The sequence below is a fragment of the Mitsuaria sp. CC2 genome, assembly GCF_048957715.1.
Classification (GTDB): Bacteria; Pseudomonadota; Gammaproteobacteria; order Burkholderiales; family Burkholderiaceae_C; genus Roseateles.
In genome coordinates this window covers 1-55,796 of the sequence record NZ_JARVXN010000006.1, presented here as the reverse complement: position 1 = coordinate 55,796, position 55,796 = coordinate 1, and the positions used below count along the sequence as shown (strand labels likewise).

The 55,796-nt window shown below is 67.2% G+C and carries 55 protein-coding genes and 1 riboswitch (1 of these 56 running past the window's edge); of the genes, 24 read left to right on the top strand and 31 right to left on the bottom strand.

From position 1 onward, the window contains the following. Positions 1-1,166 carry the 3' portion of a YbaL family putative K(+) efflux transporter gene (ybaL, locus tag PV762_RS04255; RefSeq protein WP_421033779.1) on the top strand. The gene continues 583 nt to the left of window position 1, outside the view, so the window shows 1,166 of its 1,749 coding nt (coding positions 584-1,749); the start codon falls outside the window, past its left edge; it ends in the stop codon at positions 1,164-1,166. A 52-nt stretch (positions 1,167-1,218) separates the two neighbouring features. After that, on the top strand, positions 1,219-2,490 hold the full coding sequence (locus tag PV762_RS04250) for a hypothetical protein (protein WP_421033778.1): 1,272 nt from the start codon (positions 1,219-1,221) through the stop codon (positions 2,488-2,490). On the opposite strand, the gene PV762_RS04245 is transcribed toward PV762_RS04250, so the two are convergent. Next, positions 2,479-4,788, bottom strand: coding sequence for a hypothetical protein (locus PV762_RS04245; protein ID WP_421033777.1), 2,310 nt, complete (start codon positions 4,786-4,788; stop codon positions 2,479-2,481). The two genes, PV762_RS04250 and PV762_RS04245, sit on opposite strands and share 12 nt — an antisense overlap. Before the next feature lie 198 nt (positions 4,789-4,986). Between PV762_RS04245 and PV762_RS04240 the strand changes: the two genes are divergently transcribed. From PV762_RS04240 to PV762_RS04220, 5 genes are all read left to right on the top strand, one after another. After that, positions 4,987-5,517, top strand: coding sequence for a GbsR/MarR family transcriptional regulator (locus tag PV762_RS04240; RefSeq protein WP_421033776.1), 531 nt, complete (start codon positions 4,987-4,989; stop codon positions 5,515-5,517). Positions 5,518-5,633: 116 nt separating this feature from the next. Next, complete coding sequence (locus PV762_RS04235) at positions 5,634-6,068, top strand: hypothetical protein (protein WP_421033775.1); 435 nt, start codon at positions 5,634-5,636, stop codon at positions 6,066-6,068. Further along, on the top strand, positions 6,065-7,000 hold the full coding sequence (locus tag PV762_RS04230) for an NAD-dependent epimerase/dehydratase family protein (protein WP_421033774.1): 936 nt from the start codon (positions 6,065-6,067) through the stop codon (positions 6,998-7,000). The genes PV762_RS04235 and PV762_RS04230 overlap by 4 nt, the downstream gene beginning before the upstream one ends. Then, the gene (locus PV762_RS04225; RefSeq protein WP_421033773.1) at positions 6,982-7,371 is read left to right on the top strand and encodes a DoxX-like family protein; all 390 of its coding nucleotides are present in this window, start codon (positions 6,982-6,984) and stop codon (positions 7,369-7,371) included. Before PV762_RS04230 ends, PV762_RS04225 begins: the two co-directional genes overlap by 19 nt. Positions 7,372-7,381: 10 nt before the next feature. Beyond that, positions 7,382-7,858 (top strand): DUF2269 family protein, encoded by a 477-nt coding sequence (locus PV762_RS04220; RefSeq protein ID WP_421033772.1) that lies wholly within the window; start codon positions 7,382-7,384, stop codon positions 7,856-7,858. 45 nt (positions 7,859-7,903) lie between these two features. On the opposite strand, the gene PV762_RS04215 is transcribed toward PV762_RS04220, so the two are convergent. Next, the gene (locus tag PV762_RS04215; RefSeq protein WP_421033771.1) at positions 7,904-8,500 is read right to left on the bottom strand and encodes an ATP-dependent Clp protease proteolytic subunit; all 597 of its coding nucleotides are present in this window, start codon (positions 8,498-8,500) and stop codon (positions 7,904-7,906) included. 131 nt (positions 8,501-8,631) lie between these two features. Between PV762_RS04215 and PV762_RS04210 the strand changes: the two genes are divergently transcribed. Further along, a complete protein-coding gene (locus tag PV762_RS04210; protein ID WP_421033770.1) occupies positions 8,632-9,522 on the top strand; it encodes a sigma-70 family RNA polymerase sigma factor in 891 nt (296 codons plus the stop codon). 16 nt (positions 9,523-9,538) lie between these two features. Here PV762_RS04210 and PV762_RS04205 read toward each other — a convergent pair whose 3' ends face one another. Further along, positions 9,539-9,778 carry a hypothetical protein gene (locus tag PV762_RS04205; protein ID WP_421033769.1) on the bottom strand — a complete coding sequence of 80 codons (240 nt, stop codon included), beginning with the start codon at positions 9,776-9,778 and terminating at the stop codon, positions 9,539-9,541. 62 nt (positions 9,779-9,840) lie between these two features. Here PV762_RS04205 and PV762_RS04200 point away from each other — a divergent pair, with 62 nt between their 5' ends. After that, positions 9,841-10,356: a GAF domain-containing protein gene (locus tag PV762_RS04200; protein ID WP_421033768.1), complete on the top strand. Its 516-nt coding sequence runs from the start codon at positions 9,841-9,843 to the stop codon at positions 10,354-10,356. Between the two features lie 5 nt (positions 10,357-10,361). Further along, complete coding sequence (locus PV762_RS04195) at positions 10,362-12,278, top strand: bifunctional 2',3'-cyclic-nucleotide 2'-phosphodiesterase/3'-nucleotidase (protein WP_421033767.1); 1,917 nt, start codon at positions 10,362-10,364, stop codon at positions 12,276-12,278. 61 nt (positions 12,279-12,339) lie between these two features. On the opposite strand, the gene PV762_RS04190 is transcribed toward PV762_RS04195, so the two are convergent. The 15 genes from PV762_RS04190 to PV762_RS04120 all read right to left on the bottom strand — a co-directional run bounded on the left by PV762_RS04190 (position 12,340) and on the right by PV762_RS04120 (position 26,639). Continuing rightward, positions 12,340-12,564 (bottom strand): hypothetical protein, encoded by a 225-nt coding sequence (locus PV762_RS04190; protein ID WP_421033766.1) that lies wholly within the window; start codon positions 12,562-12,564, stop codon positions 12,340-12,342. A 369-nt stretch (positions 12,565-12,933) separates the two neighbouring features. Next, positions 12,934-13,239, bottom strand: coding sequence for a hypothetical protein (locus tag PV762_RS04185; protein ID WP_421033765.1), 306 nt, complete (start codon positions 13,237-13,239; stop codon positions 12,934-12,936). Continuing rightward, the gene (locus tag PV762_RS04180) at positions 13,232-13,420 is read right to left on the bottom strand and encodes a hypothetical protein (RefSeq protein WP_421033764.1); all 189 of its coding nucleotides are present in this window, start codon (positions 13,418-13,420) and stop codon (positions 13,232-13,234) included. Before PV762_RS04180 ends, PV762_RS04185 begins: the two co-directional genes overlap by 8 nt. Positions 13,421-13,474: 54 nt before the next feature. Beyond that, positions 13,475-13,942 (bottom strand): hypothetical protein, encoded by a 468-nt coding sequence (locus tag PV762_RS04175; RefSeq protein WP_421033763.1) that lies wholly within the window; start codon positions 13,940-13,942, stop codon positions 13,475-13,477. Then, positions 13,930-14,526: an RHS repeat-associated core domain-containing protein gene (locus PV762_RS04170; RefSeq protein ID WP_421033786.1), complete on the bottom strand. Its 597-nt coding sequence runs from the start codon at positions 14,524-14,526 to the stop codon at positions 13,930-13,932. Before PV762_RS04170 ends, PV762_RS04175 begins: the two co-directional genes overlap by 13 nt. A gap of 3 nt (positions 14,527-14,529) precedes the next feature. After that, on the bottom strand, positions 14,530-15,828 hold the full coding sequence (locus PV762_RS04165) for a hypothetical protein (protein WP_421033762.1): 1,299 nt from the start codon (positions 15,826-15,828) through the stop codon (positions 14,530-14,532). A 775-nt stretch (positions 15,829-16,603) separates the two neighbouring features. After that, positions 16,604-16,948: a hypothetical protein gene (locus tag PV762_RS04160; RefSeq protein WP_421033761.1), complete on the bottom strand. Its 345-nt coding sequence runs from the start codon at positions 16,946-16,948 to the stop codon at positions 16,604-16,606. A 66-nt stretch (positions 16,949-17,014) separates the two neighbouring features. Then, the gene (locus tag PV762_RS04155; RefSeq protein ID WP_421033760.1) at positions 17,015-17,311 is read right to left on the bottom strand and encodes an NTF2 fold immunity protein; all 297 of its coding nucleotides are present in this window, start codon (positions 17,309-17,311) and stop codon (positions 17,015-17,017) included. A gap of 24 nt (positions 17,312-17,335) precedes the next feature. Continuing rightward, positions 17,336-18,496, bottom strand: coding sequence for a DUF4329 domain-containing protein (locus PV762_RS04150; RefSeq protein ID WP_421033759.1), 1,161 nt, complete (start codon positions 18,494-18,496; stop codon positions 17,336-17,338). Next, positions 18,409-19,044: a replication endonuclease gene (locus PV762_RS04145; protein WP_421033758.1), complete on the bottom strand. Its 636-nt coding sequence runs from the start codon at positions 19,042-19,044 to the stop codon at positions 18,409-18,411. Before PV762_RS04145 ends, PV762_RS04150 begins: the two co-directional genes overlap by 88 nt. A 197-nt stretch (positions 19,045-19,241) precedes the next feature. Continuing rightward, positions 19,242-20,078: a hypothetical protein gene (locus tag PV762_RS04140; RefSeq protein ID WP_421033757.1), complete on the bottom strand. Its 837-nt coding sequence runs from the start codon at positions 20,076-20,078 to the stop codon at positions 19,242-19,244. Positions 20,079-20,779: 701 nt separating this feature from the next. Beyond that, on the bottom strand, positions 20,780-20,911 hold the full coding sequence (locus PV762_RS04135; protein ID WP_421033756.1) for a hypothetical protein: 132 nt from the start codon (positions 20,909-20,911) through the stop codon (positions 20,780-20,782). A 429-nt stretch (positions 20,912-21,340) separates the two neighbouring features. Continuing rightward, a complete protein-coding gene (locus tag PV762_RS04130) occupies positions 21,341-23,596 on the bottom strand; it encodes an RHS repeat domain-containing protein (RefSeq protein ID WP_421033755.1) in 2,256 nt (751 codons plus the stop codon). A gap of 3 nt (positions 23,597-23,599) precedes the next feature. Then, the gene (locus PV762_RS04125; RefSeq protein WP_421033754.1) at positions 23,600-26,047 is read right to left on the bottom strand and encodes an RHS repeat domain-containing protein; all 2,448 of its coding nucleotides are present in this window, start codon (positions 26,045-26,047) and stop codon (positions 23,600-23,602) included. A 286-nt stretch (positions 26,048-26,333) separates the two neighbouring features. After that, complete coding sequence (locus PV762_RS04120; protein ID WP_421033753.1) at positions 26,334-26,639, bottom strand: flagellar basal body protein; 306 nt, start codon at positions 26,637-26,639, stop codon at positions 26,334-26,336. A 233-nt stretch (positions 26,640-26,872) separates the two neighbouring features. On the opposite strand from PV762_RS04120, the gene PV762_RS04115 reads away from it, so the two are divergent. Then, positions 26,873-29,143: a TonB-dependent receptor gene (locus tag PV762_RS04115; protein ID WP_421033752.1), complete on the top strand. Its 2,271-nt coding sequence runs from the start codon at positions 26,873-26,875 to the stop codon at positions 29,141-29,143. A 140-nt stretch (positions 29,144-29,283) separates the two neighbouring features. On the opposite strand, the gene PV762_RS04110 is transcribed toward PV762_RS04115, so the two are convergent. From PV762_RS04110 to PV762_RS04100, 3 genes are all read right to left on the bottom strand, one after another. Next, positions 29,284-30,213 carry a GGDEF domain-containing protein gene (locus PV762_RS04110; protein ID WP_421033751.1) on the bottom strand — a complete coding sequence of 310 codons (930 nt, stop codon included), beginning with the start codon at positions 30,211-30,213 and terminating at the stop codon, positions 29,284-29,286. Between the two features lie 101 nt (positions 30,214-30,314). Beyond that, positions 30,315-31,772 (bottom strand): exodeoxyribonuclease I, encoded by a 1,458-nt coding sequence (gene sbcB, locus PV762_RS04105; protein WP_421033750.1) that lies wholly within the window; start codon positions 31,770-31,772, stop codon positions 30,315-30,317. A 76-nt stretch (positions 31,773-31,848) separates the two neighbouring features. Beyond that, positions 31,849-33,099: a serine hydrolase gene (locus PV762_RS04100; RefSeq protein WP_421033749.1), complete on the bottom strand. Its 1,251-nt coding sequence runs from the start codon at positions 33,097-33,099 to the stop codon at positions 31,849-31,851. A gap of 135 nt (positions 33,100-33,234) precedes the next feature. Between PV762_RS04100 and PV762_RS04095 the strand changes: the two genes are divergently transcribed. The 8 genes from PV762_RS04095 to PV762_RS04060 all read left to right on the top strand — a co-directional run bounded on the left by PV762_RS04095 (position 33,235) and on the right by PV762_RS04060 (position 42,049). Then, on the top strand, positions 33,235-34,122 hold the full coding sequence (locus PV762_RS04095) for a CPBP family intramembrane glutamic endopeptidase (RefSeq protein WP_421033748.1): 888 nt from the start codon (positions 33,235-33,237) through the stop codon (positions 34,120-34,122). Positions 34,123-34,266: 144 nt separating this feature from the next. Then, positions 34,267-36,738: a penicillin-binding protein 1A gene (locus PV762_RS04090; protein ID WP_421033747.1), complete on the top strand. Its 2,472-nt coding sequence runs from the start codon at positions 34,267-34,269 to the stop codon at positions 36,736-36,738. A 26-nt stretch (positions 36,739-36,764) separates the two neighbouring features. Continuing rightward, positions 36,765-37,571 (top strand): transporter, encoded by an 807-nt coding sequence (locus PV762_RS04085; protein WP_421033746.1) that lies wholly within the window; start codon positions 36,765-36,767, stop codon positions 37,569-37,571. Between the two features lie 97 nt (positions 37,572-37,668). After that, positions 37,669-38,697 (top strand): ribonuclease T2 family protein, encoded by a 1,029-nt coding sequence (locus tag PV762_RS04080; protein ID WP_421033745.1) that lies wholly within the window; start codon positions 37,669-37,671, stop codon positions 38,695-38,697. A 95-nt stretch (positions 38,698-38,792) separates the two neighbouring features. Then, positions 38,793-39,347 (top strand): SMI1/KNR4 family protein, encoded by a 555-nt coding sequence (locus PV762_RS04075; RefSeq protein WP_421033744.1) that lies wholly within the window; start codon positions 38,793-38,795, stop codon positions 39,345-39,347. A gap of 88 nt (positions 39,348-39,435) precedes the next feature. Next, a complete protein-coding gene (locus PV762_RS04070; protein WP_421033743.1) occupies positions 39,436-40,308 on the top strand; it encodes a helix-turn-helix transcriptional regulator in 873 nt (290 codons plus the stop codon). Between the two features lie 20 nt (positions 40,309-40,328). Further along, positions 40,329-40,967: a glutathione S-transferase family protein gene (locus tag PV762_RS04065; protein WP_421033742.1), complete on the top strand. Its 639-nt coding sequence runs from the start codon at positions 40,329-40,331 to the stop codon at positions 40,965-40,967. A gap of 92 nt (positions 40,968-41,059) precedes the next feature. Beyond that, positions 41,060-42,049 (top strand): PEP-CTERM sorting domain-containing protein, encoded by a 990-nt coding sequence (locus tag PV762_RS04060; protein WP_421033741.1) that lies wholly within the window; start codon positions 41,060-41,062, stop codon positions 42,047-42,049. Positions 42,050-42,253: 204 nt separating this feature from the next. Here the strand turns inward: PV762_RS04060 and PV762_RS04055 are convergent, their stop codons facing one another. Further along, positions 42,254-43,375: a beta-ketoacyl-ACP synthase III gene (locus PV762_RS04055; RefSeq protein WP_421033740.1), complete on the bottom strand. Its 1,122-nt coding sequence runs from the start codon at positions 43,373-43,375 to the stop codon at positions 42,254-42,256. A 245-nt stretch (positions 43,376-43,620) separates the two neighbouring features. Between PV762_RS04055 and PV762_RS04050 the strand changes: the two genes are divergently transcribed. The 3 genes from PV762_RS04050 to PV762_RS04040 all read left to right on the top strand — a co-directional run bounded on the left by PV762_RS04050 (position 43,621) and on the right by PV762_RS04040 (position 47,254). After that, entirely contained in the window at positions 43,621-44,598 is a 978-nt protein-coding gene (locus tag PV762_RS04050) for a GMP reductase (RefSeq protein ID WP_088406529.1), read from the top strand. Between the two features lie 121 nt (positions 44,599-44,719). Then, a riboswitch (cobalamin riboswitch) is annotated at positions 44,720-44,973 on the top strand. Between the two features lie 92 nt (positions 44,974-45,065). After that, a complete protein-coding gene (locus tag PV762_RS04045) occupies positions 45,066-46,967 on the top strand; it encodes a TonB-dependent receptor domain-containing protein (RefSeq protein ID WP_421033739.1) in 1,902 nt (633 codons plus the stop codon). Positions 46,968-47,122: 155 nt separating this feature from the next. Continuing rightward, positions 47,123-47,254: a hypothetical protein gene (locus PV762_RS04040; protein WP_421033738.1), complete on the top strand. Its 132-nt coding sequence runs from the start codon at positions 47,123-47,125 to the stop codon at positions 47,252-47,254. Between the two features lie 31 nt (positions 47,255-47,285). On the opposite strand, the gene PV762_RS04035 is transcribed toward PV762_RS04040, so the two are convergent. From PV762_RS04035 to PV762_RS04015, 5 genes are read right to left on the bottom strand one after another with little or no spacing between them, the layout of a single operon-like run. Beyond that, positions 47,286-47,882, bottom strand: a complete 597-nt coding sequence (locus PV762_RS04035; protein ID WP_421033737.1) for a RidA family protein — start codon at positions 47,880-47,882, stop codon at positions 47,286-47,288. Positions 47,883-47,917: 35 nt separating this feature from the next. Next, positions 47,918-48,106, bottom strand: a complete 189-nt coding sequence (locus PV762_RS04030; protein WP_421033736.1) for a hypothetical protein — start codon at positions 48,104-48,106, stop codon at positions 47,918-47,920. A gap of 49 nt (positions 48,107-48,155) precedes the next feature. Further along, positions 48,156-48,464 (bottom strand): hypothetical protein, encoded by a 309-nt coding sequence (locus tag PV762_RS04025; RefSeq protein WP_421033735.1) that lies wholly within the window; start codon positions 48,462-48,464, stop codon positions 48,156-48,158. Continuing rightward, the gene (locus PV762_RS04020) at positions 48,461-50,575 is read right to left on the bottom strand and encodes an amidohydrolase family protein (RefSeq protein ID WP_421033734.1); all 2,115 of its coding nucleotides are present in this window, start codon (positions 50,573-50,575) and stop codon (positions 48,461-48,463) included. Before PV762_RS04020 ends, PV762_RS04025 begins: the two co-directional genes overlap by 4 nt. Beyond that, a complete protein-coding gene (locus tag PV762_RS04015) occupies positions 50,572-51,642 on the bottom strand; it encodes a dipeptidase (RefSeq protein WP_421033733.1) in 1,071 nt (356 codons plus the stop codon). The genes PV762_RS04020 and PV762_RS04015 overlap by 4 nt, the downstream gene beginning before the upstream one ends. A 128-nt stretch (positions 51,643-51,770) precedes the next feature. Between PV762_RS04015 and PV762_RS04010 the strand changes: the two genes are divergently transcribed. Beyond that, positions 51,771-52,418, top strand: coding sequence for a TetR/AcrR family transcriptional regulator (locus PV762_RS04010; RefSeq protein ID WP_421033732.1), 648 nt, complete (start codon positions 51,771-51,773; stop codon positions 52,416-52,418). A 16-nt stretch (positions 52,419-52,434) separates the two neighbouring features. Here PV762_RS04010 and PV762_RS04005 read toward each other — a convergent pair whose 3' ends face one another. The 4 genes from PV762_RS04005 to PV762_RS03990 form a co-directional block, all read right to left on the bottom strand. Then, entirely contained in the window at positions 52,435-53,058 is a 624-nt protein-coding gene (locus PV762_RS04005) for a phosphohydrolase (RefSeq protein ID WP_421033731.1), read from the bottom strand. A 68-nt stretch (positions 53,059-53,126) separates the two neighbouring features. After that, positions 53,127-53,573: a hypothetical protein gene (locus tag PV762_RS04000; RefSeq protein ID WP_421033730.1), complete on the bottom strand. Its 447-nt coding sequence runs from the start codon at positions 53,571-53,573 to the stop codon at positions 53,127-53,129. A 26-nt stretch (positions 53,574-53,599) separates the two neighbouring features. After that, complete coding sequence (locus PV762_RS03995) at positions 53,600-54,619, bottom strand: threo-3-hydroxy-L-aspartate ammonia-lyase (RefSeq protein ID WP_421033729.1); 1,020 nt, start codon at positions 54,617-54,619, stop codon at positions 53,600-53,602. Positions 54,620-54,689: 70 nt separating this feature from the next. After that, positions 54,690-54,977 carry a hypothetical protein gene (locus PV762_RS03990; protein ID WP_421033785.1) on the bottom strand — a complete coding sequence of 96 codons (288 nt, stop codon included), beginning with the start codon at positions 54,975-54,977 and terminating at the stop codon, positions 54,690-54,692. 196 nt (positions 54,978-55,173) lie between these two features. Between PV762_RS03990 and PV762_RS03985 the strand changes: the two genes are divergently transcribed. Further along, positions 55,174-55,704, top strand: a complete 531-nt coding sequence (locus tag PV762_RS03985) for a gamma carbonic anhydrase family protein (RefSeq protein ID WP_421033728.1) — start codon at positions 55,174-55,176, stop codon at positions 55,702-55,704. Positions 55,705-55,796 lie beyond the last annotated feature (92 nt).

The window sequence follows — 55,796 nt, the reverse complement described above, 5'->3', positions numbered from 1 at the left end:
GCACCATTGCCGAGACCCTGGCGCAGATGGCCGCCTTCGTCGTGCTGATGCTGGTCGTGGGCCGGCGCGTGCTGCCGTGGATGCTGTGGCAGGTGGCGCGCACGGGCTCGCGCGAGCTGTTCACGCTGATGGTCATCGCGGTGGCGATCGGCATCGCGTACGGCGCGTCCGAACTCTTCCACGTGTCCTTCGCGCTGGGCGCGTTCTTCGCCGGCACGGTGATGCGCGAATCCGAATACAGCCACCGCGCCGCGCAGGAATCGCTGCCGCTGCGGGACTCGTTCTCGGTGCTGTTCTTCGTGTCGGTGGGCATGCTGTTCGACCCGATGACGCTGATCGACCAGCCGCTGCACCTGCTCGGCGTGGTGGCCATCGTGATGCTGGGCAAGGCCATCGCCGCGGCCGCGCTGGTGATCGTGTTCCGTTATCCGCTGAACACGGCGATGACGGTGTCGGCCAGCCTGGCGCAGATCGGGGAGTTCAGTTTCATCCTCGCGGGACTGGGCGTCCAGCTCGGGCTGCTGCCCAAGGCCGGCATGAACCTGGTGCTGGCGGCGGCGCTGATCTCGATCGCGCTGAATCCGGTGATGTTCGCGATGATCCAACCGCTCCAGCGCTGGGTGCTCGCCCGCTCGTCCTTCGCGCGCAAGCTCGAGGAACGGGACGACCCCTACGCCGAACTGCCGCAGACCACCGATCGCCAGTTCCTGGAGGGTCAGGTCGTGCTGGTCGGCTACGGTCGCGTGGGACGCCGCATCGCGGACGTCCTGACCGAGCGCGGCATTCCCTTCGTCGTCGCCGACGAGGGCCGCGAGACCGTCGAGGCGCTGCGCAAACGCGGCATGGCGGCGGTCAGCGGCGACGCGAGCGAGCCCATGGTGCTGATCCAGGCCCACATCGCCAACGCGGCGATGCTGGTGGTGGCGGTGCCCGACTCGATGAAGGCGCGTCAGATGGCCGACACGGCCAGACAGCTGAACCCGGGCATCGAGATCGTGCTGCGCACCCACGGCGAGGAGGAATCCGAGCTGCTGCGCCGGGAAAAGCTGGGCACCGTGTTCTACGGCGAGGAGGAACTCGCCAAGGGCATGAGCCGGCACGTGCTGCAGCGCTTCAACGCGGACCTGCCGGAAGGCTTGTCGCCGGTGGCGGCGCCGGCGCATTGAGCGCACGGCCCAGCAATCGCCGCTTGACATCGTCCGCTTAGCGTCGCCGCCCATGATCGATTCGACCCGTCCTGGCCTGCGCGCCCGCGCGCGTGCTCGCGCCCTGACCCTCGGATGCGCCACCGCGCTGGGCGCGGCGGTGCTGCTCGCCGCCTGCGGCGGCGGACCGCCGAAGGCGCGCCTCGAGGAACAGCAACAGCAGCGCGAGTTCGCCTCCCGCGGCTACGCGCCGCAGGGCGAAACGGTCACCATGCAACCGGTGCTGTGGCGCCTGCGCGGCGACGACGTGCGCTTGAGCCTCACGTTGCCGGCCAGCGCGGCGACCGGGCCGCGCCCGGTCATCGTGTATCTGCCCGGACTGGGCGAGTCCGAGACCGCCGGCATCCGCTGGCGCCGCGCCTGGGCGGCGGCGGGGTATGCCGTGCTGACAGTGCAGCCGCTGGACGACGACGCGACCGCCTGGTCGTCGGACCTGGCACGCTCGGCCGAGTTCACGGCACTTGGCCGGCGCCACTATGCCGATGCGCAGATGCGCCAGCGGCTGGCGCGGCTCGACGAACTGCTCGCGGAGGCGCAACGCCTGGGCCGTCCAGGCCAGGGGCCGGGTCCAGGCCCAGGTGCGGGCACGAGTGCGGGTGATGCATCGTGGCGCTCGCTGGACTGGTCGAAGACCGTGATCGCGGGATACGAACTCGGCGCCCAGTCGGCGATGGCGGTGGCGGGCGAACGTCAGCCGGACGGCTCGGTGCTGTCGCTCAAGAGCGTGCAACCCGTGGCGGCGATCGTGATCAGCCCGCAGGTGTTCGCGCAGCCGGACCCCGCGCGCTATCGTGAGGTCGTCATCCCGGTGCTCGGCCTGACGGGCCCGGACGACAGCGACGTGCTCGGTCTGGTGCGCGACGTGTCATGGCGCCAGGCGCCGTTCGCGGCGATGCCGGCGCCGCGCGGCTGGCTGCTGAGCGTGAACGAGGTCCGCCACGCCGCGCTCGGCGGCAACGAGGCCCGGCCCGAGGACGTCGAGCGGGAGCAGAAACGCATCCGCGCCGCCGAGGAGCAGGCCCAGTCGCAGCCCCAGGGCCGCCGCGGCGGCGGTGGCCGCGGCGGACGCGGACAGGAAGGCCCGACGCGCATGGCGCCGGTCCCCGCGGTGCCCGACTACCGGCAACTGCATGAGCAGCAGCTCGGCCTGACGGCGGCACAGCAGGTCAGCGTGGCCTTCCTGGACCTTCAGTTGAAGCGATCCGACGCAGCGCGCGCGTGGCTGGGTGCACCGGCAGCGTCCTGGATGCGAGGTGTCGCCACCCTGCTGCCATCAAAGGACTGACGAGTTCAGCGACGCGCCGGTGACGTCCAGGATCTGCTGGGAGGCCAACAAGGCGCCTTCGCTGGCATTGCCCGCGAGATCGACTTGCCGGACTTCAAGCGGCCCGGTCAACGAGTCACTGCTCACCAGACGGGTCCAGGTCGACTCCCCGTCGCGGCGGTGCTCGAAGTGGGCATCACGTCCGGGCGAGTCGAGCAAGTACGACCTCCCGCCCTCAGCAGTCGCTTCCAAGAGTTTCCACGTCGGTTTGGGTGGGGGTGTCGTGTCCAGAAAGACGCCCGCCAGTTGGATGCCCTCGTCAAAGTTGCCGGCGCGATCGTAGATCCACGCGCCGATCCACTGAGGCCCTTCTCTGAATAGCTCCTTGGGAAGTCGATCTCCGCTTCCTGTCATCACCTCGCTCATCAAAGTGAAGCCGTCCTCCTTGTAGAGTCCGGCACTCCACGTGGCCCCTTCCTCCAATCCGGGCAGACGGACCAGTGCTTGATTCGTGAGCGAATACAGTCCACCTTGGACTGGTATGCCAGATGCGTTCACCTTGGCGCGCTCATTCACAACCACCAGCGACGACGGGTCGGGCGCCGTCCGGTCCACCTCGATATGCAGATCCACCACGGGGAGCGACTTCCCGTTCGCATCATGGATCCGCACTTCCACTCGCCTTTTCCCATCGCCGGGAAACAGCGAATTTCCGATGACCTTCCCGTCACCGAGCGGTTGCCAAGTACCGGCATCGATCCGGCATTCGACCGCGCCGTGCAGCGCGCCGGCACCCAGGACTTCCACCGTGGCGTCCGAGGTCACGAGATCGACCTTCTGCTGCGGTGTCAGGCCAGTGTCATTCTTCAGACGCAGTTTGAGCGGTCCGGCGACCTCGATCGGCAGATGGTGGACATCGCTTTCGTTCCCATGGACATCCACATGCATGAGCAGGACCTCGTGCCTGCCAGTCTGGCGCAGCGCCTCGTCGCTGAGCGTGTCCCCCTCCCCATCCGTCCACTCCCCATCGTCGATCCGATAACGCCACCCGGCATCGGGCTCAAGTCCCAGGATCTTCAGATCGCCGGCGTGCATGGGGATCGAGTCTTCACTGACACGCATCGCAGGATGCACGGCCTGCACAGTCAACTTCGCGGGCGGAACGACATCGACAGGAAGAACTCCCTTCTCACTCACGTTCCCCGCGTCATCCACATGCCAATACGTCAGGGCCCCCGCGCCGCCCAGAGCGTCGATGGGGACTTCCAACCTTGAAGCGCCGGAGTGGTCCGACAGATCGCCATCGGTTTGCCAATGCAGCAGTCCCGGTTCATCCGCCCCTTTCCCGATCACGACGAAGGCCTCGGCGCGCTCGCCGGTTTCCCGATTCATGAGCGTGCTCCGACGGTGATCGACATGCGGCGTTGACGACGGGGTGCGGTCCAGGACGAAGTCGAGGCGACCCACGAGGCTTGTCGTTGCGCCATCCAAGTGCTGCTTCGCCAACACGACCTTGGCGCCGTCCCCCTCGAACAGATCGTCCGGGATATCCGATCCACTCCCGGCACGCCACGTCACGCCTTCGTCGAGACTGAAAGTCCAGGACGCCCCCTCCTCCAGGCCAGAGACTTTGATCTGGCCGTTCCGCGTCAAGGCGTCGCCCGTCAGACCGCTGTCCTGCGCAAGCGTGAGTTCAGGCGCCCGGAGCAGAGGCTTGGGCGGCACCTCGGGCTTCGGCGTGATCTCTGGCTGCGGCTTCACGTCGGGTTGCAGCGTCCGGCCCGTCTGCTGCAGAGGGAGGTCTGGCGACGGCGGTGGTGGCGGTGGCGGCGGCGGCGGCGGCGGCGGCGGCGGCGGTGGTGGTGGTGGCGGCGGCGGTGGTGGTGGTGGTGGTGCAGACTCAGGTTGAGGCTTGAGAATCGGTTCGACAGTGGAATCGGTCGTCGACGTGGTCGGGAGAACGGGAGGCGCCTCGGGTGGAGTCACGGCCACGGCGGGGATCTGCGTCGGCGGAATCTGCTTCGGCGGGATCGGGATCGACGGCGGCTTCGCAGCCGGCTCTGTTGCTCCTCCTCCTGAAGCGGCCGCAAGACCGGAGAAGGCCAAGACCGACGTTGTCCCCCAGGCCATGGCCTCCTCCTCCGATGCACCGTCGCTGCCGGCCTGTTTGGCCTGTTCGTCCTGTGGTGGAAGCTTTTGCTCAATGGGCTGCTCAGCGTGTTCAGACGCGTGATCCGCTTCGTCTTCGGCGCGTTCCATCTTCCGGTGCTGCTTGCCCGGCTTCGTCGCGTTCTCCTGTCTCGCCGTCTTGCCCGTCATGCCGTCTTCCCAGGTTCAAACCGGAAAGTATCGAAACGACGCGGCGCGGCGGCACTCCTCAACCGTTGCCTGAGCTTCCTGCCGGCCGGCAGCTTGCGGCGATGGCCACTCCCGGTTCCGGCGGTCCGGTTCACAGGCCGGTTGGCGGTTTTAAATTTCTGTATTGACAGAAATTTCTGTCCGTATACATTCAACGCCATGGAACTCACCGACACCGCCCGACGTTTCGTCCTGCACTGGGGCGAGATGGGCAGCGCCTGGGGCGTCAACCGCACCGTGGCGCAGATCCACGCCCTGCTCTATTTCCACGGCCGGCCGCTCAACGCGGAGGAACTGGCCGAGACGCTATCCGTCGCCCGCTCCAACGTCAGCACCAGCCTCAAGGAACTGCAGAGCTGGAACCTGATCCGCGTGACCCACGTGCTGGGCGACCGGCGCGATTATTTCGAGACGACCGCCGACGTCTGGGAACTGCTGCGCACCATCGTCCGCGAACGCAAGCATCGCGAGTTCGATCCGACCGTGCGCATGCTGTCCGAACTCGTCGAGGACAAGGGCTTCCAGGACGAATCCCCCGACGCCCAGGACCGCGTCCGCGAATGCCTGCGCCTGATGCAGACCTTGGGCGCCTGGTCGGAGGAGATGATGCGGCTCTCGCCAGCGACGCTGGAGAAGGTGCTCAAGCTCGGCGCCAGCGTGCAGCGCTTCGTGCGCGGCGACGGGACCTGATCGGGTCCTTTTTTTGATCTCGAATTTCTGTCTCTACTGAAATATCAAACAGACGATGAACCGGGGAACCTCATGCCGCGAAGCCGACTGTTCCCTCAACCACAAGGAGTGATGTGATGACCCCCTGGACCCTGCCCCTCAGCCTGCTGATCGCTGCCGCCGCACCGTTACTGGCCTTGCGCTACCTGCGCACGATCCTCCTGCAGGTGCTGACGATGATCTGCGACGCCCGCGGCGGCGCCGAATTCTGGTGGCGCGTGACCAATGTGCTGGCGCTGTGCGGCTCGGTGCTGCTGATGCTGACCTTCGGCAACGGCGACCAGCCCGACGTGAACTGGAGCGACTTCCTGCGCCGCACCTTGTGGCTGGTGACCGCCGGCATCTTTGTCAGCGTCGCCATCGTCGCCAACCAGGTCTGGTCGAACGTGCAGGCCATGCTCCGCGAGCGCGCGCGCGTGTCAGCCCCGGCGGCCGCCGCGGCGGGTTCCGTCACCGCCGCGGCCACGTCCGCCGCCGCGCGCCCGTCGACAGCCGCGGGAGGCGCATCGTGAATACGGCAACGCCCCGATCGGTGCTGGTCTGCGGCGCCAGCGGCTTCGTCGGGCGACACGTCGTCCGGGCGTTGCGCGAGGCCGGACTCGCGGTCACCGCCGGCACGTCCCGCACGCAGGACTTCCAGCAAGACCTGACGCCCGAGGCCTGGCTTCCCCGCGTGACCGGCTTCGATGCCGTGGTCAACGCGGTCGGCCTGCTGCGCGACACGCCGCGCCGCCAGCTCGAGCCCGTGCATCACCAGGCGCCCGCCGCGCTGTTCGAGGCCTGCGCCAGCGCGGGCGTGGCGCGGGTGGTCCAGATCTCCGCGAACGGCGTGGCGCACAGCCCGACCCGCTACGCCACGACCAAGCGCGCCGCCGACGAGGTGCTGCTGCATCTGCGTGCGGAAGGCCGGCTCGACGCCACCGTGTTGCGCCCGAGCATCGTCTTCGGCCGCGGCGGGGCCAGCGCCGCGCTGTTCATGAACCTCGCGCGGCTGCCGGTGCTGGTGCTGCCGCGGGCGGCCGTCCAGGCCCAGGTGCAGCCGGTCGCGGTGCCCGACGTCGCGCTGGCGGTGCTGCGCCTTCTGCAGGACGGCGGTCCGGAGATCGTGACCGCCGTCGGACCGCGGGCGCTGCCGCTGGCGGCGTTCATCGGGGAACTGCGGCGCCAGCGCGGTCAACTCGGCCAGGGCGGCCTCCGCGGTCAAGGCGGCAGAGGGGGCCGAGGCGACCTGCAGCCAGCTCGCGTCATCCCGCTCCCGGACGCGCCGAGTCGCTGGAGCGCCCGTCTGGGCGACTTCCTCAGCGGCCAGCCCTGGAGCAGCGAAAGCCTCGCCCTGCTGGAGCAGGACAACATCGGCGACGCCGCCGCGTTCGAGCGCGTGCTCGGGAGGCCGGCGGTGCCTATCGAACAATTCGTGGAGGCTGCATGGGCATCGGACGTGTGAACTTCCGGCATCGCCGCACGCGCGTGGTCGCGCGCGGCGGGCTCATCGCGCTGTGGCTGGCCACAGGGGCGGCCAGCCTGATCGAGCTCGACGGCCGCAGCCGCGACCTGATGCTCGCCGCGCAGACGCCGGAGGCCTGGATCGCACCGGTCATCGTCGCGGGGGCGCTCGTCGATCTGCTGCTCGGCGCGGCGATGTGGCGCTGGCACCGGCGCTGGATCTACCGCCTCGCGGGCGGGACGATGCTGCTGATGACGGCGGTCGCGACGCTCATCCTGCCCTCGCTGTGGCTGGACCCGCTGGGCTGCCTGACCAAGAACCTGCCGGTGGCGATCCTGCTGCTGATCCTCGACGAGGACGCACCGGCCTGAGAGAAAAACAATGAACACCTATCTCGTGATCAAGTGGCTGCACATCGTGTCGAGCGTGCTGCTGGCAGGCACCGGCTTCGGCTCGGCCTTCTACCTGTTCTTCGCGAACCGCAGCGGTTCGATCGCGGCGCAGGCCGTGGTCGCGCGGCTGGTCAAGCGCGCGGACCTGTGGTTCACGACGCCGGCGATCATCGTGCAGCCGGTCACCGGCGTGTGGATGGCGATGACGGCTGGATTGACGCTGGACACGCCGTGGCTGGCGCTGTCGATCGCGCTTTACGTGATCGCGGGCGCATGCTGGCTGCCGGTGGTGTGGCTGCAGATCCGGCTGTCGCAGATGGCCGACGCGGCGCTCGCCGCGGGCCAGCCGTTGCCGGCGCTCTACTGGCGCTACGCGCGCTGGTGGGAAGGCCTGGGCTACCCGGCCTTCCTCGCCGTGCTCGTCGTCTTCTACCTGATGGTGAACAAGCCCGCGCTGTGGACTTGAACGCACGACCCGCCCCCAGCGGCCCGGCGATTGCTGCCGCGGGACTCAACCGCCCCGGAGTTCGGACTTGCGCTCGATGATCCGGGACACCAGTCCGTACGCGACGGCTTCCTCGGCGGAGAGCCAGCGGTCGCGCCCGATGTCCTCGAGGACGACCTCCAGCGACTTCCCCGTCTCTCGCGCGATCGTTCGCGCGATGCGTTCCCTGGCCTTGATGATCTCGCGGGCCTGGATGGCGATGTCGCTTGCCGGTCCGCCGGCACCGCCGCTGGGCTGGTGGATGAGGAACCGGGTGTTGGGCAGGCAGTAGCGGCGCTCGCGCGGCACCGAGAGGTACAGGTGGGTGGCGGCGCTGCCGACCCAGCCGGTGCCGATCATGTTCACCGGTGCGGCGATGAAGCGCACGATGTCGTGGATGGCGTCGCCGGATTCGAGATGACCGCCCGGCGAGCTCACCAGCACGTCGATCGGATCGGCGCTCTCGGCGTCCAGGGCGATGAGTCGGCGTGTGACATCGGCGGCCAGCACATCGGTGACGGTGCCGAAGATCAGCAGCGTGCGGGCCTTGAAGGCCTTTTCCTCCAGGTAGGAGGTGCGCGGCTCGGTGTCGCTGGACGGCGCGGCGGGGGTCGGATGCTCCATGGGGCGGTTCCTCGTGGTTGAACTGCTGCCTTGACGAACGAGTGGCGTCTCGCGTGACAGCGACGCCGCAGATGCCTTGTCGTCGCCTGTGGCAAGCTCCCCCCATGCACGACGACAGCGCTCACCCCCTCATGGATGCCGACCAACGCGGCCTGGTCCGCGCCGCCGCGCGCCTGCTGGGCCCGACCGACGCGGAGGACGCGGTGCAGGACGCCTACGTCCGCGCGCTGGAGGCGGCCCCGACGGAGCTCAACGCCGCGCAGGCATGGCTGCTCACCGTGGTGCGCCACCTGGCCATCGATCGCCTGCGGCGACGGGACTGGATGCGGCAGTGGCTGGAGGCGGCGCACGACCAGCCGCCGGAATCGACGTCGACGTCAAGCTCGACATGGACTTCGACATGGACTTCGACATGGCCCGTCTCCATGGCGCCCTCGGCGGAAGCGGTGGTGACGCTGGCGGAGGAAGTCGCGCAGGTGTTGCGACTGATGGCCGCACACCTCACGCCGATGGACGGCGCCGCCCTCCTCCTGCACGAGGTGTTCGAGGTCGAACACGCGGAGATCGCCCGCGCGAATGATCGGTCCGAGGCGACCAGCCGTCAGCGCCTGCGCCGTGCGCTGGCGCGACTGCATCAGGCGGCCGCCGGCCCGGATGGACTTGCTGCGCGGCAGGCGGACGCCGAGCCGAAAGTCGAGCCGGACGCCGGTGAGGACGCCGTCTTCCGCCAATACCTGGAATGCCTGCGCCTGCGCGATCCGCGCGCGTTGTGGGCGATGCTCCGACAGCCGCCGATCAGCGCGATGGCGGCGGCATCCCCGACCGGATCCGCACCCGCTGGACCTGCCGCCAGCGGCGGCGCCGCGAGCGTCGTCCAGGTCGGCGGACAGCTCGGCCTGGCGCTCACGCTCGACGGGGTCACCCTGTGCGTGCTGCCGCTGGGCGTGCTGGGCGTGCTGGGCGTGCTGGGCGTGCTGGGCGTGCTGGGCGAAGTCTGCCCGACGCAGCCCGAAGCGGCCTGACGAAGCCTGACGAGGCCTACTCGACGATCAGCGTATCGCTGACGGCTTGCGACATGCGCGGCAGCGCGCCGCCGACATTGATCGTGTGCCGGCCGCGCGGCAGCGGCTTGAGCATCACGTAATAGCCGTTCGACGCCGTCGGGAAAAGCCGCGCCCCGCTGGGATGCCGGGCCCAGGCGTTGAAGCATTCCGGGCTGGCCTGCCGGTGGCGCTGGAGACCGTCGTAGCGCACGCCGTCCACTTCCAGCACCAGCATCGGGGCGCATTCTCGCCGTGACGCACGACCGCCCGGCATGACCTCCGCCACAATCCCGCCCCATGAGCTTCGAACCTACACCGATGCTGGACATGTCCGGCGCCGAGGCCAAGCGCGCCTCGTACGACACGCTGGTCGCCCAGACCCAGGCCCTGCTGCACGGCGAGCGCGACTGGCTTGCCAACCTGGCGCAGTTCTCCGCGCTGGTGTTCAACGCCGTCCCGACGCTGAACTGGGCCGGCTTCTACCTCGTCAACCCGAAGAACGACCAGGAACTCGTCCTCGGCCCGTTCCAGGGCAAGGTCGCCTGCGTGCGCATCGCCTTCAGCCGCGGCGTCTGCGGCGCCTGCGCGCGGACGCAAGAAGTCCAGCTGGTCGAGGATGTGCACGCCTTCCCCGGCCACATCGCCTGTGACGCGGCCTCTCGATCCGAGCTGGTGCTGCCGGTCGTCGCCGGCGGCGCGCTGCGCGGCGTCTTCGACCTCGACAGCCCCGAGCCCGCGCGTTTCGACGCGATCGACGCCGAAGGTTTCCAGCGCGCCGTCGCCGTGCTGGTCGCCGGCACCGACTGGTCCTGATCCCGATGCGCACGACGCTCTTCGCCCTCGCCGTCCTCGGCGGGCTCTCGATGCCGCTGTCCGCCGCGGAGCTCAAGCTCCGCGTGCTGGAGACCAGCGACATCCACATGAACCTGCTGAACTACGACTACTACCAGGACCGGCCGGCCCAGGAGTTCGGCTTGGCCAAGACGATCACGCTGATCCACCGCGCCCGTGCCGAGGCGCCAAACAGCCTGCTGTTCGACAACGGCGACCTGCTGCAGGGCAACCCGCTGGGCGACGTCGTCGCGCGCGTCAAGCCGCTGAAGGCCGGGGACGTCCATCCCGCCTACAAGATCCTGAACCTGCTGGACGTGGACGCCGCCAACCTCGGCAACCACGAATTCAACTACGGCCTGCCCTTCCTGCGGCAAGCAATCGCCGGCGCCAACTTCCCGTACCTCAACGCCAACGTGATGGAGGCCGACGGCCGCCGTCATGCGTTCACGCCCAGCGTGATGCTGGAACGCACGATGCGCGACGAGGCGGGCAAGGACCACGCGCTCAAGATCGGCGTCGTCGGCGTGACGCCGCCGCAGATCCTGGAATGGGACCGTCAGAACCTCGCCGGCAAGGTGAAGGTGCGCGACATGGTCGACGCCGCCGCCGAACAGGTCGCCGCCCTGCGCAAGCGCGGCGCGGACCTGATCGTGGTCATCGCCCACACCGGCATCGACAAGACCGAACTGCCCAAGCTGTCCGAGAACATGGCCGCGCAGCTCGCCCGCGTGAAGGGCGTGGACGCGCTGCTGCTGGGCCATGCACATACCGAGTTCCCCGGACCCGGCTTCGCGGGTTATCCGGGCGTGGACCTCGCCAAGGGCCGGATCTACGGCACGCCGGCCGTGATGCCCGGGCGCTGGGGCGACCACCTCGGCATCGTGGACCTGACGCTGAAGCAGACCGGCAAGACCTGGCACGTGGCGGACAGCCAGTCCAGCCTGCGCCCGATTTTCGACCGTGCCGCGCGCAAGCCGCTGGTCGAGGCCGATCCGATGCCCGCCGCCGTCATCGCCGACGAACATCAGGCGACGCTGGACTACGTCCGCAGCCAGGTCGCCGTCGCGGACCAGCCGATCCAGAGCTATTTCTCGCAGGTGCTGGACGGCACCGCGGTGCGGCTGGTGGCGCAGGCGCAGCTGGCCTACGCGCTCAAGGCGGTCCAGGGCACGGCGCTGGAGAAGCTGCCCATGCTCAGCGCCGCCGCGCCGTTCAAGTCCGGCGGCCGTCAGGGCTGGACGCAGTACACCGACATCCCCGCCGGACCGGTCGCGATCAAGCATGTGGCCGACCTCTACGTCTATCCGAACACAATCAAGGTCGTGAAGCTGAGCGGCGCCCAGGTGCGCGACTGGCTGGAGATGTCCGCCGGGCAGTTCCGCCGCATCGATCCGCAAGGGCCGGCGCGGCAGGACGTCGTGGACGCGAGCTATCCGAGCTTCAACTTCGACATGATGCTCGGCCAGGACAACGCCTTGCGCTATGAGTTGGATCTGACGCAGCCCGCGCGCTTCGACAAGGACGGCAAGCGCGTCGGAGAAGGCCAGCGCGTCGTCAACCTGAGCTGGCGCGGTCAGCCGCTGGACGAGCGCGCGGACTTCCTCGTCGTCACGAACAACTACCGTGCCTACGGCGGCGGGCACTTCCCGGCACTGGCGGCGGACAAGGTCGTCGTCGACGCGCCGGACGAGACGCGCGAGGCGCTGGCGCATTTCCTGGCCGCGCAGCCGTCGCTGAGCGCGGCGGTCGCGGCCTCGTCCTGGCGCATCCGGCCCGTGCCGGGCGTCGCGATGCAATTCGTGTCCGGCAACGGCGCGACGGCGCATCTGAAGGACACGCCTCAGGTGACCCGGGTGAAGGACAACGGCGACGGGTCGTCGCTGTTTGAACTGGAGCCCTGAGAGGCGCGGCGCGCCTTCATGGGGCTGATACGGCGCGATAACCAGTCGCCGGGGATGAGGCTCAGAGCTTCATATCGGGATGGCACCAGCCAGCAAAGAGATCGAGCGCTTCCAAGACGAGGTCTTCAGTCTGTGGGCGCACGACCGATCTGAGACTCTCCAACTCTCGGATCAGCGATTCGCGGTCCATCCCCTGCGCCAGATCCTGCACCAGCATCTGGTGCAAATCCATCAGCGGAGACTCGCCGCGCATCGCGCGGTCGAGCTCTTCGTTCAATGGGGTCATTTGGTCGATGCACGCATTGTCAGTTCGGGTGAATGCCGTCCGAGCCACGGTGTAGTTCAAAGCGAGCGCCGGAACGGCGCTGCCACATACCTTTCCAGAGCCAGCTCCGCCACGAAGAACGTCAACCGAGTTGCCCGGCTCATACCGGGCGCCGTCATCATATTTTCGTATTCGCGCACGAAAAAGCTCGGCAACTTACACATGACATGAGCACGAGAAGTCGCGCCGCACTCTTACTTATCATCCTTAGCGCAATTGGTCCGGCACCTGGGCGGCGTGGCCACGCTACACGAGAGTAGTTGGTGACGAGATAGATGAAGGTACGAATGTTTTGTCTATATCTGAAAGGTGCTAAGAGTTGCTGCGGGCTCAGTCGAAAACTTCGGAGTACCAATACGCGACGGGATTCCGGAACCATTTCAAAAACTCAGCACGATCGAACTGGGCCAACTGGCGCTTCTCGATACCGTACCGATGAAACAATGCCAGAATTTCCCTGAGAGCATCTTCATCAATCGCATCCGATCGGCATGCGATGAATATCGTGAGGCCCTGCCCCTCCACATTCACAACGCAAGGCAGATCGCGCAACCATTTAAAGAACACCGCCTCATCATATTGCGAGTAGAAGCGCACGCCTCTAGCTTCCAGCAATACTTCTTTCAACTCAGTCATCGACATGTTCCACCTGGATAAACATTGACATACCCTCCTCCGGGAAGCTGTACGGCTCCGGGCCCGACCCGGTCATCACAGCCACCGGCATGTCCCCCAGCCACACGAACTCGTGCACCGGCGACGTCGCGTTGTACTCGCCCAGCATCTTGCCGTCGAGGTCGTACGCGAAGTACCGCATCCCCTGGCTGTGCTCCTTGTGCACCCGCTGTCCGCCCGCGTCGTAGCGGCGGACTCAAGACTGAAGTAATGTACGAACTTCGCGGAGTTGGCCCATTAATGCCTCCGCCGTCTCAGAATTCACTCTACCGCGGCCAACCCGTTCGATAAAAGTGTCGACGAGTTTGGGCCAATTTCTCCACGCGCTCTTCCACAAGTCCGGCGACTCAATACGGCGATCCTCCATCACTGATAAAAATACACCGAGTTGGACGCCTAGGTCCTCGTCGTCAGGAACCCGATCAGCGAGATGCAGGAAAAAGCCTCGCACATAATAAGAAAAAACCGGCTCCGGAAAATATGCCAAATCATCAATGCATCGCATTGTGAAATTAGTTTCCAGCAGCGGCATGATGTCCATGATCGACTTTCCGAGGAACAAATCCATCGAATAATAGCGATCCGGCGGAAAAGAATAGAGCTCAGGATCGCCCCAATCACTTTCATTTGGAGGTATGGACTGTTCATTATTCATTTGTTGCATTCTCTACAGCTCCAGGAATTTCTCAGCTTTCGCTCTAGATCTGCAATTTCATCAGAGAGCTTCTTGATGTCTTTTGCATGCTTTCCAGGCCAATACCGATCATCCCATTCCTTGCGCATGTCTTTGCACTGCCTCTTTCTCGCAATCTCGTTTCGCCTATCTTGACAAGGATCTCCCGTGGGAGGTGGCGGCGTATCACACCCGCTCTTGTATCGCAAGTATTCAGTCTGTTTAGCGAATTCATCCTTGCCGGATATTGGGGACGAAAAAATAAGATTATTCAGCCATTCGCCCGCTGCCCGCCCACCCCAGGCTCCAACGCGACCACCAATGATGGCACCAGGGATGCCACCTCCAGCTGGGAAAATAGCCTCCCCAACTACAACATCTCCAGCCCGGCCTCCCCAGCCGCCAACGAAAGCTCCGGCGTCTCCCAGCGCACTCAGTCCATTTGGATCAAAAAGCGCAATTGGGTTTCCTTCTACGTACGCAAAAGAGTTCAGCCCACCCATCAAGCCCGCAGGATCACTCTGAACATACCTCCCCAACGTCGGGTCATAGTCCCGGAAGTAGTTGTAATACAGCCCTTACTCGCTGTCGAAGAACTGGCCAGGGAAGCGCAGGTTGAAGACCACTTGCGCGAGCCCCGCCGGCGCCTGCTCCGGCGTCGCCGTCCCGAACGGCTCGCTCATCCACCGCCACCGCAGCGCATCCGCCTTGTCGATCAGCACCCGCGGCGCATTCAGGTGGTCCGCGTAGACATACAGGATCGTCGGCTCCGGACCCGACCCGGTCATCACCGCCACCGGCATATCCCCCAGCCACACGGACTCGTGCACCGGCGACGTCGCGTTGTACTCGCCGAGCATCTTGCCGTCGAGGTCGTACGCGAAGTACCGCATCCCCTGGCTGTGCTCCTTGTGCACCCGCTGTCCGCCCGCGTCGTAGCGGTAGGTCAGCGTCACGCCGTTCTTGGTCAGCGTCCCCATCCGGTTGTCCAACCGGTACGTCGTCGTGTAGGCCTGGCCCGTGTCGGTGAGCGTGTTGCCCGCCGCGTCGTAGCCCAGGTTGCGCGCCGGGTTGCTCACGCTCGTGAGCCGGTTGCTCGTGGCCGGCGTCGTGTACGTGCGCGCCACGCCGTTCTGCGTCACGCTGGTCCGGTTGCCGTTGGAGTCGTAGGTGATCGCCCAGGAGTTGCTCGGCGTGATGACGCTGGTCAGGCGCCCCAGCTCGTCGTAGCCGAAGCTCTGGTTCATCGCCTGCGCGACCGCCGTGGGTTGACCCGTCGTCGCATCCAGGTGCGTATAGCTGACGATGCGGTCCGCCGCGTCGTAGGTGATGTCGCGCACCACCGCACCCAGCGGATATCGGACCAGGCGGCCGAACTCGTCGAACACGCGTTCCTGGAGCTTCGTGCCGCTGGTCAGGTGCATCTGCCAGCTGCGCACGCCCCCGAAGGGCTCCCACTGGATGTTGTTGATCAGCGGCACCGCAGCGCTCGACGCATCCAGAGCCAGGCTCATGGCCACGGGCCGCTCGGCGTTGTATTGGATCGTCAGCACGCGACCCGAGGTATACGTGATCCGAGTGACGCGACCATCGTCGTCGTATCCGTAGCACGTCGTGAGAACCGTCGTGCCCACCGTCTGGATCGCCGTGATCAGGCGGCCGTTCAGGTCGTAGCCGTACTTGGTGTTCCCCGACGAGCTGGTGGCCGTCGTCAACTTGCCGACGCCTGCGCCTAAGTCGTCGTCCGTCTGGTCGTAGGTCCACGCGTAGTTCAGCGCCGTCTGGCCGCTCTGCGTGTAGATCGCCGAGGTCGGCCGGTTGAGCGCGTCATACCCGTAGCTCGCCTGCACGTTGCGGCTGTCGGTCCGCGTGATCAAGCGCCCAGCGTCGTCTCTCGCCCACGTATGGATGCAGGATCGACGATGTATGGGAACTTTTATGAAGGTAGAGGGGCTACCTTGGAGGCTTTCTCAGGTGATTGACGATTCGCTGCCCCGCAAACACGCCGACTAATAGTCCCACCAGAAAGTAGTTGACACTTGTTCGGCGCGTTTCCAAAGAGACCACGTGAGCTAGTACAAAGACCACCAACTCAAGAAGCAAGAACAGTTGCGTACCGCAGAAGGCTAGTGCCGTCAAAAGATATAGCCAATGACCTCGCCTGAATATGTAGCCAGACATCAATTGGGAAATCCAAAGACTGGGATACCCAAGAAGGCCACAACTCAAGCCTACGAGGAGAAGAATGAGTTTTTCATCAATCATTTGCTACATGTGCAGTTTGAACTATCAGCAGCCTCCGGACCAAAGCTCGATGTGATACCAAGTGCGGTACCGATACTCAACGCCGGGTTTGCGGCAATCTCCCGCCTCAAGTTGCCTGCAGCAGCCCATTCAGGAAACTTTACGCTACTCCAACGAGCCCCTTTCGTCCAAGGAGCGAACCCAGCACTTGCACCCCAGGCTGCGCTGGATCCGATTGCACTCCAATTCAACTGTTTCTCTGGCTCGGAAATCTTCTGCGAAGCCCCTTCCCATACCGCTCCCACCCCACCACCAAGCAAGGCAGCGCCCACTCTAGTTGTTCCGAGATAGGGGGTCAGGAAACCACCGACGAATCCAGACCCGGCTGCTGACAGAAGGCCCATCAACTCAATATCGCAGCCTTTCGCCTTTCTCGCCGCCAAGTAACCAAATGCAGCCCCCAATCCACCCACGCCGCCGGAGTAAAGGCCCGGAACCAAAATAGCCGGTATTATGGTCCCAGACATACAGAACAGTTGGCTCAGGTCCGGAGCCGGTCATCACGGCCACCGGCATATCTCCCAGCCACACGTACTCGTGCACCTGCGACGTCGCGTTGTACTCGCCCAGCATCTTGCCGTCGAGGTCGTACGCGAAGTACCGCATCCCCTGGCTGTGCTCCTTGTGCACCCGCTGCCCGCCCGCGTCGTAGCGGTAGGTCAGCGTCACGCCGTTCTTGGTCAGCGTCCCCATCCGATGCACTGCAGCACGGGTCAGGTCTTGTCTACCCGCCGAGGCCGATTCGATATTCAACGGCGATCACTTTGTGTGCGTCAGGAACAATATTTCACCGGTAGCTTTGGAAATATGAATCTCGAAATTTCCACCCATATACCTTGGATTGCGACGAGCGGGATCCCCTGAAATAATCCAAACATCGCCCTTCAACGCAGTCTTGAAGGGCCTTTGCTCTTCAATTTCAGCCTTCCCATAAATCGGAGCCAGAACGGCCTCAGCAATCAATTCAGCAGTCCTACCCGACGAGACAAACCCTTCTGACGGGCGGTACGAGTGCCTCTCTTGCGAATGAACAGCCCCGGCAATGAGCAAGGTCATCAGACAAAAGTATAATTTCATAGCTTACTTTTTTGGGCACTCGCAATTTGGAGTGGCACCGATGGTAGAAACCTGCCCGCGACCATTCCGCCTCGGATCTGGAGAGTATTTCTTAATCTTCCTGCCAGGTGTTGCCAGATAGGTGGGAACCCCCAAGCCGTCGCCGATCTCTTTATCTCGATCAGAGAACGACTCGTTATCGAATCTGGGGTCATATGCCGCATGCGTGTGGAATGCGGAATACGCCTCGTGGAATGCAGGAGCGGATGGATACGGCACCGACGCCGACTTGCCTCTGGTCGGCTCATCGTAAGTGAATTTTGAATTCTTATTATCAAAACCCCATTTCTTGTAAATCCATCCACCGTATTCAACATTCTCGCAAATGGAGCGTCCATTGATATAATTGAGCGCATCAACGGCAGCCGCCTCGACAGAGTCAAACGATTCACCAGGTTTCAGGCCTAGAGAATCGTAGAATTGAAGCGGTGAGTTTCCGACATAGGCGTAGGTGTCGATGCCGCCCGCCAAGCCTATCGGATCGCTTTGAACATACCTCCCCAACGTCGCGTCATAGTCTCGGAAGTAGTTGTAATACAGCCCTGACTCGCTGTCGAAGAACTGACCGGGGAAGCGCAGGTTGAAGACCACTTGAGCCAGCCCCGCAGGTGCCTGCTCCGGCGTCGCCGTCCCGAACGGCTCGCTCAGCCACCGCCACCGTAGCGCGTCCGCCTTGTCGATCAGCATCCGCGGCGCGTTCAGATGGTCCGCGTAGACATACAGGATCGTCGGCTCGGGGCCAGATCCCGTCATCACTGCCACCGGCGTATCCCCCAGCCACACGAACTCGTGCACCGGCGATGTCGCGTTGTACTCGCCGAGCATCTTGCCGTCGAGGTCGTACGCGAAGTACCGCATCCCCTGGCTGTGCTCCTTGTGCACGCGCTGTCCGCCCGCGTCGTAGCGGTAGGTCAGCGTCACGCCGCCCTTGGTCAGCGTCCCCATCCGGTTGTCCAACCGGTCAGTCGTATAGCCCGAGCCCGTGTCGGTGAGCGTGTTGCCCGCCGCGTCGTAGCCGAGGTTGCGCGACGGGTTGCTCAGGCTGGTGTCTTGACCACCTTTTCCAACGACATCTCGACCAGCTCGCCGTCGATGGTCGCGCGCAGCACCGTGTCCTTGAGCCACTGCGCCTGCTTGTCGAGCTGCAGGCGCCGGTGGCTGCGCGCCTCGTCGCTGCAGTACTGGCGCCCACCAGCGCCGACCAGGCCGAGCTTGAGGTGCAGGTGCTCGCGCGCTTCGCGCACGCGCCGCACGAGGACGCGCCGCCAGTAGCCGGCATCGCGCACGCGGGCGGCCTGGCTCTTCACCGTCTGGCCCGACACGGGCTCGCCGAAGCGCTTCTCGGCTGCCGCGACGAGCCGGGCCTCGTGCGTTGGGAAGGGCTCGTGGCGACTGAGTTCGTACAGCTCGGCCGGCACGAGCTGCGCCGCGTCGCGCAGCTCCTGGTGCGTGTGGCCCAGGTAGGGCAGCACCGGGCCGGCGTGTTCGAGCGGTTGCGCCAGCCACTCGGCCCAGCTCAGCCGGGGTGGCTCGGGGGCGTCGAACAGCGCGGCCTGCGGCACAGGCTCGGGCTGGCGGGCGATGAAGGGGATGTCGGGGGTGTGGCCCGCGTCATAGGTGGCGTGGGCAGTCTGGAGGGCCGAGGCGATGGCGCCTGGCAGGGTCTGAGGCATTGAGCGGCTCCGTGCAAGGGGAGCCGCGTCTAGGAATGCCTCGTTATCCGTCGCGCTTTAAACGCCCATCGGGCTTTAGCGCACTAAAGACCGACGGCCCCTCGCGGGGCCGTCGGGGTGGGTTTATCCACCGAATCAAGTTGCACGGATGGCCTCAATCAAGCCGAGGTGTCCTGACCCGTATAGGCACCGGCGTTTTAAATGCGCATCGCCAGCGGCGCTTCGCTGCAGCCACGCCAGACCAAGGGCAGGCCCAGCTCGACGCGGGCCACCGTGACGCGGCTGGCCAGCAGCGTCTGGTCGGCCGCGCTGTAGCGCTGCCAGCGCTCGCGCGCGGCGCGGGCGATGCGCCCGGCGTGGTTCTGCTCGGCGTCGAAGACGATGAAGACGCCGGCCAGCACGAACGGCATGTCGGGGTGCAGGCGGCGGCCGACCAGCTCGGCCATCGCGGCGATGCGCATGAGCGATGCCGTGTCCTTGGGGGCGGACTCGGTTTCGACGGCGTAGAGCTTGTCGCCCTTGATGAGCACGGCATCAACGTGGCGGCCCAGACGCTTGAACAGCAGTTCGCGGCTCAGCGGCGCGCGGCCCTGGGCGATGGCGTATTCGGTGAAGGTCTGGAAGCCCTGGCTGCGCTTGTGGATGCACCAGCGCGCTGTCAGCGCCGAGTGCCGGAAGGCGGGGCCACTCACGGCGAGGTCCAGGCCGTGGTGCGCCATGACGCCGCGCACTTCGAGCGCAGCGGCGCCGGGCCGCGTGAGCACGACGCTGACGCCGCCCAGCGCGTTGCGCCGGGGCATCAGCTCGCCCATGCCGACCAGCACGCGCACGGTGCGCTGCGCCATCTGCTCGCCGAACGTCGCCGCAGGCCAGCACGCGGCGGCAAGGTCCGCGCAGCGCAGTGAGCCGTGCTCGGCCACGGCCTGCAGCACGCGCAGCCGGTTCGCGGCCGCGCGCTCGCGCGCCGTGGGTTGCTTGGGTTTGGGGGGCGGCGGGCGCAGCAGGCCCGCCAGGGCATCGGATGAGACTCGCATGGAACACCTCGCATCGGGATGCGACGTGTAGCGATGACGCATCTGCCGATGCGTCTGCAGCCCCGGCACGCTCGCAGCAGACGCTGCCAGCTCCTGCCGACTCCGGGCGGGCGAACGTGTGCTCTTCGGCGGCTGGGGCCGCACGCACACTCTGCGGGCTGGACGCCCTCCGTCTCCCGTCATGGGCGCCGCTGCCTGCACGCTCCACCGACTGAACGTCGGCGGCTCGCGCAGGAAGCCACCCCGTGCGCCGGGCAGCGTGCCTCGTGCCGATGCGCGCTTCGAGCTGGACGCTCGCCGTCTCACAGGGTGGCTTCCTGCGCTGCGCTTCGTCAGCGGCGGACCTCACGCCTTCGGCTGCGGTCCCGGAACCATCGTGCGCCTGGGGGCTCACCAGCGCTTGGGCCGCGCTTCGATGGCTCCGGCTCCCCCGGCCCTGCGGTGTCCGCGCTGGGGCGCGACGCACCTCCGGGTCAGACCCGGCGCCTGCCAGGTCTGACCGTCGTCCTGCGGCGACCGCTCCCACCCATCCCCCCGCCCTTCCCAGGGAAGGGAGCGAGTCGCCCTCGGCCGTCAACGGTGCATGCCAGAACCCCGGCATGCACCGCCCACGGCGAGCGTCAGCGGTGTGCCTCCGCATCAAGGCCAAGCCCTCGCGGGTAGCCTACCGGCCAGCCTTGACACGGCCACACACCGCGAACTCAGCGGCGCCAGCGTTGCAGCGCGATGAACAGCTTCAGGTGACGGAGCTGGGTTTCGGTGAGGTGGCAGGCTTTGCCGTGGATGGCTTCGGCCAGCTCAGCGAGCACGCCTTGCGGCGTGCCGCTCAGCATGGAGAGTGGTTCGCTCCATGTAGCAACCGCGCCACCCCCACATTTTTGAGCTGGCCGCCACCGAACCTGCATCGCGTCAAGCAGTCGGCTGCTCATTTGGCGCATGCCGAGTCTTCCAACGTCGCCACAGCCACGGCAGCAATATGAACCACTGTAAATAGCCAGCCGCAGCGCCAATCGACGACACAAGCACAGCGTCACTCACCCCCGCAGCTTCAACCCCCGTAAGACGCAGTGCTGCTCCAACCAGGGCCGTCAAAAGCCAACCGCAAGGAAGAGTCAGGACCAACATCAAGAGTCCGTGACGAAGAAGGATTTCGCTCTTGAGTTGAAGGTCGGACTGTGTGTGGTAGCTGACTAAGGTCCAAGCGAGTATGCCCATGATGAGCGTCAACCACAGAAGCAGGAGGATGCGTCGTCTCGTCATCATCATCGCCGCACGCAGCGCCTCTCGCACGTACTGACAACATCCTCTGTGTACTCTTGGCAATCAGTACCGGCCGGCCCAACAGCGTATCGCGGACGGGTTGGCTTCTTGAGTTCGTTCGCGATGCACGTTTCAATGCAGCTGTCTTCGCCTTGACGCCTTTCACAGGCCTCAGGCTTGAAGTAGTCCGTGACTGAAGTTGTCGGCTTCCCTGGGCTTCCGGGCAGGATGTTGCTAAGCACTCCGCCGCTGGACGCCGTGGTACTTCCGCAGGTCATGTTCGCCCCGCTCCCGACACACACGTATGTGTGGTTCAGCAATGGCGGGGCATATGAACCTGGCGCCCCACCCAGCGGACGCGTACAGATATACGTTTCCAACCCCAATGGGTCCGTGTACTTGGTCGGCTGGTTCTCGACGTACGCGTAGGTGTTTATGCCCCCATTGAGCCCAATGGGGTCACTTTGGGTATACCTCCCCAACGTCGGGTCATAGTCCCGGAAGTAGTTGTAATACAGCCCTGACTCGCTGTCGAAGAACTGGCCGGGGAAGCGCAGGTTGAAGACGACTTGCGCCAGCCCCGCCGGCGCCTGCTCCGGCGTCGCCGTCCCGAACGGCTCGCTCATCCACCGCCACCGCAGCGCGTCGGACTTGTCTATCAGCATCCGTGGCGTGTTCAAGTGGTCCGCGTAGACGTACAGAACAGTTGGCTCAGGTCCGGAGCCGGTCATCACGGCCACCGGCATATCTCCCAGCCACACGTACTCGTGCACCTGCGACGTCGCGTTGTACTCGCCCAGCATCTTGCCGTCGAGGTCGTACGCGAAGTACCGCATCCCCTGGCTGTGCTCCTTGTGCACCCGCTGCCCGCCCGCGTCGTAGCGGTAGGTCAGCGTCACGCTGTTCTTGGTCAACGTCCCCATCCGGTTGTCCAACCGGTACGTCGTCGTGTAGGCCTGGCCCGTGTCGCTCAGCGTGTTGCCCGCCGCGTCGTAGCCCAGGTTGCGCGACGGGCTGCTGACGCTCGTGAGCCGGTTGCTCGTGGCCGGCGTCGTGTACGTGCGCGCCGCGCCGTTCTGCGAGTAGCTGGTCCGGTTGCCGTTGGCGTCGTAGCCGATCGACCAGGAGTTGGCCGGCGTGACGATGCTCGTCAGGCGGCCCAGCTCGTCGTAGCCGAAGCTCTGGTTCATCGCCTGCGATGCCGCCGTGACCTCGCCTGTCGTCGCGTCCAGGTGCGTGTAGCTGACGATGCGGTCCGCCGCGTCGTAGGTGATGTCGCGCACCAATGCGCCCAGCGGATATCGGACCAGGCGGCCGTACTGGTCGAACACGCGCTCCTGCAGCTTCGTCCCGCTGGTCAGGTGCATCTGCCAGCTGCGCACGCCTCCGAAGGGCTCCCATTGAATGTTGCTGATGAGCGGCTGCGCGGCGCTCGCCGCGTCCTTGGCGACGCCGATGCCGACGAGCTGACCGTTGCTCCACTGGTAGCTCACCACCCGCTTGGACGGGTAGGTGACGCTGGTGATGTGGCCGACGCCGTCGTAGGTGTAACGCGTGGTGTGCACCGCCGTGCCCACCGTCTGGATCACCGCCGTCACGCGCCCGAAGGCGTCGTAGCCGTACTTGGTGTTGCCGGCCGGGCTCGTGGCCGTCGTGAGGCGGCCGATGCCGTTGGTGAACTCACCACCCGTCTGGTCGTAGGTCCAGCCGTAGTTCAGCGCCGTCTGGCCGCTCTGCGTATAGATCACCGAGGTCAGCCGGTCCAGCGCGTCGTGGCCGTAGGTCGCCTGCACGGCGCGGCTGTCGGTGCGCGTGAGCAGACGCCCCTTGGCGTCGTACGTGCTGTTGGCCGTCCCCGTGTCAGGACTGGCGAGCTGGGTCATGTCGCCCAGCCCGTTGCGCTGATAGCTCGTCACCAGGTTGCGAGGGTCGGTAACCTGCTTCAGCTGGTCGATGCCGTCGTAACCCAGCGTCGTCACGCCATTGCGCGCATTCGTGCTGGTCTTCACCCGGTCCAGCGCGTCGTACGCGTTGGTCGTCGCAAAGCTGAAACCGCTCACGCCCTTGGCCTGGACGACCTTGGTCGGATTGCCCTTGGCGTCGTACTCGTAATCGGTCACCGGCGCCGGCGAGACCGGCGGCGGCGGCAATGTGGCCGCGTACGTGATCGGTCCGGCCGATCCGATGATTCCGATGAACGCGGCCACGAGGGACGCGAGCGGGCTTCGACGCTTCCAGCGTGTGTCGATGCGATTCATGGCTTACTCCCTCCCCGTCGTCTGTTGCGCGCGACCCAGTGCGTCGAACGTGCGGCTCATCGTCCGCTTGAGCGCTCCCTGCGGGTCCCGGATGACCTCCTGCGTGCGGTTGCCGTTGGCGTCCAGCATGTACTCGACGCGGTTGCCCAGGCCGTCGGACACCGCCGTCAACCGATGCGCTGCGTCGTACTCGTAGTTCACGACACTGCCGCCAGCCTGCGTCGTCTTCTTGAGCAGACCCGTGGGCTGGTACTCGTAGGACGTGACGTTGCCCGCCGTCGTCACCGACGTCTGCCGACGCCGCGCGTCGTACGCGTAGACCGTGCTGACGCCGTTGGCGTCGACGACCTCCAGCGGCAGGCCCGAGCGCGTGTAGCGCACTGGCAGCGTCGGATGCCCGAGCGCATTGGTCGTCGACTTCAGATCGCCGATGGTGTGATCCGCCGTCGTGTCCACGTGGTACTCCGCCGTCATCGTGATCACGTTGGACGTGTCGCGCTCGGTGAGCACGCGCCCCGCGGCGTCGTACGTCCACGAAGTCGTGCGCGCCGCCACGCCCGCCAGCGGCGTCGCGGACAGGCCCTGCACGCCGGAGGTGTCCGTCGTCGCCTGGTCGATCCGCTTGCACGCCACGACGATCGGCTTGCCGTCGGGCAGCAGCGCACCCGACGGGGCGCAACTGGCGATGGCGTTGCCGCTCGTGGGATCGGGCTGTCCGTTGTAGACCGTCGTCGTCAAGCGCCCCGGCTGCGACGCCTTCGTCTGAAGCCGCCAGTCCGGATGCCACGCCGTGCTGAGCTTGCGCGCGCCGGCGGGCAGCACGCCGCCGAGCACCGATGCGCAGTTCGCCGACGTGTCCAGGCCCTCGACCTGCGCCGTCACGCGGTTGGCCGCGTCGTAGGCATAGCAGGTGCGGTGCTGGTTGAAGTCGTCCGCCTGCACCACGTTGCCCTTGGCGTCGAAGCTCTGCGAGCTGGTCGCCGCCGCGCATCCGGCACCGGCCGGCTGCGAGTTCGTGGTCATCACGGGACGGCCCTGCACCACCGTCGTCCCGACGTCGGTCACGTGCTGTCCGTTGGGACGCAGCACGGCGACACCGGCGCCGGCCTGCCAGCCCAGCGTGCGAACCACCGCGTCGCGCCCGGCATCGAACTGCTCGGTCATCAGCTTGACCGGCGCCAGCCCGTAGGTCACCGAATACCGGTCCACGCCGCCCGCGTGCTCCGTGGAGATGGCCCGTCCCGAGGTGTCGTAGCCGAAGGTGGCGTAGCGGCTGTCGGACTCGTCGATGATGCCCGTGAGCGTCCAGTTGAAGCCGGTCCCGCTGTAGTCGAACTTGCGCTTCTGGCTGTCGCTCCAGACGATGGCGGAGAGATTCAGGATCGGGTCGTAGAGCACCCCCGTCTGTGCGCCGTCGGTGTCGACGATGGTCTTCAGCCGGCCAGGGCCCTCATAGCGGAACTGGACCTGGCGACCGTTGTGGTCGGTGATCGCGATCAGCAGCCCCGGCACCGGCGCGATGGTGGGCGGCGTGGCGGCATCGCTGTAGCTGAAGGTCGCGAAGGCGCCGGTCGTCGACGACACCTTCTGCAGCACGCCGACGGGGTCGTAAAGCTCCATCAACTGGAGGCCGTCGTCCCAGAAGGTGATCGAGGACGGCCCCACCGTCAGGCGGTCGCCCGATCCCGTCTGCGACACCATGACGCCGCCGATCCGTTCGAATCCGCTGACCTCGCCGCCGGGTCGACCCACCTGCACGGACTGGCCGCCGCCCTGCACCACCAGGCGGCGATGCACCGTCGATCGCCACACCTTGCTGCCGAGCACGACCGCCGACAGCTGAGCCGGGCCGAGGCCGGACTGCTGCAGCATGGGTCCGTTGTCGTAAATGAACCGCAAGTCCACGGGACCGACCGCGATACCCAGCGGCACCACCTCGCGCTTCACGCCACGCAGCGGATAGATCGGATTGCCGAAGGACGGGTCGGCGGCCACCGCCGAGCACGACGGCGGCCGCGTTGCTTCCGCAAACGTCTGGTCGAGGATGGAGATGCAGGCGTCCTGACCGGGCACCGACGTACTCTGTGCGGGACACTGCAGGGATTGGTCGATCGGGTAGTTCGTGGCGCCGTTGCCCGGCTTGTCGTCGTACTCCCATTCGACGATGCAGTTATTGGGCGCGGAGTAGTGGAAGCTCTTCAGGAACTGGTGATTGCCAGCGGCGCCGTTGCCGGCGTTGAAAGCCTTCTCGATCTCGTTGCAGGCCTCCTGCGGAGTGTCGGCCCAACCGTACAACGGGGCATACAGCGAGTACCGCACGACACGGTTGTAGCGCTCCGCTGTCGCGAGGGTCGGCATCAGCAGCGCGATCGCCGTTCCCAGCAGTGCGCCGAGCCGGACGAGCATCTCGATACGACGCGGGCGCGTCGGATCAACATGGAAAAGCTTCATGGGCACATCGCTCCCTGTCGACGACAAGGGGCGCCGCGGGTCGCATGAGCCACGCAAACGCAGCCTTCGCTCACGCGTCGTCTGCGCGCGGTACGAAGTCCCTCCCTGTCTGATTGCGGGGGCGATTCTATTGACGCAACCCGAGGGGGCCAGTGACGTTGTGCATCTACCCCAGCCTTGAGGGGCTCACTGAAGCGTCATCAGGGTCAGGTATTGCTCTCAGCGTCGAGCGTTCAGAAACGACAACGGCCGCTTGAAGCGGCCGTTGGGCAGGAGGGCGGGCAGATCAGACGTGGATGTCCAGCAGCGCGCCCTCGGCCCGCAGCTGCGTCTGCAGCACCCGCAGGTTGCCGACGAAGGCGTAGGTCGCCGACTTCTGTTCGACGACGTCGGCCGCCAGGTCGGCGCCGGGTTCCGGCAGCTTCTCGACCTTGGTCGTCACGCCGTTGCCGTCCTGGGCCGTCTGGGCTTCGATGCGCTCGCGGCGATAGCCCGGCGTGGCGACATTCGCGACGTTGTTCGCCGAGGCGCGCAGGCGCTCGTTGGCGGCGGAGATGCCGGACAAGGCGGTCGACAGGCTGACGTTGGACATGGCGTTTTTCCCAGGATCCCGGCCTCAAGCGACCGGTCTTCCCGCCGTCATCGGCACTTTCCGGGCGATCTTTAGAAAAGAAATGGATTCCCCGACCAATTCTTTCGATCGACCGTCCGGCCATCGCCCAAAACCTGTTGCGGATTCGCCGACCTCCCCCTTTCGGGTCGGGTTAACGAGAAGCTCATCCAGATAATGAGAGTGATTCTTATCTGCGAACTCTTCTCAACGTCATGTCGTCTGCTGCCTTCCGTCCCGTCCTCGCGCCACTGGCGCTCGCCCTGACCGGCGCGCTGCATGGCGGCGCCTTTGCCCAGAATGCCCAGACGGTGCCGCAGGCGCCCGAAGCGGCAGCGTCGGCGGCCTCAGGCGCCGCCACGACCCAGCTGCAGAAGGTTGTCGTCGAAGCCAGCGCGGACGCGTCGCGCGGCGGCCTGATCAAGTCCTACGCCGGCGGCCAGGTGGCGCGCGGCGGCCGGGTCGGCCTGCTGGGCAACCAGGACATCATGAGCACCCCGTTCAGCACCATCTCCTACACCAACGAGCTGATCCAGAACACGCAGGCCCACAGCGTCGGCGACGTGCTGCTCAACGACCCCGGCGTGCGCCTGGCGCGGGGCTTCGGCAACTTCCAGGAAAGCTACTTCATCCGCGGCTTCATCCTGAACTCCGACAGCGTCGCCTACAACGGCCTGTACGGCCTGCTGCCGCGCCAGTACATCTCGGCTGAGCTGTTCGAGCGCGTGGAAGTGCTGCGCGGCGCCTCGGCCTTCCTCAACGGCTCGACGCCCAACAGCGACGCCATCGGCGGCTCGATCAACCTGCTGCCCAAGCGCGCGCCCAGCCAGCCCCTGACACAGATGACGGTCGGAAGCGCCAGCGGCGGGCAGACCATCCTGGCGGTCGACGTCGCCCGGCGCTTCGGCCCGGACAACGCGACCGGCGTGCGCGTCAACCTGGCCTCGCGGGCCGGCGACACCAGCGTGGACAAGGAAAGCGTCAACCTCGGCATGGCCTCGGTCGGCCTGGACTGGCGCGCCCGCGACGTGCGGCTGTCCGCCGACGTCGGCTACCAGGACCACAAGCTCAAGCGCACCCGCACCAACGTCACGCTGGGCGCGGCGGTCACCGCGGTGCCGGCCGCGCCGGACAGCGAGGCCAACTGGGCCCAGCCCTGGACCTACTCCAACGAGCGCGACCTCTTCGGCACACTGCGCGGCGAGGTGGACCTGGACCGCTGGCTGCAGCCCTTGCTGGGAAGCGGCTGGACCGCGTGGTTCGCGGCCGGCGCGCGCAGCAGCGACGAGGCCAACTCGCTGGCCAATCTCTCGCTGACGAACGCCGCGACCGGCGCCGGCACGACCTCGCGCTTCGACAACACCCGAGAAGACCGCGTCCGCACCGGCGAAGTCGGCCTGCGCGGCCTGCTGACCGCCGGCCCGGTGAAGCATGAGCTGGTGGTGTCGGCGAACGCCTTCCGGCTCGACAAGCGCGCCGCCTTCGGCGTCTCCACCACGGCCGCCACGCCGCGCCTGATCCCGACCAGCCTCTACGTCGAAGGGTCCGCGCCGCTGCCCGCGCTGATCTCCGTCAGCAACCGGCTGGAAGATCCCGCCACCACCGGCATGACCCGCCTGCGCAGCGTGGCCATGGCGGACACGCTGGTGATGCTGGACGACGCGCTGCGCATCACGCTGGGTGCGCGCCACCAGTCGCTGGACCTGCGGACCTACGCCTACAACACCGGCGCGCCGGGTGCGCCGTACGACCGCAGCAAGACCAGCCCGATGGGCGGCGTCGTGTTCAAGTTCAGCAAGTGGCTCTCGGTCTACGGCAACTACATCGAGGGGCTGACGCAAGGCGACTCGGCGCCGTCGACCGCGACCAACGCGATCGGCAAGGTGCTGGATCCCTACCTGTCCAAGCAGAAGGAAGTCGGCCTGAAGGTCGACGGCGGTCGCGTGGGCGGCGGGCTGGCGTTTTTTTCCACGGCCAAGCCGCGCGGCGTCGTGACGAGCACGCTGGGCTTCGAAGCGCAGGGCGAGGACCGTCACCAGGGCATCGAGCTGACCGCCTTCGGCGAGCCGATGGCCGGCCTGAAGCTGCTGGGCGGCCTGACCTGGCTGGATGCCGAGCAGAAGAGCACCGGTGTCGCCAACACCGAGGGCAAGCGCGTCATCGGCGTCCCGCGCACGATGCTGAACCTGGGCACCGAATGGAACGTGCCGGGTGTGCAGGGGCTGTCGCTGGATGCGCGCGTGATCGCCACGGGCAGCGTCTACGCCAATGCGACGAATATGTTGAGCGTGTCGGGTTGGGGTCGCGTGGACATCGGCGCGAGGTACGCGATGGACGTCCGCGGCCACCTGGTCACCTTGCGTGCGCGCGTCGACAACGTCGCGGACCGAAACTACTGGGCGTCCTCGGGCGGTTTCCCGAACAGCGGCTACCTGGTGCTCGGCTCGCCGCGCACGGTCAGCGTGAACGCCTCATTCGAGTACTGAGCCGGACCGATCTCCCGATCACCACGCCCCCTCTCACGAGGGCATCGCTGCTGATGGGCCCGGAATAGGGCTTGAGGGTCCTGGAGGGAGCCCTCATGCCCTGTGATGGGCCGCGCCTGGCATTGCGAAGTAGGGGGGCCTCACGCCCCTGCCAGTTCCTCGTAGCTCCCGCTCGAGATGAACACCCGGACCGAGTCTCCGCCGGCGGCCTTGGCTTCGGTGCAGGCCAATTGCCCGGCACCGAGCACCGCATCCACGGTATCCAGCGAGGTCTGCAGCTGCACCACCCCCAGGCTCGCCTTCACGCGGGCGCGGTGCAGGCCCCAGCGCAGCCGGTAGCCGGCGATGGACGAGCGGATCTTCTCCGCGACGATCTGGGCGTAATGCTGGTCGCAGTCCGGCAGCAGCACGACGAAGTGGTCGTCCTCCAGCCGCGCGACGGTGTCGGAGGCCCGCACCTTGGTGATCAGCATCTGCCCGAGTCCGTACAGGAAGTGGTCGGCGACCTCCGCCCCCATGCCCTGCTGGATCTCGCTGAACTTGTCGATGTCGACGAACAGCACCGACACCGGCTCGTGCCGGCGGCTGCCGACGTGTTCGGCCAGGCGGCGTTCGATCTCGCGCCGGTTGGCGAGTTCGGTGATGTCGTCGTGCTTGGCCGACCAGGTCGGCTGCAAGCGCTGCTGGCGGGCGGCGGTGACGTCCTCGAGGATCCACATCGCCTCGCCGGCCGGCTGTTCCCAGTGCACCGGCGTCGCCTGCAGCCGGCCCCAGAAGCGCGAACCGTCGCGGCGGACGAATTCCACTTCCTCGTCCAGCGGCCGTCCCGCGCCGAAGGCGGTCCCCAGACGGACCTGCAGCGCCTGATGGGCGGCCTCCGACACGACCGAGGCGCGCTGGTCGGTGCCGGTCAGGTCGGTCTCGTCGCCGTGGCCGAACAGGTGGTTGAAGTGCTCGCTGACCACCTCGAACTTGCCGGTGGCCACGAAGGCCACGGCCAGCGGCGCCCGCACCAGCATCGCCCGCATGCGGGCGGCGGTCGGATCGGCGGCGTCGTGTTGGGATTGCATGTCGTCTCCTGGCGTATGCCGAAGGTGTACCCGTTTTGGCCCGCGCTGCAAAGCCCGGAAAGGACCCGGTTCCCGGGCCTCGTCAGACAACGGCCCCGCTTTCAGGGGGGCGGCGGCGCGATCTGTTCGGCCCAGTCATAGAGCGCAGAGAGAATTTCTCCAGCGCGCTCGTCTTCCGACTCCTCAGCCGTCTGGGCCAGGGTATCGATGCGCTCGAAGAACGCTTCCAGCGTCTGCGCCCCGCCCTCGCCGCCGTACAGGCGGGCGGCGCGGTGCTGTTCCCAACGCGCCTGCTCTTCACCGGTCAGGCTGTCCGGGAAGTTGCGCGCGCGGTAGCGGAACAGGATTTCCTCCAGCCGGGCATCCTGGAAGTCCACCTTGCCCTGCGCGACGCGGTCGGCCAGCGCCTCGGGCGACAGCTCACGCAGGCGCTCCAGCGAGCGGCGGTCGTCGTTCGACACGAAACCGCCGTACAGGTCCTCGTCGACATCCACGCCGCCCTCGCCCGCCGGACGCAGGAACACCTGCGACCAGAGCCGCGACAACTCTCCGCCACGCGCGGCCAGCGTCTGCGCATGCGCCTGCCCCTGCGCGAGGTCCAGGCCCCAGCGCGCCGCCATCTCCGGCGAGAGGATCTTCATCGACGCGATCACGATCGGCGACTTGTTGACGTGGATGGTCTTGATCGGCAGCCGGGTCACGCCGTCGGGGAGCAGCTCCTGCTTCGTGTACATCCGCAGCCGGATCGCCTCGGCGTCCAGCGCGAACAGCTCGGCCGGGTCGCTGCCCAGGTCCCAGACGATCAGCTCGTTCTTGTTGGTCGGATGCGGCGCCAGCGGCCACACCAGGGCGATGCAGCCGCGGTCCGTGCCGTACATGCCCGACACGTGCAGGAAGGGCCGGTTCGTGCCGATCTCGGCCCAGACGGCGTCCTTGCGGCGCAGCTTCAGGCAGAAGTCCCACAGCCGCGGCTGCTTCTCCTTGATGAGCCGGGCCAGCGCGATCGTCGCGCGCACGTCGGACAACGCATCGTGCGCCGCCTCGTGCGCCAGGCCGTTGGCGGCGGTCAGGTGCTCCAGCTTGAAGGACGGCCGGCCGTCCTCGTGCTTCGGCCACTCGATGCCTTCCGGGCGTAGCGCGTAGGCGCAACGCACGACGTCCAGCAGGTCCCAGCGGCCGCAGTCGTTCTGCCATTCGCGCGCGTAGGGATCGATCAGGTTGCGCCAGAACAGGAATCGCGTCACCTCGTCGTCGAAGCGGATCGTGTTGTAGCCCAGCCCGACGGTGCCGGGACGCGACAGCTCGGCGTGGATCTCCGCGGCAAAGCGGTGCTCGGCCAGCCCCTGCTCCGCGCAGGTCTGCGGCAGGATGCCGGTGAGCAGGCAGGACTCCGGATCGGGCAGCGAGTCCGTCGGCGGCTGGCAATAGACCATCAACGGCTCGCCGACCTCGTTCAGCTCGGCGTCGGTGCGGATGCCGGCGAACTGCGCCGGCCGGTCGCGGCGCGGCACGCGTCCGAAGGTCTCGTAGTCGTGCCAATAGAAGGTCATCTCATGCATGGGGCGGGACGATACCTCAGCGGACCGGGTGCGCGGGGCGGCGACCGGCCGGATCCGACCCGCGCCCGGGGCCCGGTCAGCGCTCGCCGCGAGCCCCGGGCGGCGGTGCCGATGATTCGCCGGTCTCGAGCAGCACGCCCTCGACGAACTGCTCAACCACGGGACCGTACCGTCCCGCAGGGGTCTTGTCGCCGAGGAAGGTGTTCAGATGACCCGCCGGGTCTGCCGGTCCGTGCTTCTTGTTGGTCAGCAGGAGGAGATAGCGACCGCTGGCGAAGTCCAGGACGGCGCACTGACCGGTCCAGCCGGTGTGCGCCACGACCTCGCCGGGCTCGCGGTGTTGCGGCAGCAGCTTGCCGAACAGGTGTGAGGTCGCTTCGGTCGGCAGCCGCCAGCCCAGCGCGAAGCTGCGGTCCGGGTTGAAGGTCTCGCGGAAGAGCGCCACGGTCTCCGGCGAGCACAGCTTGAAATCGCCGTGACGTCCGCCGTTGAGCATCAGCCGGCACAGCCGTCCGAGGTCCGAGGTCGTGGAAAACAGTCCCGCGTGCCCCGACACCTCGCCCATCGCGTGGAAGGCCTTCTCGTCGTGCACCTCCCCCTGCAGCGTGTGGTTCCGGATGTTGGGAAACCACACGTGACCGTCGCGCGTGTTGCCGCAGCGCTCCGTGGCCATGCAGTCGCTCGCCCTGAAACCGTTGTGCAGCGGCCGGTAGCCGGTGCGCGACAAGCCCATCGGGGCATAGATTTTCGCCGTTGCCGCGCGGTCGAGCGGCTGTCCGGTCACCGCCTCGATGACGGCGCCCAGGGCCATGAAGTTCAGGTCGCTGTAGGTGATGCGGGTGCCCGGCGGCGCGTCCATCGGCACCTGGCCCAGCATCCGCACGGTCGTCTCCCGATCCTGCGAAAACAGCGCACCGGCGCGCACCGGGTCGTGAAAGGCCACGCCGTCGGGGAAGGCGGCATGGCCCATCAGGTCGCGCAGCCGGATGTCGCGCTTGTCGCTGACATCCAGCGCAGGCAGGTAGCGGGCGACGGGGTCGTCGATACGCAGCGTCCGGTCGTCGACCAGTTGATGCATCAGCGGCAGCACCGCGAACACCTTGGTGAGGGAGGCCAGATCGGCCATCGAGTCCGTCCGCATCGGTTCCGGCACGGCCCGCACGGCCATGCCGTCATAGCGCCGTTGGTGTCCGTACGCGCGCTCGTCCCGCGCACGGTGCCGGTCGCCGACATGCAGCACCGCGCCTGCAAGGCCCGAAGACACGCTCTCCAGGACGGTTTCTTCCATCGCCGCCGTGGTCGGGAACGGCGCGGCACAGGCATACATGGCTTCTCCTGCCAATGAAGACGCGCGTGAGTGCCCCACCCCGCTCCGGAGCCCATCCGGAAAGCCGTCATCGCCGCTTCGTGGATACTGCGGCGCGATTGCCTTCCGACCACCCGACGCCGTCCCCGGATTCCGATGCCGCTCAGCCACCTGCTCCTGTGCCTGTCGATTGCCGCCGCCCTGCTGCCGGTGCGCGCGCCCTGGCCCTGGCTGTCGCTGCTGATCATGGCGGTCACCGCCGGCCTGGTGCACGGGCAGCTCACGATCGCCGCGATGGTGCCCGTGGCCGCGCTGGCCGCCCTCGCCTGGATGGCGATCGAGGCCCGGCACCGTCCGCGCCGCGAGGCGGTGCTGATGTTGCTGATGCTGGTGATCGGCTTCGCGCTGGCACTGCACCTGCTGCCGGGCTTCCTGAATCCGACCTACCTGGCCACGACCTCCGACGCGAAGCCGCCGACGCTCAAGTACCTGAATTTCGACAAGGGCGTCGCCGGCATGCTGATGCTGGCGGTGCTGGCCTCACAGCAGCGGCGACGGTCCGAAGGGGTGTTGTCGGCGCCCTCCGAAGACCTGCCGGGCCTGCCGCCGGGCCGACCGGCCTGGGCGCTTTGGGCGGTGCTGGCCGCGACGCTGGCCCTGCCCTGGCTGGTGGCCGTCATCGGCGGCCTCGGCCGGCCGACGCTGCGCTGGCCGGACAACGCGGGGCTGTTCCTGGCGGCCAACCTGTTCCTGACCTGCGTGGCCGAGGAAGCGGCCTTCCGCGGCGTCATCCAGGGCCTGCTGGCGCGCCGCCTGGGTACCGACCTGCGCACCATGAACGGCTGGCTGCCGGTGCTGCTGGCGGCGGTGCTCTTCGGACTGGCCCACGCGGCCGGCGGCACCGCCTACGTGGCGCTGGCCATGCTGGCCGGTCTGGGCTACGGTCTGGCCTACACGCTGAGCGGGCGCATCGAGGTGGCCATCCTGCTGCACTTCGCGCTCAATGCGCTGGTCTTCCTGACCTTGAACCTCGGGCACGGTTGATGCCCTGCCGGCCGGATCCCGCCCTGTCCTCCACCGTGGGTCGGCCGTGTGTCTTCTGTGTACGGATTGTTGCCGTGCGCACCGGGCCCGGGACAGCACCGGATGTCTGACGATAATCCGCCGACCTGAACTCGTGCGCCCCGCATGCAGCAGATTGCCCAATTCGCCCGCCACCTCGCCCGCGCCCTGGCCGGTTTCTTCCTGGCGCTCTGGCGCCGCACGGCGCCGCTGCGCGATTCGCTGCGCCAGCTGCCCACCTGGAAGCGCATCGCCGTCTGGTCGGGCGCCGGCCTGCTCGCGCTGACGCTGCTGGTGGCCGGCGCGGCCGCCGTGATCTGGCCGGGCCTGCCCGACCTGGACCGGCTGACCGACTACAACCCCAAGCAGCCGTTGCGGGTCTACTCGGAGGACGGACAGCTGCTCGCCGAGTACGGCACCGAGCGCCGCAGCTACCTGCCGCTGGAACAGATCCCCAAGCAGATGCAGCAGGCGCTGCTGGCCGTGGAGGACGCCAACTTCTACGACCACCAGGGCGTCTACGTGCCGGGCATGCTGCGGGCGTTCTGGGTCAACCTGTTCTCGTCCTCGCGCAGCCAGGGCGCGTCGACCATCACGCAGCAGCTGGCGCGCGACCTCTACCTCACGAAGAAGAAGCTCTACACCCGCAAGGTCGTCGAGATCCTGCTGGCCTTCAAGATCGAGAGCCAGCTGTCCAAGGACAAGATCCTCGAGGTCTACATGAACCAGATCTATCTGGGTCAGCGGGCCTACGGTTTCGAGGCGGCGGCGCAGGCCTACTTCGGCAAGTCGCTGAAGGAGCTGTCGACGGCGGAGACGGCGATGCTCGCCGGACTGCCGCAGAGCCCGTACCGCGCCAATCCGATCACCAACCTGAAGCTGGCGCAACGCCGCCAGGCGACGGTGCTGCTGCGCATGGTGGACGTCGGCATGATCACGCCGGAGCAGGCCAAGCAGGCCAAGGAAGAGCCGCTGAAGCTGCGCACCGTGCAGGACCAGCGGCTGCCCTACGGCCAGTACGCGACCGAGATGGTGCGTCAGGTGGTGCACGCCCAGTACGGCGAGGACGCCTACAACCGCGGCTTGCGGGTGACGACCACGCTGCGCATGGACGACCAGATCGCCGCGTACAAGGCGCTGCGCCGCACGCTGATGGACTACGAGCGCCGCAAGGCCTGGCGCGGTCCCGAGGGCGACGTCGACCTGCCCGACGGCATGGACGCGCAGGAACAGGACACGGCGATCTCGCAGGTGTTCAACGAGCATCCGGACAACGACGACCTGCGCACGGCGGTCGTCACCCAGGTCGCGAACAACAAGCTCCAGGCGAGCCTGTCCGACGGGGACGACATCGAGATCCAGGGCGAAGGCCTGCGCTCGGTGCAATCGGCGCTGTCGCCCAAGGCCAAGGCGGACCTGCGCATCCAGCGCGGCTCCATCATCCGCGTGCTGCGCGGCGCGCCGACCAAGGCGTTTCCCAAGGGCGCCTGGGTGGTGACGCAGTCGCCGGAGGCCGAAGGCGCGCTGGTGTCGGTCGAGCCCGACAGCGGCAAGATCCTGGCGCTGGTCGGCGGTTTCGACTTCAACCGCAACCAGTTCAACCATGCGACGCAGGCGTGGCGGCAGCCGGGATCGAGCTTCAAGCCTTTCATCTACTCGGGCGCGATGGAACTCGGCGCGAGCCCCGCGACGCTGGTCGACGACGCACCCATCTCGGTCGGCGATTGGAACCCGCGCAACTCCGACGGCAACTTCGACGGTCCGATGACGCTGCGCCAGGCGTTGGCCAAGTCCAAGAACATGGTCACGATCCGGGTGCTGGAGCAGCTCACGCCGGCGCGCGGCCGGACCTGGGCCGGCAAGTTCGGTCTCGACGTCGACAAGCAGCCGGAGAACCTGACGCTGGCGCTGGGCTCGGGCTCGGTGACGCCGCTGCAGATGGCGAGCGCGTATTCGGTCTTCGCCAACGGCGGCTACCTGCTCAAGCCGCTGCTGGTGACGAAGATCGTGGACGCGCAGAACCAGGTGCTGTTCCAGGCGGAGCCGGAGAAGCTCACCGACGACCGCCGCGCGATCAGCGAGCGCAATGCGTTCATCACCGGCTCGCTGCTGCGCGAGGTGGCGATCCGCGGCACGGCCTACAAGGCAAGCGCGTCGCTCAAGCGCTACGACCTCTACGGCAAGACCGGCACGACGAACGACGCGGTGGACGCGTGGTTCGCGGGCTTCCAGCAGCGCGTGGCGACGGTCGTGTGGATCGGCTACGACCAGCCGCGCAGCCTGGGCGCGGGCGAGTCCGGCGGCGGCATCGCGCTGCCGGCGTGGATCGACTACATGCAGGTCGCGCTGAAGGACATCAAGCCCGCCGAGATCCAGCCGCCCAAGGACGGCGGGCTGGTGCAGGAGGAAGGTCCGTTCGGTCCCGACTGGGTGTTCAGCGAGTATGCGGGCGACGCGGGTCTGAGGACGATCGGGCCGATGCCGCCGCCGCTGCCGCCTCCGGACGCGGCGTCGGACGCGGCCTCGGGGCCCGCAGGGCGTGCCTCGGGCGTGCCGCCGTCCTGGTGGATGGGCGGCGATCGCAGTGGCGGACAGTGAGCGGCGTGCGACAGGGAGCTCTGGCAATGACGAAGACGCGGGTGATCGTTGCTGCGCTGCTGACGGCGGCGGTGGGCGCCGCGCGCGCGGCGGATGAAGCCGCAGAGGCCATCGAGCCGGATCAACCCGGCATCGTCGAATCGAGCAGCACCGTGGGCAAGGGCCGCGCGCTGCTGGAGACCGGCCTCGGCTACCAGCGCGACAAGAGCGACGGCGTGCGCAGCCGCCTGTGGTCGACGCCGACGCTGCTGCGGTTCGGCTTTGCCGAGGACTGGGAGTTCCGCCTCGAGACCGATGGCTACCAGCGCCTGCGGGCTTCGGACGGCGGCGGCACGGTGAAGGCCAGCGGCTGGGCCGACACGGCGCTCGGCGTGAAATGGCACGTGCAGGACGGCGACGCGGAGCGCAACACGCCGGGACTCGCCTGGCTGCTGAACGTCGACATGGACAGCGGCTCCTCGGCGTTCCGGGGTCAGGGCTTGCGTCCGTCGCTGCGGCTGACGGCGGAGTGGGACTTGCCGCGCGACTGGTCGGCCGGCCTGATCGGCGGTCTGTATCGGGACAGCCGCGATGACGGCAGCGGCAAGCACTTCGTCGGGGGCATCCTTGGCGCCTCGCTGGGCTGGCCGATCGCGCAGGCCTGGAAAGGCTACGTCGAGGTCGCGGGCGACCAGCTCGCGTCCAACCGCAACGGCGGGCGGAGCATCTCGGCGGGCACGGGAGTGACCTGGCTGGTCGACCGCCGGCTGCAGCTCGACGCGTCCATCAACCGCGGGCTGACGAAGCAGACGGCGGACTGGGTGCTGGGCGTCGGGGTATCGATCGGTTTCTGAGCCAGCGGGTTGCCGGATGTGAGCCACGGGCTCATTCCCCGCAACGCCCAGATGACGTACAAAGCCGGCTGTCCTGACAGCACCATTGATCGACACCATGCGCCTCGCTCTCCGAATCGCCGCCCTGTCGCTGGTGATCAGCGCCTTGCCCTCGGCCAGGGCCGATCCTGCGAGCGGCACCTTCACCGCGTCGCGCGCCTGCGAGGCCTTCCAGTCGTTCAGGAAGAGCACGAACCCGGACGGCGCCAAGCTGTCGCCGGGGACGGGCTACACGATCCTGGAATCGCACAACGCGGGCTGGACGCGGGTGCAGGTGCCGGGCGCGCGACCGCCGGAGCGCTGGGTGCAGAACGACTGCGGCGCGGCGGCAGGCGGCGGCGCCTCGCCCCCCGCGACACCGATCGGCGCCCGTAGGCCGTCGACCGACAACGCCGCTGGGAATTCAGCGGCGAACAGCGGTCAAGCCATGTGCAAGACGCCGGACCAGTACGACAGCTTCGTGCTGGCGATGTCGTGGCAGCCCGGCTTCTGCGAATGGACGGCGGGCGGCCGGCGCGGCAAGCCGGAATGCGAGGCGATGGAGGACGGCAAGCTCAAGGTGACCAACCTGACGCTGCACGGCCTGTGGCCCAACCGGCAGCAATGCGGGATCAGCTACGGCGACTGCGGCAACGCGCCGATGACGCTGTCGAAGGAGACGATCTCGTACATCGGCCCGTGGATGCCGAACTTCCTCTACGAGAAGGGCTTCGGCGAGCACGAGTGGCGCAAGCACGGCACCTGCCAGACGACGCTGAATCCGGACGCGTACTTCCGCCGCGCGGTCGACCTGGTCAAGCATTTCAACGATTCCAGCGCCGCCAAGTACATCCGGCAGAACATCGGCGGCGCGATCTCGCGCAACACCTTCTACGAGAAGCTGAAGGCCGAGACCGGCACCGACGCCTATCGCGACAGCGTGAAGCTGATGTGCTCGGGGCAGTACCTCACCGAGATCCAGGTGAAGCTGCCGCGCGATTACAAGGCCGGCGGAACGCTGAAGCAACTGCTCGGCGATCAGCCCAGCGGCAGCGGCGGCGGGACCTGCCGCCGGGATGAGATTCGGATCGAGGCGAGCGGGCGGTGAGCCTGGCACATCGACCCCATGACTGAAACGTTCCTGCGACTGTGGATCACGCAGGACCTACTGAGACAAACGGATTCCGAGCCATCAAGCATTCAATGACGACGCAGTGGCAACGCATCGAGGAAGCGCTGTCCACCCTCGGCTGCCTGACCGAGATGGCCCTGCAACCAGGTGCTCAGCCGGGATGGATCGCCGAGCTGGAGCGGCACCTCGGCGTGACGCTCCCTGACAGCCTGAAAGCCTTCCTCGCCGTTCATGACGGTCAGGATGGCAACCACGGGTTGGTCGGCGGCGAACATCTGCTGTCGGTCGACGGCATCCGCAACGAGTGGTCCAACTGGCGAGAAATCGACGAGTCCGACATGAACGCCGACAGCGCCCAGTTCATGACCTCCGAGCCGCCGGGATACATCAAACCGCTCTACACCCATCGGTCGTGGATCCCCCTGACGAAGGACTGGGGCGGCAACCACTACGGACTGGACTTCGATCCGGACGAGAAGGGTCGCGTCGGCCAAGTCATCAAGTTCGGTCGCGATGAAGACGAGAAGCGCCTCATCGCCGAGGACTTCGATCGCTTCGTGGAACTCATCGTCGCCTCCCTCGCCGGCGCCACGTGGGATGGGGAGCAGCTCCATTCGGAGCTCTGATCGGATCGGCACCAAACCTGACCGTTCCCGCACCGCTGTTCACGCGGTGCACCGCTAGGATCAATTCATCCCTTCACGAGGATTCGAATTGAAGCCGAGCACCATCCAGGCCCCCGACGGGTCCGCGCTGGCCCGGGAGATCCACGGCCGACCCGGCATCGGCGTCTCGGCCCATGTACTGCAAGGGCGTGGACTGCGGATCCTGCGCATGCGCGTCGACCAATCCGCGCTGATCCTCGTCGACCGCGGCCTCAAGACCGTCAAGCCGGCCCGCGGTTCAGGCGTCCGGGCCCGACCCGGGCAGGCGTTGCTGTTGAGCGGACAGCAGACCGTCGATTTCACCAACGACGTCGCCGAGGGCGAGCACTACGAAGCGCGTTGGCTGGTGTTCGACAACGCGTTGCTGGACGACGCCTTCTATCGTGAGACGGCGGCACGAATCGCGTCCGTCGATGCACCGTTGGCGCCGGTGCGGTTGCTGGCGCGGGTACGGACAGGTCTGGCCGATGCCTTCCAGCGTGGCCGGCAAGCCCTGGCCCCCGATCCCGCACTGCCCAACGCGGTCGCACGCCAGCGTGTGCTGGAGGTGATGCACTGGTTGCTGGAGGATGGCCTGGTGCTTCGGTCCGCACCGACCGAGATGACCGTCTCCGTCCAGATCCGCGCGCTCATCGCGGGACGGCTCGATCACGACTGGCCCGCCGCGCGCGTGGCGCAGGCGCTGGCGATGTCCGAAGCGACGCTGCGACGCCGGCTCGCCGCCGAGGGCGAGTCGATGAGCGCGCTGATCGTCGACGCCCGCATGGCTTCCGCGCTGACCTTGCTGCAGGCGACCACCCAACCCGTCTCCCGGATCGCGAACGCCGTTGGTTACGACTCCCCGTCCCGCTTCGCCATCCGGTTCCGCGAACGCTTCGGCTTCGCCCCCACCGTCGTCCGTGGCCACGAGCGGGCGGACTGACTCTCCTTCATCGACCCCACATGATCACCATCCATCACCTCGGCCATTCCCAGTCGGAACGCATCCTGTGGCTTTGCGAAGAGCTCGGCATTCCCTACGAGCTTGAGCGCCATACCCGCGATGCCGTGACCCGGCTGTCGCCGCCCGAACTGAAGGCCAGGCATCCGCTGGGTGCAGCGCCGCTGATCGAGGACGGCGATCTGCTGTTGGCCGAGTCGGCCGCGATCGTCGAATACCTCATCGCGAAACACGGCGGCGGCCGTCTGAAGCCCGGTCCCGACCACCCGGACTTCGCGCCGTTCCTGTACTGGTTCCACTTCGCCAACGGCAATCTGCAGCCGGTGATGCTGCGGCGGATGACGCTGGGACGCGCGTTGCCCACTGACCATCCCGTCTTGGCGGCGACACAGGAGCGGCTCGACAAGGTGCTGGTGCTCGTCGAGGAGCGACTCGGTCAGGCGCCCTACTTCGCGGGCGACGAGTTCACGGCGGCGGACATCATGAGCGTCTTCTCGCTCACGACGATGCGGCTGTTCCTGCCGATCGACCTGGCGCCGTATCCGAACATCCGACGCTATTTGCAGCGTATCGGGGAGCGTTCCGCCTACCGGAATGCCATGGTCAAAGGCGATCCGGATCTGACGCCGTTGCTCGCCTGAACGCTTGGCAAAGCCCCCCCGGAATGAGCGGGATCGTCAGCCGACGACGGTGATAGCGTTCGGCCGCGATTCCATCCACCATGAGGTTCCAGATGATTTCCCCGACGATTCGTGTGTGCACCGCGCTACTGCTGGCCATTCTGACCGACGCGTCCTCAGCCGCCGCAACCACGCCGGGCAATCTGTTGATTTCGAACTCCTACGACCAGACGATCACCGAGTACACCTGGGACGGTCAGGTCGTGCAACGCTTCGACATCGCACTCTGGGAACCGGAACTGCGGTTCAGGCTCGGCGACTTGGTTCAGGCCGCCAATGGCACGATCTACGCCTTCTCGGGCGATCTGGATCCGGCCTTGACCTCGCTGAACCCCAAGACCGGCATCCAACGCAACTTGCCGATGCCCGACATCAGCACGTATCCCGCGCCCGGCACCATCGCCACGAAGGGCAACTATCTCTTCCTCGGCGATATGGAAAACTGGAGCTCTCCAGGCCGTGGCATCGTCCGCTACAACATCGACACCGGCACCACCGAGCGGTTCGCCTCGGGCCTCTCCTTCAGTCAACTCACCATCGGTGGAGACGGTCTGCTTTATGCGGGGTCCCAGACGCTGCAGGTGTACGACCCTGCGACCATGTCGCTGCTGCGGACCGTGGCGGTCGGCGACCAGTTCGCGATCTATGCCGCACCGCACACGGTGGCGGTGGACGCGCAAGGCGTCATCTATGGCGCCACGGGCGACGGGCGCATCAACAAGTACTCAGCGACCGGTACGCTGATCTCATCGCTGCAGACGCAGGCCCAGATTGAAGACATCGAAGTGGACGCGCAAGGGCGCATCGTGATGACCACCTGGGACGAGACGGTCTACACCACGGACACCTCGCTCAGCGCCCTGCATGAATTCAAGGTGCCGACCCTGCTTACCCTCAACATGCGCGTGGCATTCGCCGTCGCGCCGGCCGTGCCGGAACCGTCGACCTACGCTTTGATGCTCGCGGGCATCGGCGCGGTCGGCCTCGCCGCGCGTCGTCGGCGGACGGCAGACCGGATCGCCGGGCCCGGGCGCGCCGCCTGACAGCGCATTGGCCAGAGGCCTGCCTACCAGCGGGCCATGGCGAAATGCGATGATGGCCTCCTCCACGGTCGCATGCGTCGAAGGCCAGTCCTTACTGCCGACATGCGCCATGTAGGTGTCCGAACCCGCCTGCACCGCCATGCCCGCATGAGCGCTCCCGTTCCTCGGGAGTCGCCCGGGCCGGCCCACGGGCCGGCGTGGCGCTCAGCGCTTCCTGACGATCACGCTGCCCACCGAGTACCCCGCGCCGAAGGAGCAGATCACCCCCAGGTCGCCCTGCTTGAGGTTGGCGCGGTGCTCGTGGAACGCGATCACCGAGCCGGCCGAGGCCGTGTTCGCATACGTGTCCAGGATCAGCGGCGCGATCTCCGCGCCCGCCTCGCCGCCGACCAGCTTCTTGATCACCAGCTGGTTCATGCCCAGGTTGGCCTGGTGCAGCCAGTAGCGGCTCACGTCGTTCGGCTGGATGTGCAGCGCGGCCAGGTGGTTTTCGATATGCGCCGCGGCGATGGGCACCACTTCCTTGAAGACCTTGCGGCCCTCCTGGCGGAAGGTCTTGTCCCGACCCTCGGGATCGCTGTCCTCGGCCTTGTTCATGAAGCCGAAGTTGTTGCGGATGTTGTTGGAGAACTGCGTCGCCAGCTTGGTGCCCAGGATCTCCCACTGCTCCGGCGCCGTCGCCAGATCGGCGCGCTCGACGACGATCGCCGTGCACACGTCGCCGAAGATGAAGTGGCAGTCGCGGTCCTTCCATTCCAGATGCGCCGACGTGATCTCCGGATTCACGATCAGCACGCACTTCGACGCGCCCGAGCGCACCGCGTTGTAGGCCTGCTCCAGCGCGAAGGTCGCCGACGAGCACGCCACGTTCATGTCGAAGCCGTAGCCCCCCGCGCCCAGTCCCTGCTGGATCTCCACCGCCATCGCCGGATACGCGCGCTGCATGTTCGCCGCCGAGCAGAACACCGCGTCCACGTCCTCGGGTTTCCTGCCCGCGGCCGCCAGCGCCTTGCGCGCCGCGTCCACCGCGATCTCCGCCATCAGCGACAGCTGGTCATCCGCCCGTTCCTCGAAGCGCGGATACATGCGCGTGGGGTCCAGCACGCCCTCCTTCTCGATCACGTAGCGCTGCTTGATGCCCGAGGCCTTCTCGATGAACTCCACGTTCGAATGCACCAGCGCCTCGCGCGTGCCGGCGGCGATGGCCTCGGCGTGCTCGGCGTTCTGCAGGTCCACGTAGCGGTTGAACGAGTCCACCAGCTCGGCGTTGGTGATGACGTGCGGGGGCTGGTAGAGACCGGTGCCGCTGATGACGACGGAATGCATGTGGCTTGTCTTCTGATGTCGCCCGTTGCAGGGCCAAGGGGGCGAAGTTTAGCGAACTGCGCCCAAAAGCCCCCGGACGATGCATGTTGCACCGCAGCGCGGCGACGGCGCCCCGCAGGATGCGTAGAATGGGTCACCGGGCCCAAATTTTGGGACCCGGTTTTTTATGGCCGGGTCTCAAGTCAAGCGCTCGCAGCCCAGGGCGTGCACTGCATCAACGCAGCCCGACTTTGCGACTTTGGACCATGGAAATCTTTGACTACGACAACATCCTGCTGCTGCCGCGCAAGTGCCGCGTGAACAGCCGCAGCGAGTGCGACACCTCCGTCGAGTTCGGCCCCCGCCGCTTCAAGCTGCCGGCGGTGCCCGCGAACATGAAGACGGTCGTCGACGAGTCCATCACCGAATGGCTGGCCGCCAACGGCTACTTCTACGTGATGCACCGCTTCGACCTGGACGCCGTCGCCTTCGCCCGCACCATGCGCGACAAGGGCCTGCTGGTCTCGATCAGCGCCGGCGTCAAGGAAGCGGACTACGCCATCATCGACCGCCTCGCCGCTGAAGGCGTCGGCGCCGACTACATCACCATCGACATCGCCCACGGCCACGCCGACGCCGTGCAGCGCATGATCGCCCACATCAAGCACAAGCTGCCCGACACCTTCGTCATTGCCGGCAACGTCGGCACGCCCGAGGGCGTCATCGATCTCGAGAACTGGGGCGCGGACGCGACCAAGGTCGGCATCGGTCCGGGCAAGGTCTGCATCACGCGGCTCAAGACCGGTTTCGGCACCGGCGGCTGGCAGCTCTCGGCCTTGAAGTGGTGCGCCCGTGTTGCGACCAAGCCCATCATTGCCGACGGCGGCATCCGCCACCACGGCGACATCGCCAAGAGCGTGCGCTTCGGCGCCTCGATGGTGATGATCGGCTCGCTCTTCGCGGGTCATGAGGAGTCGCCGGGCCACACCGTCGAGGTCGACGGCAAGCGCTACAAGGAGTACTACGGCTCCGCGTCCGACTTCAACAAGGGCGAGTACAAGCACGTCGAAGGCAAGCGCATCCTCGAGCCCGTGAAGGGCCACCTGGCCGACACGCTGCGCGAGATGGAGGAGGACCTGCAGAGTTCCATCTCCTACGCCGGCGGCCGTGCCCTCGGCGATCTGCGCAAGGTGAACTACGTGGTCCTGGGCGGCGAGAACGCCGGCGAACACCTGTTCATGTAAGCCCCGAGGCCCGCGCACATCGAGCCTCACTGGGGCCGGAATGATGCTGGGGGTTCCCGGAGGGATGCCCCCTGCATCGTGGAGTGCCCGCGCCAGGCGACACGAAGTCGAGGGGCCTCCCGTTATGATCCCGCCCGTTGGTGCTTGCGCCCGGCTCCCTGCCGGCGCAGTTCAACGGGAATCAGGAGGGGCCGCACCCGTGCGGTCGCTGCCCCAACCTGAGCTGCCCCCGCAACGGTAAGCGGAAGGCGCGCCTCTTCTGAGAGTTGAAAGCGCGCGGCTCGTGTCTGAACACCACTGGACGGTCGTCCGGGAAGGCAACACGGGTTCATTCTTCCGACAGCCCGGATACCGGCCAACAGGCGGATCGTCGCCGTGCTTCCGGGGCATCCCTGAAGGACGGCGCGTCCATTCCGCATGCGGCCGCGGGGAAGCGGCCGTCTGCCGTTGCTTTCCGAAGTTCCGACATGCAAGCCTCCTCTCCCCGCGCCACGCTGCGCGCCGTCGCCCGTGCGTCCGCGACCGCGCTGGTCGCCCTGCCCGCCCTGTCCCTCGTCCCGTCGATCGCGTTCGCGCAGTCCTCGCTGGATCCCGTCATCGTCATCGGTACCCGCGAGCCGCAGGCCCTGAGCAAGAGCGTCGCCGACGTGGTCCTCATCGATGCGGGCACGATCCGAGACAGCGGTGCCGGCAGCGTCGAGGAGCTGCTGCGCCGCTACGCCGGCCTGCAGATCACGCGCAACGGCGGCCCCGGCCAGAGCGGCGGTTACATCCTGCGCGGTGCCAACACGACCGGCACCGTGGTGATGATCGACGGCGTGCGCGTCGGCTCCGCGACGCTGGGCCAGGCATCCCTGGAATCGATGAGCCTGTCCAACATCGATCGCATCGAGGTGCTACGCGGACCGGCCTCCGGACTGTACGGCGCGGACGCGGTCGGCGGCGTCATCCAGATCGCGACGAAGAAGGGCCGGGGCCCGCTGAACCTGACGGCCAATGCGGCGATCGGTGAATACGCCTCGCGTCTCGGCGACGTCGGCATCAGCGGCGCGCAGGCCGGCTTCGACTACGCGGCCAGTCTGAGCCGCGAGACCAGCGACGGCACCTCGGCCATCCGTCCCAACGACATCAACGGCTACTACAACCCCGATCGCGACGGCTTCCGCCGCACGACGGGATCGGCGCGCCTCGGTTTCACGCCGGCGGAAGGCCATCGCATCGGCGTCACCGCCACGCAGAGCAAGCTCAACGCGCAATACGACAGCGCCAACTTCGGCGGTCCGCCGGATTACCTCAGCGATCCGACGCCGGACTTCCGCAACCGCCTGACGACCCGCGTCGTCAGCGCCGATTACCGCGGCACGCTCTCGCCGATCTGGACCACCACGGTGCAGCTCAGCCACGGCCTGGACGATTCGCGCAGCGGCGCGCCGGATCCGGCGCGCTTCACGACGAAGCGCGATCAGGCGACGTGGCAGAACGCGTTGCGCCTTTCGCCCGACCAGCAGGTGGTGCTGGCCTACGAGCACCTCACCGAACAGGCCGACGGCGTCACGACCAACACGCTGAAGCGCAAGAACGACGCCTACATCGCGGGTTACTCGGCCCAGTTCGGCCCGGCCTCGCTGGAAGCGAGCCTGCGTCACGACGACAACAACGCCTACGGCAAGTCCACGACGGGCAGCGTCGGGGCGAGCTACGCGCTGACCTCGACGCTGAAGGTTCGCGCGGTGGCAGGCAAGACCTTCCGCGCGCCGACCTTCAACGAGACCGACTATCCGTTCTACGGCACGGCGGTGAAGCCCGAAGACGGCCGCAGCGTGGAGCTGGGCGTGAACTGGCGCTCCGGCGCGAGCAGCGCCGCGGCGACTGTCTACCGCAACAAGGTCGACAACCTGATCGGCTACAACCCCGATCCGGACGGCACGCAATGCCCGCCGGGGTATTTCGGATGCTCCTACAACGTCGCGAAGGCCAAGCTGCAAGGCGCGACGCTGAGCGGCGCGCACCGCTTCGGCAACCTGAGCCTGAGCGCGACGGTGGACTTCCTCGACGCCAGGGACGAGCAGACCGGTTCGCGCCTGCCGCGTCGGGCGGCGCATCAGGAAAGCATCTCGGCCGACTATGACACCGGCGTGTGGGGCCTCGGCGCGTCGCTGACGGAAGTCGGCGCGCGGCCGGATGTGGGCGCGCAGCTCGGCGCGTACACGGTGGTGGACGTGCGCGCGACCTGGCGCTTCCTGCCGCAATGGCGCCTGGAGGCCAAGATCCTCAACGCCGCCGATCGCGATGTGCAGCCCGTCTATTCGTACCAGGGTCTGGGCCGTCAGGCGTGGGTCGGGGTGCGGTACGACATGAAGGGCTTCTGAGCGCTTCGACGCCGATCAGCGCCGCATCGCGAGGCAGCCGCGCGGCATTCGCTCGGCGTCGATTCCAGTGGTAGCGATGCCACTGCGGCGTCATGACGCGTCATGTCGAAGGCAATTGCGAGCGGAAGGTCGGCAACGCGACCGAATCCGGTCCCATGTCGACGGGTCGCGTCTGCCCGGAGGGCTACACGCTCACGGACCGGCGCTACGTTGTGCTGGTCACGTCCGATCGATACAACAAGAGCACGCGCGTCCCGACGGCGCTGGTCTTCCGTCCGGCGCAATGAGCGCGGCGCGGCGCGGCGTTAAGGCACCGCGTTAAGGCGCCGCGCGGACGGCGGTGCACTCCACCTCGACCCGCGCGCCCAGCGCGAGTCCGTTGCAGCCGAACGCGCTGCGCGCCGGCAGCGGCCGGTCGCCGAAGAACGCGCGGTAGACCTCGTTGAAGACGCCCCACTCCGCCATGTCGGCGAGCATCACGGTGCAGCGCATCAGGTGCTCGACGCCGAGGCCTTGCGCTTTGAGCGCGGTCTCGATGTTGCGCAGCGTCTGCAACGCCTCGGCACGGATGCCTCCTTCGACCAGCGCCAGCGTGCCGGGCTTGTTGCCCAGCTGACCCGACAGGAACACGAACGGCCCAAAGGCAGTGCCCTCGGGGAACGGCACGCTGGCGGGGAGGACGAGGCCGCTGTTGAAGCGCTCCACCTCACCCGTCACGATGGCGATCGCCTCACGCTGAAGCGGTTCCGACGCACTTACGATGTCGTTCCAGCAGGGTCGTGAGGAGACGACTTCCTTGGCCTGCCGCAAACCGATCGAGAACTTGACCACCACCGCCTTGATCGTTTCCACGATCGTCAGGCCTTGTGCGTGGCATTCATCGACATAGACGTCGAGCTCTTCGTTCGTATGCATGATCACTCTTCTCCGTGTGTGTCGCGAAACGCGCGTCACCGCGGGATGCGTTCCAGCGGAATGATGTCCGCGATCGAACCCGGCCACGCGTAGATGATCAGGCGATCGTCCAGTTGTTCGAGCTCAAACGCCGAATTTTCTGCACCACCCCTTCCCGCCACCTCCACGCATCCACCAGGCGCCAACGTGTGCTCTTCGGCCCACGGCTCCAGAACCAGCAGCACGCCTTGTGCGATGAGTTCCGGTAGACCAACTTGCAGGTGTATTCCATTTTCAAGATCCCGATCCGTAGCCCAGCGGAAACCACACGCCTCTCGTCGACACCGAACCCATGTTTGGCAGCACATGATCGCGATCCAGCGTCTGGACATCGACGTCTGCAACGACAGATTCGACGGGGGGCATCGCGCCGCCCGCAAACACCGTCGACGTCAGAATGCTGGTCGCGTCTTCGTAGTTCTGCGCTGTGACGCCGCAGCCCAGACCGAGCGGACTGAACTGGGGAGGATCGCGGAACGTGAACCAGAAGCGACGCAGACCCGTCAGTCGATTGGCCGCCAAGGTCGCTTGGGATCGACTCATTTCGTCATCCCCATCGCCGCTTCGAGCTGCGTCGGATCGAACACCCGTCCCGCCTTGATCGTCTTCACCACCTGCCGCAGCGCGGCGATGTCCCTCAGCGGATCGCCGTCCAGCAGCACCATGTCGGCCTGCTTGCCTGCGGCGATCTCGCCGCGCTGGCCGGCCACGCCCAGCACCTGCGCCGGCGTCAGCGTCGCCAGGCGCAGTACCTCGGCGTTGGGGATGCCGGCGCGCACATAGAGCTCCAGCTCGCGGTGCAGGGTGTAGCCCGCGAAGGCATCCGTTCCGGGCATCAGCGTCACGCCGCCGTCGTGCAGCCGCTTGATCAGCTGCAGCAGCCGCGGCAGCGCCTGCCGGTAGGCCTCCTCCTTGCCCGGCGGCACGGCCACCGCGCCCGTCAGCAGCCGCCTTCGCACGATCGGCGGGAAGCGCTCGACCATGCCCTTCAGCGCCGCCGGCGGCTCGCCCGGCGCGCCCGAGTACAAGCCCTCCAGGATCGCCACCGTCGGATCGAGCACCGTGTGCCGGCGCTTCAGTTCCGCGATGAATCCCGTCACCGGCGCGCTGTCGAGGTCCAGCTGCAGCAGCTTCTCCGCCATCACCGTGTAGCGGTCCTTGCCGCGCGTGTCGGCGACCTCGGGGAAGAAATTCAGGACGATGAAGTTCAGATGCTGGATCTCGTCCGCGCCCGCGTCGATGAACTGCCCCGCGCGCATGAACGCCGGCACGTGCCCGCTGACGCGCAGCCCGCGCGCATGCGCCATGTCGGCGATCGGCCGCACCAGCTCCGGCTTGAAGGAAGAATAGATCTTGATCTGCTCGTAGCCGCGGTCGGCGTACCAGTCGACCGCCTTGCGCGCCTGCTCGACCGTCTCGACGCGCACATCGGTCGGGCCCGCCAGCGGACCCACGCCCTCGACGATGCCGGCCTTCACCACGCGCGGGCCGAGTTCGGTGCCCGCGTCGAATCGCTTCACGCGCTCGATCAGCGGGACGTTGTCGTTGGCCATGTCGCGCGCGCTCGTCACGCCGGCGATCAGGTCGAAGACACCGTCCGTGCCGGAGAAGTGCTGGTGCACGTCCCACAGCCCCGGCATCAGGAATCGGCCGGCGGCCTCGATGACCTCGGTGCCCGCCGGCGCCGGGGAAGCATCGTCGGGCTCGACGCGCACGATGAAGCCGCCGCGGATCAGCACCCGCATGTCTTCCCGCGCCGTCAGGTCGCGCGGCTCGAACAGCCGCGCATGGCGGATCAGCAGGTCGCCCTGCGGCACATGCGTCATCCGCTTCGCCAGGTCCGCGGACCAGCGCTTGTCCGCGTCGCGCTGCGCCGCGGAGAGCCGCGCCAGCGCCGGCACGTCGCGCGCCTCCAGCACCTCGAACCAGTCGTCGATCACGGCGGCGGTCTGCTGGCGCTCGTCCAGCCACACCGCCACCGGCGTGAAGTCGATGCCCGAGATCTGATGCAGCGTCAGCCGCCGACCGCCCGCCACGATCGTCGGCCCCTTCGTCAGTGTCGCCTCGCCCGCAGGCAGCAGGGCCAGTCGTTGCCCCGGCGCCTTCAGCAGCGCGCGGGCCAGCACGCCGGTGAACTCCGGCGGCGCGTTGGCGGGCAGGTAGAAGGCGCCCGCTTCCGGCCATGCCGCGCCGCCCTGCTCCACGCGGTTCTTCCACGACGCCTTGCCGTCCGCGCGGTCGAAGCGCTCGGTGAGCGGGACCTTCCAGTAGTCATTGCCTTCGGCCTCATAGCGCAGCGGCAGGCCGCGCGCATCGAGCGTCCAGCGCGCGCGGAGCTGATCGCCGCGGCCCCGTTCGCTGAAGGCGTAGTCGACCAGCACCTCGTCACCCTGGCGGCTGAGCGCCTGCCGGCCGACGGTCACGCCGTGGATCTGGACCTGCGACAGCTGCGCCTTCGCGCCCGGCAGCACCCGCGGCGTGGGCAACGCGGCCTGGGCGGCATGAGCATCGGCGGCCGTCGGCGCCCATTGGCGCTCGTGATCGTCGTGCGCGCGGGCGGCCGGCGCCCAGAGCACCGCGCACAAGGCCGCACCCAGCGCGGCCCGCGTCGCGGCATGCATGGCGGTCAGCCGGCATCTCGTCGTTCTTGTCATTCCCAGGTCTCCGTCATCAGCCGGCGGAAGTTGCCGTGCAGGATCTTCTCGATGCGCGCCGCGCGGTGTCCCCGCGCCGACAGCAGCCGCGCGAGCTGCTGGTACTGGTCCGGCCCGCACAGGTCGGGCAGGAACAGCCCCACATCCGCCGTCTCGCCCGGCGCGCCTATGCCCAGGCTGCGGCGCAGCGCGACCTCGTCCTCGAGGTGCTTGCGGTAGGCGGCCATGTCGTCGTAATGCGTGCTGCCGCCGTCCGTGCCCAGACCGACATGGTCCTCGCCGCAGACGTCGATGGCGTGTTCCAGATGGGCGATCAGATCCTCGGCGTGCGGCTGGCCGCTCAGGCGCAGGTAGGGCATGAAGTACAGCCCCACGACGCCGCCCCGCTCGGCGAGCAGCCGCAGCTCCGAATCGCTCTTGTTGCGCGGATGATCGGCGATCGCGCGGCAGCCGGTGTGCGTGATCGCGACGGGACGTCCGGCCAGCCGCAATGTGTCCAGGCAGGTGCGCTCGCTGCTGTGGCTGAGGTCGACCAGCACCCGCCGTTGCTGCAGTCGCTCGACCACCTCGGCCCCGAAGGCGCTCAGGCCGTCGTCGTCCGGCACCGTCGCGCCGCAGCCGACCGCGTTGCGGCCGTTGTAGGTCAGCTGGACCACCCGCACGCCCAGCTCCGCGAAGTGGTCCACGGCGGCGGCGTCGTTGCCCAGCATCTCCGTGTTCTGGAACCCGTAGATGACGCCGATGCGGCCGTCCCAGCGCGCGGTGACCAGATCCTCGCCCGTGTGCACCTTCAGCAATTGCGGCTGCGCGGCGATGAAGGCGTCCCAACCGGCGATGTCGCGTTCCGTCGCGGCGCGCGCATCGTCGCTGCCGGCGACATGCCCCAACGTCACGTTGACGGCGTACAGCCCCGACGCCAGCGCATCGGCCAGCGAACGCGCATCGACGTGCTGCGCGCTGCTGGCATAGGCCATCGCCTGACGATCGTCGGGAGCGGCCTGCAATTGCCGGTTTGGGTTGTCCAGGACACCGAGGGCATTCAGGACGGGCAGCAAGGAAGGCTTCATGCGTGCGTGAACACCATGTTCTTTGAGGGATGATCGCGGCTCATCGCAGCGCGGTCGCCAGGTTGGCTGGATTGCCGGACGGGATCGTCCGGCGAGATCGCGGAAAACTCTAGAAGATTATTCTAATCATGCCCACGAAGACCGCCAGGGCCGTCGCGAAGACCGAGCTGGTCCTGAAGGCCGCCTACCCGGAAGACCGGGCCGAGACCAAGCGGCTGATCCTGGCACAGGCCTTGTCGGCCTTCAACGCCCGGGGCATCGAATCCACGACCATTGACGACCTGCGCGCGGCCAGCGGGCAGAGCGTGGGCACGATCTATCACCACTTCAAGAACAAGGAAGGCGTGGTCGCGGCGCTGCTGTTCGCGGCGGTCGACGACCAGAGCCGCGCGATCGCGCAGCAGACCGGAGGGCTAGAGGACAGCCATGCGGTGGTCGACGCGCTGATCACCGCGTACGTCGTCTGGATCACCGAACATGCGGATCTGGCCCGTTTCTACTTCATCGCCCGCGAAGTGGTCGCGGGCGGGCCTTTCGGGGACGAACTGCGCAAGCGGATCTCGGCGCGATACGCGCCGATCGACGCGTGTTTCGCGCGCGACGTGAAGTACGGGCGGGTGATGCCGCTGCCGGAGGAACTGATCCCGGCGCTCGTGCTGGGCGCGGCGGAGTGGTACAGCCGTTCGTGGCTGGCGGGGCGCCGGCTGGCGAGCCCGGCGGACCGCGCGGCGGTGCTGGCCGAGGCCGCCTGGCGGTCGATCGCGCGACAGATCTGACGAGCGACAGGCGGGGTCAGGCGTTGAGCCGACGCAGCTCTTCCAGGAACCGTCCCGCCGCGATGTCTGCCGGCCAGGGCTCCCACGGCGTGCCGCCGTACGCGGCCTGGAGCGGATCCGCCTCCAGCACCGGATGCGTGATCCCGAGCACCTCGCGCACCTCGCGCTCCGACCAGCCTGTACAGCGCACGGCTTCTGTAGCGGCGGCGATGCTGTCCGCGCGCTTGTGCGTCGTGTGCGTGTCCGGTGTCCACGCCGGCAGCCGGTAACGAACGGCGATGGCGCTCATCAGCCGGTCGCCGACGACCCGGAACGGTTCGCCCAGCACGCGCTTGAGCGGCGAGATGCAGTCGAATCCGAGGAAGCCTTCCTCCGCGTCATGCAGGAGCTCGGCGCGTTGGAGCGCGGGCGACAACGGCTCGCCGCCCTCCTCTGCCCAGCCACGGCGGAGCGCGAGCACCAGCAGCGAATGCTGCGCCACCGACAAGGGCCACGGCCAGACGGACTCGCCGCCCCAGCGGTAGGTGCGCGCCAGGCGCAGCGCGAGGTCCTCGTCGGTCCAAGCGTCGGGGGACGGGTTGATCAGGTCGAGCGCTGCCCCGGAGGGCAGGCGGATCCAGGCACGGGGGCTGTCGGTCATGTGATCGACTGTAGCGAGCACCGCGGCACTGCCTGTCAGCAGGGAATGCCGTTCGAACCGCCGCGCGCTCAGTCCATCTGCTCGCGCAGCGCCCTGGCCTTGGCGCGATAGAACTTCGCCGAAGCGGCATTGCCGGCCTGCTCGAAGCGGTCCGCGGCGGCGGACGCGGCCTTGGCGGCCTCATCGAAGGCCTGGAGGGTCACCTTCCGATCTTCGGACGGGACGAGCTTGCCCTGCGCGAAACGGCCGGCCATGAAGCCCTGGTCGGGAATGTCGACGACGCCCAGCGTCAGTTCGCCCTTGGCGACGCGCCCCAGGAACATGCGCTTCACGGCGGCGCCCTGCTGCTCCTTGAGCACGCCCAAGCCGTCAGCCAGATGCGCCTGTCCCGAGGCGCAGGGGCCATCCCAGCGCGCCGATCCGGCGACCCAGCCGTCGGGCAGCGTGGTCACGTTGCAGGCGGCCAGCGCGGGCTGGCAGGCGGCGGCCATGGCCAAGCCGGTCAGGGCCAGCATGCGAAAGAAGGCATTCGATCGAAGTGTCATGGTGTCGGAGTATCGACGGTGGCCCGCGCGCCCACCAGTTCGCAGAACCGCGCCATGTCGACGTTGCCGCCGCTGATCACGATGCCGACGCGCTGGCCTTTCAGCTGGTCTTTCATCGCCTTCGCGGCGGCGAAGCCGAGACAGCCGGTGGGCTCGACCAGCATCTTCATCCGCGAAGCGAAGAAGGCCATCGCATCGACCAGGTCCGCATCGCTCGCGGTGAGGACGTCGTCGACGTGATGGCGGATCAACGCGAAGGTGATGTCGCCGAGGTGCGGCGTCTGTGCGCCGTCCGCGATCGTGCGCGGTGTATCGATGGTGACGATCGTGCCGCTGCGGAAGGACTGCTGGCCGTCGTTGCCCGCCTCAGGCTCGACGCCGTACAGCCTGGCCTCCGGCGACAGCGCGCGGGTCGACAGCGCCGTGCCCGACAGCAGGCCGCCGCCACCCAGCGGCGCGAAGACCGCATCGAGCGCACCGACCTCGTCGAACAGCTCCTTCGCAGCGGTGCCCTGCCCCGTCAGCACGTCGGGATGGTCGAAAGGCGGGATCAGGGTCAGGCCGTGCTTCTCGGCGAGGTCGCGGCCGATCTGCTGGCGGTCCTCGGTGTATCGGTCGTAGAGGACGACCTGGCCGCCGTAGCCGCGCGTCGCGGCGATCTTGGCGGAAGGCGCGTCGTGGGGCATGACGATGGTGGCCGGCATCCCCAGGATGCGCGCCGACAGCGCGATCGCCTGTGCATGGTTGCCCGACGAGAACGCGACCACGCCGAAGCGCCGCTGCTCCGGCGTGAAGCGCGAGAGCGCGTTGAACCCGCCGCGGAACTTGAAGGCGCCCATGCGCTGGAAGTTCTCGCACTTGAAGAACACCTGCGCGCCGAACAGCTCGTCGACGGTGCGCGAGGTCAGCACCGGCGTGCGATGCGCGTAGCCCTCGATGCGACGGGCGGCGGCCTCGACGTCGTCGTAGGTCGGAAGGGCCACGGGCGTGGCGGCGGGGTGGGTCGTGACGCGCATCGCTGCTCCTGGGCAAAGGGCCGACGCATCATGCCGCAGCGCTGTACCGAAACAGCGCCGGAGCGGCCATTCAGGCCTGCCAGACGCCGTAACCCGCCTCGCGCAGGCCAATGGCGAGCTCGACCTCCATCTCCCGCGCGGCCTCGTAAGGCATCGGGTTGTAGACCTCGTAGAGCTGCGGCAGCAGGCGCAGGCCGTAGTCGAAGACGTAGCGGTTGGACTGGATCCCGGCCTTGTGCTTGTCGAAGCGCAGGTCGGGATCCAACCCCGTCATGCCGACGTAGACGAAGGGCATGCCGAGGCGGTAATCGGGATTCGCCTTGCGGAAGCGCGGCTCGTTCCAGACCTGGTCGGCCAGCTCGACGACGTAGACGTAGTGGTGGTGGCGCTTCTCGCGCGGAGCTTTGGTCGCGGGTTTCGAAGCGGCCTTTGCAGCGGCCGTCGCAGCGGCCTTTGCCGCCGGCTTCCTGGTGGTGATGGCAGCAGGCTTCGCGGCGGTCTTCTTCGACGCCGCGACAATGTCCTTCTTCTTCCGCTGCCCGCCCTCGCCTGCCATGCCGCTGTCCCCTTACCTCGATACTGCCCCGGTGCTCGCCGAGCGCGTCTTCGTCCATGACTCCGCGCAGGTGATCGGCGACGTCACCCTCGGTCCCGACAGCTCGGTCTGGTGCAACACCGTGCTGCGGGGCGACGTGAACCGCATTGTGATCGGCGCCGGCACCAACGTGCAGGACCTGACGATGGGGCATGTCTCGCACAAGAACCCGAAGAAGCCGGAGGGCTCGCCGCTGATCATCGGGGACCACGTGACGGTCGGACATTCCGTCATCCTGCACGGCTGCCGCATCGGCAACGAATGCCTCATCGGCATGGGCAGCATCGTCATGGACGACGTCGTCATCGAGGACCGCGTGATGCTGGGCGCCGGCAGCCTGGTGTCGCCGGGCAAGGTGCTCAAGAGCGGCCACCTCTACATCGGCCGGCCCGCGATGCCCGTGCGCGAACTCACCGCCGACGAGATCGCCTACCTGAAGTACTCCGCCGAGCATTACATCCGGGTGAAGGACAACTACCTGCGAGGCTGAGCCGGCTCGCGGGTTCGACGAACGAGCAGTTCCGCTGATCGCACGCCGCCCTGATTCGTGGGGGCAACGCTCTTGACCCGGCTCACTCGCCG

Coding starts and splice junctions, on each gene's coding strand:
- PV762_RS04250 (WP_421033778.1), top strand. CDS start 1,219: ATGATCGATTCGACCCGTCCTGGCCTGCGCGCCCGCGCGCGTGCTCGC.
- PV762_RS04245 (WP_421033777.1), bottom strand. CDS start 4,788: ATGACGGGCAAGACGGCGAGACAGGAGAACGCGACGAAGCCGGGCAAG.
- PV762_RS04240 (WP_421033776.1), top strand. CDS start 4,987: ATGGAACTCACCGACACCGCCCGACGTTTCGTCCTGCACTGGGGCGAG.
- PV762_RS04235 (WP_421033775.1), top strand. CDS start 5,634: ATGACCCCCTGGACCCTGCCCCTCAGCCTGCTGATCGCTGCCGCCGCA.
- PV762_RS04225 (WP_421033773.1), top strand. CDS start 6,982: ATGGGCATCGGACGTGTGAACTTCCGGCATCGCCGCACGCGCGTGGTC.
- PV762_RS04220 (WP_421033772.1), top strand. CDS start 7,382: ATGAACACCTATCTCGTGATCAAGTGGCTGCACATCGTGTCGAGCGTG.
- PV762_RS04215 (WP_421033771.1), bottom strand. CDS start 8,500: ATGGAGCATCCGACCCCCGCCGCGCCGTCCAGCGACACCGAGCCGCGC.
- PV762_RS04210 (WP_421033770.1), top strand. CDS start 8,632: ATGGATGCCGACCAACGCGGCCTGGTCCGCGCCGCCGCGCGCCTGCTG.
- PV762_RS04205 (WP_421033769.1), bottom strand. CDS start 9,778: ATGCTGGTGCTGGAAGTGGACGGCGTGCGCTACGACGGTCTCCAGCGC.
- PV762_RS04200 (WP_421033768.1), top strand. CDS start 9,841: ATGAGCTTCGAACCTACACCGATGCTGGACATGTCCGGCGCCGAGGCC.
- PV762_RS04195 (WP_421033767.1), top strand. CDS start 10,362: ATGCGCACGACGCTCTTCGCCCTCGCCGTCCTCGGCGGGCTCTCGATG.
- PV762_RS04190 (WP_421033766.1), bottom strand. CDS start 12,564: ATGACCCCATTGAACGAAGAGCTCGACCGCGCGATGCGCGGCGAGTCT.
- PV762_RS04185 (WP_421033765.1), bottom strand. CDS start 13,239: ATGACTGAGTTGAAAGAAGTATTGCTGGAAGCTAGAGGCGTGCGCTTC.
- PV762_RS04180 (WP_421033764.1), bottom strand. CDS start 13,420: ATGCGGTACTTCGCGTACGACCTCGACGGCAAGATGCTGGGCGAGTAC.
- PV762_RS04175 (WP_421033763.1), bottom strand. CDS start 13,942: ATGCAACAAATGAATAATGAACAGTCCATACCTCCAAATGAAAGTGAT.
- PV762_RS04160 (WP_421033761.1), bottom strand. CDS start 16,948: ATGGGGACGCTGACCAAGAACGGCGTGACGCTGACCTACCGCTACGAC.
- PV762_RS04155 (WP_421033760.1), bottom strand. CDS start 17,311: ATGACCTTGCTCATTGCCGGGGCTGTTCATTCGCAAGAGAGGCACTCG.
- PV762_RS04145 (WP_421033758.1), bottom strand. CDS start 19,044: ATGCCTCAGACCCTGCCAGGCGCCATCGCCTCGGCCCTCCAGACTGCC.
- PV762_RS04140 (WP_421033757.1), bottom strand. CDS start 20,078: ATGCGAGTCTCATCCGATGCCCTGGCGGGCCTGCTGCGCCCGCCGCCC.
- PV762_RS04135 (WP_421033756.1), bottom strand. CDS start 20,911: ATGCTGAGCGGCACGCCGCAAGGCGTGCTCGCTGAGCTGGCCGAAGCC.
- PV762_RS04130 (WP_421033755.1), bottom strand. CDS start 23,596: ATGAATCGCATCGACACACGCTGGAAGCGTCGAAGCCCGCTCGCGTCC.
- PV762_RS04125 (WP_421033754.1), bottom strand. CDS start 26,047: ATGAAGCTTTTCCATGTTGATCCGACGCGCCCGCGTCGTATCGAGATG.
- PV762_RS04120 (WP_421033753.1), bottom strand. CDS start 26,639: ATGTCCAACGTCAGCCTGTCGACCGCCTTGTCCGGCATCTCCGCCGCC.
- PV762_RS04115 (WP_421033752.1), top strand. CDS start 26,873: ATGTCGTCTGCTGCCTTCCGTCCCGTCCTCGCGCCACTGGCGCTCGCC.
- PV762_RS04110 (WP_421033751.1), bottom strand. CDS start 30,213: ATGCAATCCCAACACGACGCCGCCGATCCGACCGCCGCCCGCATGCGG.
- sbcB (WP_421033750.1), bottom strand. CDS start 31,772: ATGCATGAGATGACCTTCTATTGGCACGACTACGAGACCTTCGGACGC.
- PV762_RS04100 (WP_421033749.1), bottom strand. CDS start 33,099: ATGTATGCCTGTGCCGCGCCGTTCCCGACCACGGCGGCGATGGAAGAA.
- PV762_RS04095 (WP_421033748.1), top strand. CDS start 33,235: ATGCCGCTCAGCCACCTGCTCCTGTGCCTGTCGATTGCCGCCGCCCTG.
- PV762_RS04090 (WP_421033747.1), top strand. CDS start 34,267: ATGCAGCAGATTGCCCAATTCGCCCGCCACCTCGCCCGCGCCCTGGCC.
- PV762_RS04085 (WP_421033746.1), top strand. CDS start 36,765: ATGACGAAGACGCGGGTGATCGTTGCTGCGCTGCTGACGGCGGCGGTG.
- PV762_RS04080 (WP_421033745.1), top strand. CDS start 37,669: ATGCGCCTCGCTCTCCGAATCGCCGCCCTGTCGCTGGTGATCAGCGCC.
- PV762_RS04075 (WP_421033744.1), top strand. CDS start 38,793: ATGACGACGCAGTGGCAACGCATCGAGGAAGCGCTGTCCACCCTCGGC.
- PV762_RS04065 (WP_421033742.1), top strand. CDS start 40,329: ATGATCACCATCCATCACCTCGGCCATTCCCAGTCGGAACGCATCCTG.
- PV762_RS04060 (WP_421033741.1), top strand. CDS start 41,060: ATGATTTCCCCGACGATTCGTGTGTGCACCGCGCTACTGCTGGCCATT.
- PV762_RS04055 (WP_421033740.1), bottom strand. CDS start 43,375: ATGCATTCCGTCGTCATCAGCGGCACCGGTCTCTACCAGCCCCCGCAC.
- PV762_RS04050 (WP_088406529.1), top strand. CDS start 43,621: ATGGAAATCTTTGACTACGACAACATCCTGCTGCTGCCGCGCAAGTGC.
- PV762_RS04045 (WP_421033739.1), top strand. CDS start 45,066: ATGCAAGCCTCCTCTCCCCGCGCCACGCTGCGCGCCGTCGCCCGTGCG.
- PV762_RS04040 (WP_421033738.1), top strand. CDS start 47,123: ATGTCGACGGGTCGCGTCTGCCCGGAGGGCTACACGCTCACGGACCGG.
- PV762_RS04035 (WP_421033737.1), bottom strand. CDS start 47,882: ATGCATACGAACGAAGAGCTCGACGTCTATGTCGATGAATGCCACGCA.
- PV762_RS04025 (WP_421033735.1), bottom strand. CDS start 48,464: ATGAGTCGATCCCAAGCGACCTTGGCGGCCAATCGACTGACGGGTCTG.
- PV762_RS04020 (WP_421033734.1), bottom strand. CDS start 50,575: ATGACAAGAACGACGAGATGCCGGCTGACCGCCATGCATGCCGCGACG.
- PV762_RS04015 (WP_421033733.1), bottom strand. CDS start 51,642: ATGAAGCCTTCCTTGCTGCCCGTCCTGAATGCCCTCGGTGTCCTGGAC.
- PV762_RS04010 (WP_421033732.1), top strand. CDS start 51,771: ATGCCCACGAAGACCGCCAGGGCCGTCGCGAAGACCGAGCTGGTCCTG.
- PV762_RS04005 (WP_421033731.1), bottom strand. CDS start 53,058: ATGACCGACAGCCCCCGTGCCTGGATCCGCCTGCCCTCCGGGGCAGCG.
- PV762_RS04000 (WP_421033730.1), bottom strand. CDS start 53,573: ATGCTGGCCCTGACCGGCTTGGCCATGGCCGCCGCCTGCCAGCCCGCG.
- PV762_RS03995 (WP_421033729.1), bottom strand. CDS start 54,619: ATGCGCGTCACGACCCACCCCGCCGCCACGCCCGTGGCCCTTCCGACC.
- PV762_RS03985 (WP_421033728.1), top strand. CDS start 55,174: ATGCCGCTGTCCCCTTACCTCGATACTGCCCCGGTGCTCGCCGAGCGC.